A 57,671-nucleotide genomic window follows, 5' to 3' on the forward strand; every position below is an offset into this window, starting at 1 on the left:
GGAATGGGGAATGGGGAATGGGGAATGGGGAGCAGGGGGCAGAGGGAGACAAGGGGGATAAGGAAAATAATCATACTAAATTCCTAATGCCCTATGCCCGAATGGCACGCTTGTTAAGCTGAAACCTCCTTGCTTGCAGAGTGTGGGAGGTGTGGGAGGTGTGGGAGGACGGGGAAGAAGTCTTACCCCCCACACTCCCCACACTCCCCACACTCAAAAAGCAAGTTATATCAGGGCTTTGCGATTAACAAGTGTGCCATTCCCCTATGCCCTATGCCCCATTCCCAATTTTCAAATCCCTAAGCATTTGCCGAAGTCTTTGTCGCCAATGAGGCGCATAAGTCCCTAGAATGGCAGAAATTTTCCCACAAGCAAGCACAGAATAGGCTGGGCGACTGGCTGGTGTTGGATATTCAGCAGTTGTAATGGGGATAATACGTTCAACTTTCAAAGGAAAGCCTAGCTGTTGAGCTTCTTCAAAAATGGCAACTGCAAAGTCATACCAGCTAGCAACGCCGCTATTAGTGTAGTGATAAGTGCCACTAATTTCTGGGGTTAACTGGGGAATCGTCTGGGCTATAACTGCCGCTATATCTTGCGCCCAAGTCGGGCTACCAATTTGATCGGCAACAACACGGAGTTCTTGGCGCTCCGCTCCTAGCCGCAGCATAGTTTTGACAAAATTACTTTTGCCAAAGGTTCCATAAACCCAAGCAGTACGGAGGATGAGGTGATGGGCGCAGGCTTCCCGAATTGCTTCTTCTCCAGCAAGTTTGGTTTTACCATAAACACTCAAGGGATTAGTTGCATCGGTTTCCTGGTAAGGGCGATAGCCATTACCATCAAAAACATAATCGGTCGAAATATGAATTAGAAAAGCTCCTAATTTTTGGCTTTCTTGGGCAATAATCAGGGGTGCAGTAGCATTAATAGCGTTAGCAAGTTCGGGTTCGCTTTCGGCTTTGTCTACAGCAGTGTAAGCAGCAGCATTAATAATGATTTGCGGCTGCTTTTCTCTGATAAAGTTGCGGAGGTTATCGGGTTGGGCAAGGTCTACTATTGGGCGTGCTACTGAGGTAACATCGCCATAGCTTGAGAGGATTTGTTCTAGTTCCTTACCCACTTGACCGTTGCTACCAATCAGCAAAATTGATTTAGTCATTTGTCATTTGTCATTTGTCATTTGTCCAAGAGAAGCTACGCCCACTCTTTAACGTGGTTTGAATTAGTTCGATGAAAGACAAAGTTTTTCCACACACTATAAAAGTAAGCTTAGGGTATAGCAAGAGGCTGGGTATCTGACAAAATCCAATGACCAATGACCAATGACCAATGACCAATGACCAATGACTACTTAATCAAATACTTCAGCAGTCCTCAAAGGTTTCCCGGCTTGGTCTTTAGCTGATAAAATCGGTGGCGCACTCACAGGCCAATCTATCGCTAAATCTGGATCGTTCCATAAAATTGTGCGATCGCCTTGGGGTGTGTAGTAATCTGTAGCTTTATAGAGAACTTCGGCTATTTCTGAAAGCACAAGAAACCCGTGAGCAAAGCCTGGTGGTATCCACAGTAGACGTTTGTTCTCAGCACTGAGTTCATAACCCACCCATTTACCGAAGGTAGCCGAACTTTTTCTAATATCTACGGCTACGTCAAAGATAGTGCCAACAATGGCCCGAACAAGTTTACCTTGGGGTTGTTGAATTTGGTAGTGCAATCCCCGTAGTACATTTTGTTTTGAGCAAGAGTGGTTATCCTGGACAAAGTTGGTAACAATACCAGTCTCTTGGGCAAATTTTCGATCGTTGTAGGCTTCAAAAAAGAATCCGCGATCATCTGCAAATACTTTGGGTTCGAGTTGTATAACTTCGGGAATTTTGGTATGTAAAATACTCATCAATATTATTTCGAGTAACCCACCACAGTGTTAATTGTGTGAGTAATTTAATGCTTGTATTTTACAGCTAGCAGGTAACACTGTTACCGTGGCTTTTCCTCTTTTCACCAAGTAAATCAGGTTAGTTCAATTTGACAGTCATCGCCAATTAGAAATCGCAAGGCTTTAGGGCGGCGAGGTGCAAGAGTCAATTGTGCCCGTTGCCCAATCACACTATCAATAATGCGCTGATGAATTCCGGCAATTTTAGCGCCTTCTAAAATCACGCTGTGTTCTAAATCAGTATCAATAAGTGTCGCATTGTTGGCAATGCTACTATAAGGGCCAATAAAGCAGTTTTCTAAATGACAATTGCTACCAATGACTACTGGCCCCCGAATTGTGCAGTTAATTACTTTAGATTTTGCACCGATTTGGACTCGTCCAATAATCTGACTTTGGGCATCGATTTCGCCAAGAACTGATACTGTCAGATAGGTATCGAGAATCAATCGGTTAGCTTCTAATAAGTCATCTTTTTTACCAGTGTCAAGCCACCAGCCTTGAAGATTATATGCTAAAACTTGCTTATTCTGATTAATTAGGTATTGAATAGCATCAGTAATTTCTAGCTCGCCTCTGGCAGAAGGTTGGATATTTGCGATCGCATCAAAGATGAGGTGAGAAAAGAAATAAACCCCTACTAATGCCAGATTTGAAGGAGGAACTTTGGGTTTTTCAATTAACTGTAATACCCGTCCTGTATCATCTACCTCAGCCACACCAAAGGCGCTAGGGTTGGCAACTGAACGCAAGAGAATCAGAGCATCTGGATGTTGTTGACTAAATTGTTGCAGAAAGTAGCGTAATTCACCTAGTTGAATCAGGTTATCGCCCAAATACATGACAAAGGGAGAATTTTCTAAAAAGGGATGGGCAATTTGGACGGCGTGAGCAAGTCCGAGTGGCTGCTCTTGTACAATGTAGGTGATGTTTGCTCCAAAGTATTCTCCATTTCCGGTTTTCCCTTGGACTTCTGCTCCAGTTTCCGGGCTGATGATAATACCAATATCAGTAATCCCAGCAGCGACCATTTCTTCAATGCCATACCATAAAACAGGTTTATTAGCAACTGGTACGAGTTGTTTGGCTCCGCTATAAGTAAGGGGACGTAGGCGTGTACCTTTTCCACCAGAGAGAATTAGTGCTTTCATAGGGATTGAGGATTAATTATGAGTCAATAGTCAAGATAATCTGAAATCTGGACAAAATCCTAAATCCTGCGATCTAAATTCTCGCTTTAGTTATTTTTTATATGTAACGGGATAATACTTCAACGGTTGCTTTTCCTGTTTTTTCCCAACTGAATTGTTGGGAGTGAATAATACCTTGACTAGAAAGGTGCGATCGCAGTGTCGAATTAGTTGCGATCGCCTGCATCGCCTCTGTAATTTCTCCAGTGTTGTATGGATCGATCAGAATCGCCGCATCTCCAGCAACCTCTGGTAGGGAGGAGAGATTGGAGGTAATGACGGGAGTGCCACAAGCCATTGCTTCGAGGACAGGTAAACCAAAGCCTTCCCAGAGACTGGGGAAAACCAGAGCGATCGCTTCATTGATGATTTTTGGCAATTCGCTATATGGTACATAGTCTAGAAACTTTACTTGATTAGTGATGCCGAGTTGTGCAACTTGCGCTTTTAAAGTTGGGGTATAACGCGAATCACTTGGTCCTACTAACCACAATTCATAATCCTTGCTATTAGGTAACGCAGCAAAAGCAGCGATCAGTCGCTGGATATTTTTGTAAGGCTCTTGGCGACCAATGTAGAGAAAGTAGTTACGGGTGGGTAGATTGAGAGGGCGAAAGTGAGTGCGATCGTAGGCTAGGGGAATGGGGGTAATTTTGTTTGCAGGAATTCCGTAAAAATTGGTGATATCCTGAGCCGTAGTCTGAGAGATGCAAATAATGTGTTGTGCTTGTTTAAGAACTTGGGGAGTGTAGTAGCGGTGGTAAGGTATGAGTGGTGAAAAGCGCTTGGGAAAGCGCAACGGTATCATGTCAAAAGACGTGATTACAAAACGACAGTTGGTATAAAGAGGTGCTTCTGGAAGTGGAGAGAATAAAAGACTAGATTTGAGGTTATTATAAATTTTTGGTAGTTTAAATTGCGTCCATCTCAGGCGGCGTAAATGACCTTTAATACCTTGTTCTGACGTTTGATTAGCAGGAGTTTGATAAGAATTATAGTGAGGAAAATATTGTGAAGTTAAAAGTGTTGGTTGAAGTGATTTTAAGTGAGGTAAAAGATTAAAAGCATAAGTCGTAGTCCCTGTGGGTTTAGTAAGTATAAATGAAAGGTTAATTAATAAAGACATAATTATTTATACATAAAACTTAGTTTTATAATATCCCAACTATAAGGATTGGATGTTTTTAGATATTGATATAAAAACTTAAATATTAAATATACTCTTAACGTCAAAATTTCCCACATCGGACGATGTTTATGATAGTAGTAAATCTGGCTGCGTCTATATTCTACAGACATTTTATTGGATATTTTTTTTACAGAATGTCCTCTTAGATGAATTAGGGATATGTGGGGAGTATAAATAATTTTATACCCTTCATTCCTGACTCTTTGACACAAATCAGAATCTTCAAAATACATGAAGAATTTTTCGTCAAAACCATCTAATAGATTAAATAAATTTGCCCTAATAAAAAATGCTGCCCCGACGACAATATCTACTTCTTTAATATCTTGGAAATCCTGCTCTATAATATTAAGAGCATTTTTATTCTCAGCATATTTATGTATCTTTTGTGCTTTAAACTCTCCTCTAATTCCGATTTCAGGTGAAAAAGAAATTTGAAAACTTCCATCTGGAAAAAGTAATTTAGTACCAATAACACCTACATCTTGATTTACAGACATTAATTCTATAAGATGGGGTAAGATGTTATTTGTAAGTATTGTATCAGTATTTAATAATAATAAAAACTCCCCTTTTGCTACTTTTGCACCAGCATTATTTCCTGCTCCAAAACCAACGTTTCTTGGTAGTTTGATTAATTTGATTTCAGAAAATTTATTATCAACAATATCTATACTATTATCTTGAGAATTATTGTCTACTAAAATAATTTCACAGTTATCTTTAGGAATAAATTTTTCTAGAGAATTCAAACAATTTATTAAAACATCTGCACCATTATAGTTAACTAAGATAATTGATACTGATTTAATTAATTGTGTGTTCATTCTTACAGTGTGTGAGATAAAAATCTCAACTACCAAGTTTTACTAATATTTCCAATCAAGCCCCGATAAGTCCCTAATAAACAAGCCCATATTTTTAATTGTTTATCTTCTAAATCATATAGCATAATAAAAACAATTTGAAGCAGCATATATTTTATTCGTCGAATTAAGCTAGTGAAATGATAGTAACCTTGAGAAAAACGAGTTTCCAAATAACTATGATTACGACATATATAGTAATAACGTAAAGCTGAATATTGTTGTATGTAGCGATATTTATTCATAAATTTTACTTGAATAGGACTACCAAAATTGTGGTGCATACTAGCTTTAGTAGCAATCAGGTTATGAAAGCCTTTTTGTCTTAGTCGCAATCCATAATCAAGGTCAATACCATCAATAAATAGGTCAGCACAAGGAGGAGAAATGGTTTTAGCGGCAGCTAATGAAATTAGAGATCCTGATGTAATCGGTGAATCACATTCATAAAAATCAACACTACTATTATGTTTAAGTGCTAGAAAATGATCGTTAAAAAAAACTGCACCTTCTATAACTTTACTCGTTCTAGGATCAGAAGGAGTAGGAGCAATAATGCCAATTTTATAATTATCCTGTTGAGATAATTGATAATAAGTGGTTAGCAAAATTTCTAAACAGTTTGCAGTCGGAACACTATCTTGATCAAAAGACCATAAAAAGTCATATTTTTGTTCGATAGCCCATTTGATTGCCCAAGTTAGTCCTGCCGCAATTCCTATATTTTCTGGATGAAACTTGATTAAAATATTTTCTTTATTTGTGAGATGCAATAAAGGCTTTTTTGTGGAGTTATCTAATATCAGCAACTTGTCAACCGTAAAGGAGGATTGGCAAGCAATAGCATTAAGACAATCCATAACTGCTTTTGGATCTTCATAAGCAGTTATATAAGCTGCTATCTTATACTGAGACTTCATTTGCGTAATACTTATATAGTAAACCGATGCATAGGAAAGGCGATTGTGACATATTTAATGAATTGATAATGTAACAAACTAATTTCATTACAAATTGATATTTCTCTGATTATATCTGGATTTATTCAGAAGATTTGAAAGCGATAAGGAATTCATTATAAGCACCATCATTGTATTGTTTATCAACAATTCCCAAGCCTTCAATAATATCCCCATCGATCAAGTATTTCATTTGAGTGAAAAACTCTTCATCTGTCCAAACGTGGCAATGAGGATCTGCAAGTCCAGATTCAAAATTTTCGCATCCCCATTTATAAAACTCTTTAGGTGATTCTATGCTTTTCTGCTTTAAATCTTCAGATATAACTTTGGCAAATTCCAAGATATGTTCTAATGAAGGATAATTACAGTTATTGTAATAATCGTCGAGTAAATGTTCTATTGTTGTCGAGGGTCTTGAAGCATCAAAAGTTATTCTCTTATCTGGACAGGCAATAACTAGAAATCCTCCTGGTTTAAGCAAATTATGTAAATCTTTAATATAACTAATGACATTAGGAATATGCTCAATTACATGACAGAGAATTACAAAATCAAACTTTTTGTGAATTTGAAGGTGAACTTTAATATCTCTTTGGAGAATATATTTGATCGGCATTACTGTTTCAGCAGGAAGGTTCCAAAGAGCAATCATTTCTTCCGATGAACGAAAATCGGCAAACTCACATTTGCCAACCTCTTTGGTAACAGTTGGTAGATCGCAAGCTCCTATTTCTAAACCTTCTGCATTTTCTAAATTCACTAATTTATTTAAAAATTGCAAGCGATTTAACTGATAATCTACTCTAGTAATCATGTTTTCTACTGACTCCTATTTTTCAATCTAAAATCAATAGCTTCCTTATTTATACTTAATTCAACTTTTAATTCTAAAGCTATATTCCATAAGAATTTTCTCAAATTTCATACACATATTTTGTAACGTTAGATCCTTCACTGATTCATAGCCAGACGTTGCAATATTTTGCCTCATTCCAGCATTATTTATTAGATCCATTAATGCATTAAAAACAGCTTGTGAATTAGGTTCACATAATAGACAAGTTCCTTCCTTAACCATTGCTCGTACTGGAGGTACATCCACTTCGACTGTGGCACAGCCACAAGCCATTGCTTCAAAAACAACTGTGCTTATATTTGTCATAGAAAAAGATAGATGTATGTCAGATGAGCGCATTGCTTCTGCTGTTTCAGCTTGAGTTAAAACTCCCAAATTTTCGTAAGGAAATGGAAGTTCTAAAGCTTCTTCCAGTCCATACAATTTGATTTGCACATCAGAATTGTGCTGATGCAATTTATTTAATGATTCTACTCCCAAAGCAAAATTACGCCTGGGGATATGAGGACGAGCAAAAAATAGTATTGAACAGGGTTTTGTTGTACTTAAATGACGATGCAAAATAGGATTTTCAGCTAAAAATACTTCACCTAAAGGAAAATCTACATACGGATAGTCAATTTTATTTCTTTGGCTCAATATCTCTGCCAAATACTTGCCTAAAGTAATTATATTTAAAGGTAAATTATAAGTGGCTTCTGCTTGAGTAAAGTTAGCCTCTCCAGGTTTATAAAAGTAAGGTTCATAATCTTGAACATAGTATGCTTTGAATCGGGTATTAACTAGTTGCTCAACAACATAAGCTGTAGGCCAATTTGTAGCGATCGCTATATCTGATTCTACAATTCCAGCATGACCACAATGAATGATAGCCTTACTCTTCCCAAAATTCTCCTCGCAAAAATCTCTTACTTGTTCAGTAGTAAAATTGGTTAGATGAGCAATTGGTTCAATATAGATATTGACGGTGTGTTCTTTAGCTGCCAGATAATAAGCTAAATTAAAAATATGTTTATAGCCTCCACCCGTTTGAGCAATTGGCGCTCGCAGAATAAAAGCAATGGAAAGAGGTTTATTGGGTGATAAACTTCCCCCCAATAAATATTTCCACTTCTCCATACTTTCTGTAGCTGCAACCCGCGTCAAATAGCGAGAATTTACATCTTCAAAAGCTTTATGCCCCATTTCCTGTCTCAACTTCTGGTTAGTTACCAATTGATACAGAGCATCTTTCCATTCATCCAAATTATTACACAGTAGTCCATTAACTCCATCTTGAATAGCGACACGAAAAGCACTTGTATCCGAAGCAATTGTTGGGACAGATAAAAGCGCTGCTTCAAAATATTTGAGTTCACTTTTTGATTCGGTAAAGTCATTATTTTTTTCCAAGGGTGCAAGATTAATATCAACTTTCCGGTACAGTTCTGGTAAATCCCTCCAAGGCATATATGGAACACACTCTATTTGTGAGGCAACTTCCTGTAATGCTTCTGGGATATCGAGATGTCCAACTACCATGAGGCGGACATAAGGAAATTCTGTGAGAATGCTTTTTAAGGCTAAAACACATTCTGCAAAATCTTTAACATGGGTTTTAGTACCACTAAAATAGGCAATCCGAAGCATCCCATCATTAGGAACATAACTCTTACGAGCTTCGATCGCTCCTTGTTCCATCTCATCACTTATACGATTACGTAAAATTACTGAAACTGCATCAGGAAAAGTTTGTTGTATTTCTTGCTGGAGTTTGTTTGTACTTACTGTTATGTAGTCACATAAAGACATGGATTTACGATATCGCTTTACTCCATTTTCGTATAAAGTCTTCTCTTGTTGATCCATTAGCGTACAAGCATGAATTTGAGAAATACGGGATGGATCAAACACTAAGTCGTCAGTATCAAAAATAACTTTTATGTCTAGTTTTTTTGCATTGAAAACAAACTGTTCAAATTCGTTAGTATGGGGAACTCGATGAGCAATAATTATTTTATATTTAGTGATAAGTTCATTGTATAAAAATACCATTGGTTCATATACATCAACTGTATAGCCAAGGTACTTTAGGATTTCCGCTTGATGATGACATCGATAACGATAAGAATCTCCCGGGCACCCACTAATAAAAGCAAACATTTTTAACCTGTTATCAGTGAATAAATCTTCTTGAAGAGAGTTAGAAGTTTTCAGGATGTCTTCTGTTTTATTAACTATGTTTAACTCCTTATTATGTGTAAATATTTCTGAGGCGGGAACCAAATTTAGGAAACCCTTAACTCTGAACCAAGTTTTCCTTAACTTCCAGAACTTACTGCTTTGCATTGCAGTAATAGAAGTTTGAGCATATATTAATTCAGACTGTGATTTCTCTAATTTCGCCTGAGTTTGTCGGAGTTGAGATTGCGATCGCTCCAATTCTGTCTGGGTTTGCTGTAGATTAGACTGCGATCGCTCCAATTCTGTCTGGGTTTGCTGTAGATTAGACTGCGATCGCTCCAATTCTGTCTGCGTTTGTTGTAGATTAGACTGCGATCGCTCCAATTCTGTCTGCGTTTGTTGTAGATTAGACTGCGATCGTTCCAGCTGAAGCTGATTACCCTGTACTTGAGCTTGGGCTTGATCCAGTTCTGCTTGCGTTGAATGTAGTTGAGATTTCAATTGCTCCGATTCTTCCAACAGCTTAGAGAAGCGTTCGCTTATTGCAGCATATTCTCCTTCTATAGTCCAAGGATCTGCCCGAATAATAAACTGTAAAGTGTCAGCATCTTTATCTTCTTCAATTTGTTTAATAGTATTACTGTCGAATTGTTCTCTCTTATTTTGAGGTATCAAAGAACTCTCTGAAAAAACTTCTAGTTTTGTCCGATCGGCAATATTTACGAAATATCCTGGTATTTTAAATAACTCCTCAACCGTTTCTCTGGTAAAAAACCTCAGATGAGTATTATCTAAAATCCCTAATTCTGTATATTCAAATTTACCTTGTAGTAAAGATAAGCGAATTGCACCGTGAGCAATATTTGGAATAGAAGCAATTACATATCCATCTTTTTTTAATATTTGCTTGGTTTCTTCCAAAACTTTCCAAGGGTTTCGCAGATGTTCTAAAACATCTCCAAACACTGCAACATCGAATTCCTGGCTAGGCAATATTTCTGTAACAGAAACAAAATCTAAGTCGGCAACTATTACTTCTTTACAGTACTGTTCGGCAACTTTAGCAGCATCTAGATTTATCTCTACACCTGTGACAATACAGCCTTTTCTACTAAGTAACTGAGCAAAGTAACCAGTCGCACACCCAAAGTCTACTACTCGCTGATTGTCTCCAATGAGGTTTAACATTTTCCTTAAAACGTGGTTTTCCCCCAAACCTTCTTCTGTAAGATTTTCAGCCGATGGATAATCTTTTGACCAATCTTTATTCATAATAATCTAACTTTAATATCTGTATTAATTAAGCTGGTGTCACAACTGTTGGTAAAACTTTTTTGTTTACTTTAACCACCATCGGTTGATGGACTAAAGCATGAATGAGCTTTCCAGTGTCTGGGGGTAAAATTTGAAAAACCATTATATTATCAATCCAGTCAAAGCTAAGAGATTCATAGCTTTCAGCTCCAGCAACTGTTAAGCTATAAGAACTAGGTCGAAGAGGTAAATTAAATTTGAACTTAATTTCTATTTCTTCTCCTGGTTCTAGTTTATCTATTTTGATATTTTCTTCTAAAGTATTGCTACCAATTACTTCATTGCCATTTTTATCACACAGATGAAAGCCAACAATACAACTTTTTATAACAGAATAAACTTTTAAATTCACAATTAATGTTACTTCTTCATTAAATGCAAAGATTGGACTTTCGCCAGCATAATGACCTAATTGATTCAGGATTTTTACGCTTTCGATTCTGGCTTTTCCACTTCCTCTGCGTGTTGCTTTGCTGAAATTGGAACTCGGAGATTCAATTTCAAAATTTGGAGAATCTGAAGCTTGTATTGAGTTATCTACAACAGTATTTCCTTGCTGTTGGGAGTTAACTGTAATATCTTGTGCTAAACCTAATTCAAGTTCTGTAACTAATTTTAAATATTCAATTATAACGGTATTAGGCAATCCTGTCGTATGTATTTTTCCGTCATGAATCATCACCGCTGAATTGCACAATGTTTTAATTGCGCCTGCATCGTGGGAAACAAATAATGTTGTAACTCCAGAATCCATCATTGCACGCATTCGCCGCATACAACGATGTTGAAATACAACATCTCCAACAGCAAGTGCTTCGTCAACAATTAAAATCTCTGGATCGACATTGACTGCAACAGCAAATGCCAAGCGGACATACATACCACTAGAATAAGTTTTAACAGGTTGCTCGATGAAATCGCCGATATCGGCAAAAGCGGCAATATCATCAAATCTGTCTTCGATTTGTTTTTGACTTAATCCTAGCAATTGTCCGTTAAAAAAGACATTTTGCCTGCCAGTAAACTCTGGGTTAAAACCACTTCCTAATTCTAATAAAGCAGAAACTCGACCTACGACTCGCACATCACCACTGGATGGTGTCAGGGTTCCCACTATAATTTGTAGCAATGTACTTTTTCCAGAACCGTTGCGTCCAACGATTCCAACTGTCTGTCCTTTGGGAATCTCAATGTTGATATCCCGAAGTGCCCAAAATTCATCTGTTCTACTCTTACCAGGTAGCAAAACTTCTTTTAGCCTATCTACAGGTCGGCTATACCGTTTGAAACGCTTCGAGACATTCTTAAGGGAAATAGCAATTTCTTCACCCATACTTTTGCTGTCAATCCTAAAAACTCACACACTAAAGCTAAAATGCGATGTCTACGACGGGGTACGCCTATGCACTCATCTTATTTTGCCAGATGTCACTACATAGTTAATGCTGGCATCTCTAGCTAAATGACTCCATGCTATCAAACTGTTAGTTCACAATACATCGGCGAATGCTGGACGTAGGCGGCGATAACACCACAACCCCCCAAAAAAGATTACAACTGCAATTAGTGAAGAAACTCCCCACTCGCCCCAGTGTTTGACTTCTCCAACTAAAACTATGTCACGATAAACTTCAGCGATCGCTGCTATTGGATTTAACCAGAATACCAAAGTCCGCCATTGCTCAGGAATTGCTGATGCTGGATAGACAAGCGGTGTCGCATAAAACCAAATATTTAAAATCACCCCTAAAGTCTGCGGGATATCTCGCAAAAACACTGTTAGTCCTGCCACTAAATAGCCCAATCCTGCCGTTAGCAATAACTGTGTTAGCCATACAAAGGGTAATAGCGCCAAGGTAGCATGTAAAGTATGAGAAGTTACCGCCACAAAAAAAATCAACGCCATTAAACCCAAGGAACTCTCAATGAACGTTGATAAAATTGGCACGAGCGGTAACAAAGTTAGGGGAAATACAACTTTCTTGACTAAATTCGGCTGTCCTACGACTGAACTAGCAGACTGCATCAAACCCCCCATAAAAGCAATCCAGGGAAGCAAACCCGCAAATAGCCACAAACCAAAGGTGAAGTTATTTTCTGGTAAAGTTTTCAGACTTAACTTCACCTTCAACACAACCGAAAACACATAGGTGTAAATCAGTAATTGTGATAGCTGATTTAGCAAAGGCCACAAATTGCCTAAAACAGAACCCTTATACCTCGCTTCTAAATCACGACGCACCAAAGTTCTCAGCAAGTCAAACTTTGCCCACAACCGTTCATTTATCGGTAGTATACGCCTCAGCCTCCCTGCCTTATGTACAAATCCTCGTATTGCTCGCAACAATTCCTGCTTCCTCGTTCACTACCGACACACCCAATTTGTCTCCATAAAGCTTAATAGCTATGAAAGTATCCTTGTGTTACTTGGGGAATACATTATTACTAGAAAATCTTACACAAATTGTCTTGGTGATTATACAATGAATCGGCTATTGCTAAGTATATTTTTCTTAGCAATATAAATTCTGTTGGCAACACTGCTTGTCTTGTGTAAGGACGCAAGTTTTTGCTTAACTCAAGCTATCTGGATCAATTCCTTGCGATCGCAGACACTCTGCTAATCGCTCTGCCGTTGGCTGTCTTGCTCTGCTTTTTCTCCTAGCTTTGCCACCCAACCCCCTGAAGTATACCAACGCAACCACAAACCCTTTATATTACAAAGGATGGCCGGCATGGTAGTAAAGGTTTAAGTTGCTAGCAAACAAAACTTCTTCAGATGGATAAGATTTAGAGGTTGACAAGTCTCACTCAGAAAATCCGCCTGAATGCAGTGAAATTTATCCGTAAAACCTGATTTTCATATTAATTCACTGGGTAAATCATCCATCCTAAGCATGGTTTCTTGTGGTGGACGGAGGATAGTTTGATACATAACTATTACTTTGGTTGCTTAACTCAAGCTATCTAGATGAACCTCTAACGATCGCAAATGTTCCACCAATACGACTAATCCTTGCGATCGCATCTGTGGTTAATTTTAAGTTCTGAGGTTAGAAGTTTAGAATTTTCTCCCTCATCTCCCCTGAATTTGTGAAAGCTGAGTCACGGATTCCGCTACACTGAGACTGGTTTGTTGCATTGTAATCAGGCATGGAAATCGGACAAAAGGTTAAAGTGTTTCGTTTGCGCGATCGCGTTTCTCCCCCAATTGTAAAAAAACTAGGACAAGTGGGTATCATTCAAGGCTACAAAGTCATTGATAGTGGGATCGGTGTAGTAGTGCTGTTTGAGGACAATACTTCCACTTGGTTTTTTGAAGATGAAATTAAACCTGTGTAGTAATAAAGAACTCAGATCGGAGTTTTTCTCAGTATCTGAAATTTCCAGCACAGGTTGAGAATCTTTATTGAGTGCTAAGTTGGAATTGAAAAGATCGGCGGTGAAAACAGGAATCAAGTAATGGCTCTAATATTGACATTTTTGGGCAAAGGCGGCACCGCTCGTACCAAAATTGCGATCGCCGCAGCCAAATTATTGGCAAGTCAAGGCAAGCGCGTACTCCTAGCAGGACAAGCAGAACCAACATTGTCAATCCTGTTGGGTACTACCATTGCTGCCGATCCTCAAGAAATCGCTCCCAAGTTACAGGCGGTACAGTTTCAAGCATCTGTACTGCTTGAGCGCAACTGGGACGAAGTGAAAAAACTGGAGGCACAATATCTCCGCACGCCCATCTTCAAAGACGTTTTTGGTCAAGAACTGGTAGTATTGCCAGGGATGGACAACGCCCTAGCTCTCAATGCTATCCGCGAATATGATGCCAGTGGCAAATATGATGCGATCGTCTACGATGGCACGGGTGACTCTTTAACGTTGCGAATGTTGGGTTTGCCAGAATCACTCAGTTGGTATGTCCGGCGATTTCGGCAATTATTTGTCAACTCCGATTTGGGGAAGACTATTACTGAATCGCCTTTAATCCAACCCCTGATTAGCAGCTTTTTCAATATCAACTGGACAGCAGATAATTTTGCAGGGCCTACCAACCAAGTCAATAATTTCTTGGAAAAAGGGAGAGCCGCTCTTGCCGATCCGAAGCGTCTTGCTGCTTTCTTAGTGACCACAGGAGATCCAATTGACGTAACAAATGCTCGTTATTTATGGGGTAGCGCTCAACAAATTGGTTTAACTGTCGGTGGTGTTCTGCTTGTGTCTCCTGAGACAAACGTCAATCTGCCAGAGGAATTTATACCCCTACCTGTGAGCGTTGTTCCCGACTCGCCAACAGGTGACTGGCAAGCACTGATAGACGCACTACCCAACTTTGAAGCACAAGCTTTACAGGCTCCTAAACCAATTGAAATAGACATCCACAATCGTCAAGTACGCTTATTCTTGCCAGGATTTGACAAAAAGCAGGTCAAGCTTACCCAATATGGGCCAGAAGTCACGGTAGAAGCAGGAGACCAGCGACGGAATATTCCCCTACCCCCGGCTCTCAGTGGCAGACCTGTGGCTGGAGCAAAGTTTCAGAATAATTATTTGATAATTTCGTTTTAAGTTATGGGAATGGGGCATGGGGAATGGGGCATGGGGAATAGGGAATAGGGAATAGGGAATAGGGAAGAAACTTAATCCCAATGCCCAATGCCTAGTGCCCAATGCCCAATGACGGCAGTTGCTCCACTTGGGAAGACCCCAAGACCGCACTGCCTCCCCAATGCCCAATGCCTAATTAATCAGTAAAAATTATGTCAGAATCAACTCCCATTACTCCAGACCCTAACCCATCTGAGGCATTAGACTCAGTGGTAAATAATCCCAATGAGCAAGCAATAGCATCCGCCGATCGCAATGCGAAAACTAGGCAGTTGCTAGGGATGAAAGGTGCAGCTGCTGGAGAAACTTCAATTTGGAAAATTCGTTTGCAGCTAATGAAGCCGATTACCTGGATTCCCTTAATTTGGGGCGTAGTCTGTGGTGCGGCTTCTTCGGGTAACTATACTTGGACGCTGGAAAATGTGTTGAAGGTATTAACCTGTATGCTGCTGGCTGGGCCATTGATGACAGGTTACACCCAAATCCTCAATGATTACTACGATCGCGAAATCGATGCCATCAATGAACCCTATCGCCCGATTCCCTCTGGGGCAATTCCCCTACCACAGGTAATTATTCAGATTTGGGTGTTACTGATTGCTGGCTATGGTTTGGCGTTTGCGTTGGATGTGTGGTCTGGTCATGAATTCCCGACAATTACAGCGATCGCAATTATCGGTTCTTTCATCGCCTATATTTATTCTGCACCTCCCCTGAAACTCAAGCAAAACGGCTGGCTAGGCAGCTATGCCTTGGGTGCAAGTTACATTACCCTACCTTGGTCTACAGGACACGCTTTGTTTGGCGATCTCAATTCCACAATTGTGGTTTTGACAATGTTTTACAGCTTGGCTGGATTGGGTATTGCCATTGTCAATGACTTTAAGAGTGTAGAAGGCGATCGCCAGCTAGGATTAAATTCATTACCCGTAATGTTTGGTATCACCACTGCGGCATGGATTTGTGTAGTGACAATTGATGTATTTCAAGGATTTATCGCAGCTTATCTCGTCAGCATCCATGAGAATTTGTATGCAGCAATCCTAGTATTGTTAATCATCCCGCAAATCACCTTGCAAGATATGTATTTCTTGCGCGATCCTGTGAAGAATGATGTTAAGTACCAAGCCAGCGCCCAACCGTTCCTTGTGCTAGGAATGCTAGTAACAGGTTTAGCGCTAGGTCATGCTGGTATTTAAATACTTCTATAGTCGGAAGTTAGGAATTAGGAGTTAGGAGTTAATATACTTCTAATTCCTAATTTGTATCAGGACATACTATGTTAGAAGTGATATTTTTCCTCCTTCATGGGATTCAACCTTTGTTAATCCCAATATGCTTTATCACTGCTTGGACTATAACTATTCTCGTTGTTATGAGTCTCTGGACGGCGGCGCGAGATAGCGTGGCTACAGCCAAGCAAATGCATCAAATCCCCTGTACTGGCTGCCAATTTTTTACCGACAATTACCGTCTGAAATGTACTGTACGCCCATCTATTGCCAATACAGAAGAAGCGATCAATTGTCTTGACTATCAACCGAAGACTAATCCTTATTTGTATTAGGGACTGGGGATTGGGGACTGGAGGAAATGAGGGAGACAAGGGGAAAAGGGTAATAACCCATACCCAATGACAAATGACTAATGACTAATGACTAATGACTAATTTCCAGCAAAATTTTTAAAACACCGTGACTTTGAGCGTGTTCAAAAGCTACAAGCCCTTCAATGAGTGGGTAAGTGGCATGAATCAGGGGTTGTACGTCAATTTGTCCTGTGGCTAGTAGCTGGAGGGCTGGAGTAAAGGGGCCACAACGGGAGCCGATGAGAGTGATTTCATCCACTACTAAAGAAGAAACATCTAAGCTGAGGTTGCCAGCATAAGTACTTTTAAGAACAAGCGTACCACGGGGACGGAGGGCGCGGCGGGCGATCGCAAATCCTTCTGGGTTGCCTGTACATTCTACTGAGATATCGAAATATCCATCTTTTACAGCATCAGCTAAACCAGTTTTAATCCCCCGTGCCTCTAAGTTGGCAAGTTTGTCTTGATGTCGCCCCACAGCCAAGAGTTCACAGCCAGTTAAGGCTAGTGTCTGGGCTACCAACTGCCCTAATTTGCCATCTCCAACCACTAACACGCGGTCATTTGGACGTAATGACACTTGCTGCTGAATTTCCAAAGCTGCTGCTATGGGTTCGGTAAATGTAGCTACTTCTGTCGGCACATTATCGGGTACTAAATGCAGGTTCTTTACCGGCAAACAGAGATATTCACCAAAGGCTCCATTCCGATTGACAATACCTAAAACTGTGCGATTTTCGCAGTGAGTTGGTTGTCCACTCCGACAAAACCGACAATGGCCACACACAGCGTTGATTTCTCCAACTACGCGTTGGTTAACTAAGTGTTCTGGCCCTTTTTCAACCACACCGACAAATTCATGCCCTAAAATACCAGTGTAGGGATAGTAGCCTCTGAGTAGTTCCAAATCAGTGTTACAGATACCCGCACGCAAGACGCGTATCAAAGCTTCACCTGGTGGTGGTTCAGGAATGGGAATATCTGTACGTAGTTGCAACTGGTTATTTTCGAGCCAAAGTCCTTTCATTTTTTTTCACGTCCTTTGCCTAATATGTTGTCATACCAGTTTCAAAAATCTTTGCAAAATAATTAATCGGCTGTAGGAGCGTACATCTATACGCCTCTACCCACGCTTATGTCTCTGTACTAGGTATTTCTTTAGTTTTAGTTACATCAATTTTGCTTAACCAAGTAACCAAGTCTTCTGAATCAAGTGCGATCTCGCTTCCTAAAGTTTTGATATAAAGAAGTCCATCACTAATAATTAAATCTCGGATTGGATACCATGAATCCCGCGTCCTGATCAGAAGTTCCAAGGGAATCCCTAGTCTTGAAGTATACTTGCGATATTTCCACCAAGCTCGCCATAGAAGTACAGATTTAGTACAGTGCATCTCATAGCCTTTGGGAACTTCGCTGTATTGATACTGATAGAAACCTCGACTATCTACTTCTCCTTTGAGAAGATAACTATATTCTGCTAATACCTGATTTATCAATTCCCACTGGGATGATTTTGGAGAAATCAAGAATTCAGATAGTGTATTAGATAGTTGAAAGGTGGCAATCACACCTTCAGCTTTTGCTGTCAGTTGGTTGGTTTTATAAACTGTTTGCGCTGTCAAAGCAGGATTTGACAACAAAATTTCTTTTTTCTGGATAGAGTTTTGCACAAACTCTCGAATTAAATCTAGATTAGATAACATAAAATTATTTATACTAAATTAAGCAGTGTGATATAAGCCACAACGGTACTTAAATTAGTAACTACATTGGTTTGGCACTTAAAACAGGATTATTACTAGTTTTATTTATACTCAATTCTTTGTCTGACTAGGGCTTTATTAACTTTGATGTCGGGATGTCGCCGTTCACTACTCTGATTGACAAAATAACTGTTTTAAGTGTGAGAGCAGCTGATTAGATTTTTACGCCATCCAGAAAAGGTTGAAATACCGGAACTAATTCGGGACGACTGACAACCAAAGTGGGAAAAGAGCGATCGCTATAATCTTCTCCCGGTGACAACGGAAACGGTTCTGATTTAAGCGATGACCATACTCCACCAGCAGCCTGGACAATTACCCAAGCCCCCGCTATATCCCAAACTTTTGGTGTCGCCTCAATACCACCCAATGTTGCCCCAGTAGCAACCGTCAAAAAGTTATAGCTAGCTACACCCAACATCCTAATTTTGCAGGGAAAGCCGTTTTTGATAACTGCGGTACTACGAGAACAAAGGTTAAAAAAGTGATTATTGCTGGGACTATCAATACTAGTGTGGATGGGGTGGTGGTTGAGAAAAGCTCCTGTTGGTGTTGCTAAACCAGATGAACCCGCCCAAAAACCATGAAAAGCTTGATTCAATGTTGGTGCGTAAACATAACCGAAAATGGGCGTACCTCGATACAGTAAACCCAGAGATATTGTCCAGATGGGAATGCCGCGTGTAAAGTTGGTTGTACCATCTAGGGGGTCAATTACCCAACACCACTCAGTACCGGGAAATGACTGATCGCTCTCTTCGCTCAAAATGCCATAACCAGAAAAATTAGAAGCGATCGCATCCCGAATTTCCTGATCTGCCCATTTATCTGCTTGCGTCACCAAACTTCCATCAGCTTTTTGGGAAGCCTGTACTTGCCCAAAATCTTGCATTAGCTGCTTACCCACCCTGGTAGTGGTAGTTTGGGCAAAATCTAGAATTGTTGTCCAAAAATCATTCATTGGTTATTAGTCATTTGTCATTGGTCATTTGTCATTGGTCATTGGTCATTTGTCCCATGCCCAATGCCCAATGCCCCATGCCCTATACAGTTTAGTCTAAATCGCTTTCTAAAACCGAAGCGATCGCTTGCTTGGTACTTGTTTGAAATTCTGTGATGTTCACCCGATTTAGAAACCAAATCGATAGCACCATTCCTACTGCTTCTAGGGCAAATACCAGTCCATAAGCTAACTCTAAACTCGGTAACAGCTTGCGTCCAATATCCAAAACTGTACCTCCGATGACTACCGCCACACCTCTAGAGAGGGACTGTGCTAATCCCCATGCCCCAATAAACGTACCTGCGGCTTCCGCTGCGGTAAGATCCAACATCAAGCTAATTGCTGCTGTAGTTAAGAAACCTGTGGCTAAACCGAATAAGACCAAACCTAGTTTGAGAACTGCTGCATTAGCTGTGAATCCTGATATACCTAGCAAGATTGCACAGAATGCTACCAACATACAGCCTAGACGTGCAGTTCTGCGCTTACCCAAACGCGGGACAATATAAAAGCCTGTAACGCCGTAGGCAATCAGTAGACCTGTTCCATAAAAAATATTTAATTTGGTGCTTTCCGCTAGGGGCATTTTAAACACTTGACCCGCATAAGGCTCCAAAATCGGGTCTTGCATAAACAAACTGATAGTCATCACCAGTAAAAAGGTAAAGAATATACCTGTTTGTGGGCTAGCTGTCAAAATTTTCCAAGCATTGCCCAGAGTAATGCTATCTTCCCGGTTCACCAGTGTGGAACGGGTTGAGTATTGGGAATACTTTTTTTCTACGCCGAATGTGGCGGCGATCGCTAAACCAAATACAATTGCTGGGACGATAGTAAACAATCGGTTGATTGCTGGCTGCAAGGTTTCTAAAGTTGCTTCTGGCGTTAACTGTTTCAGCAAGCTGGCACTAATAATTGCCCCAACAATAATCCCCACCATTAGCATCGACCAAACCACACCGACTACTTTAGAACGGTTATCTTCTTCAGATATATCCACCAACAAAGCAGCAAAGGCAGTACCGCTAGCACAAATTCCTAGACCGTATACAGCAAACACTAAAGCCAAAAGTGCTGTCCAGCCGATTGTTTGGGTTGTCCATACCCAAGTACCTGCACTATTTCCAGCAACATTCATCTGCCACATTACTTGTACAGCTAAAAATGCTGCGATCGCAAATATTGCCGCGCCTACCCAAACATAAGCTGTGCGGTGGTATCCCCATAACGGCTTGGCATCAGAAATCTGGCCAAACCAGATACGGGAAGGAGCAACAAATAAAGGCAGTGCTAAAACTACTGAAACCAGTGTCGCCGGAATTGCTATTTCTTGAATCATGACTCTGTTGAGTACGCCCAGAGTCAAAATGGACATCATGCTCAACCCCATCTGAAATAAACCTAGCCGGAACATGGTCAGCAGGTTTACCCTTGGCACAGATAGGGATTTTGTTTTGGTATCAAATACTTCACCGCTTGCCATAGCTACTTTTTCGTATAGTTTATAGGATTTAATCTCTCTCTATTTAAATAAAGATAAACCCTACCCGCTCAAAATCAGCGAACGAAAAATGGAAGTTACGATGCGATCGCACTTATTTGGCAAGCAATTATACACGTTGATTAGCATAAGCTTCAGCCAAGTTAGGATTAATCTTTAGGGTTTGGTGGTAATCCGCGATCGCATAACAAGAGAATTTTAGGATGAAGTAGTGAAACGAGACTCCATTTACTATCAAATTTTTAAACGCTTTCCTGGGTTACTCTTTGAACTGGTTGATAATCCTCCTCTGCAAGGGCAAAACTATCGATTTGAATCACTTGAAGTCAAAGAAACCGCTTTTCGTCGCATTGATGGTGTGTTTTTACCTCCAGAGGATGCAACATCCAGAGCGATCTTTTTTGCTGAAGTTCAATTCCAAAAAGATGAAGCCCTTTACCATCGGTTCTTTACTGAGTCACTGATGTACTTGAACAGGAATCGTTCTCAGTACGATGATTAGTTTTGTGTAGTAATTTTTTCATCACGCTCTTTGGAACCAAGGGATCAAAAAACTCATCGAATATTTCTCAACAGCGACCAAGTGCAGCGAATCTATTTAGATGAGTTAGGCGCGACCAATCAGCAGCCAATAGGCATCAACTTGATGCAGTTGACTCTAGCATCGGAGTTGGGACTTGGTAGGATGGGACTCCAGTCTCTAAAGTTTGCATAGCACTTCTACACTCACTCCCCCGAAAAATTGTTATGCTGCGTCCTGGACAACTAAGTTTTCACTTGAGTTGGGGAATACTAAAACTATGTATTACTTTTTATATTTTATATATGCGTCCAACTTTATGTGACACTTTCAGAAGTCGTGCCTTGTGGACATGGGATATGCTTGATAAAGGACGTTCTATTAATTGTCAAATTGGAGAAGAAACTTTAACAGATTTAAATATTCTTGAGCTAAAAATCAGGCACTCGGATGAAATTTGCAGCATAACATTTAATAAAATAGACGAAGGAGCAAACGGCGCTGATTGGGAATGGTGGTTTACTAATTCCAGTGCAAACAAATGGATAGGATTTCGAGTACAGGCTAAAGTTATAGATATTAAAAAGCAATGTTTTGAGCATCTTTATTACAAAAATCCAAAAAATTCATTACATCAATGCGACATTCTCATAAATGATTCTTTAGCCAAACCATATCCCCGGATTCCTTTGTACTGCCTTTATTCAAACTGGAGTAATTCAACTGAACTACCTTTAGAATATGAAAACTACTACAGCTTAAGGGAGATTTATGGCTGTTCTATACTTCCTGCATTTGCAGTTCGTTATTTACGTTGTAAGAATAAAAAGCCAAAACATCTCAAACATTTGTTTCAATATATGCGACCTTGGCATTATTTAGTATCTTATAGCAAAGATAAATCAAGTGAATTACCGCAGAGAGTTTATGATTATTGGGTGAATTTTATCCGTCCAATAGAGAATTTTATTATTGAAGAACTTGATGATAATATTCTTCTGGAACTAAATGAATGGCGGAATAAATATTTAGAAAAATATAATAAAATCTGCTTAGTAGATGAACCACCCCAAGAAGTCATTAAGCTAATGAATAACGAACTAGTAGATCGACCTGATCCAAATTTGCGATCACTTACTGTTTTTAAAGAACGAGACAAAGGATTTGAGCAACGAGAGGAGTTAATAAGTAACTTTTAGAAATTAATTCTAAGCTTTAGTATTCAGAAAAATTAAGCAACAAATTTAAAACATTTACTGCTAACCGCATCAGTAGCAATAATGATATTTATTCAAAATATTGTGAAGAAAGAAGTGCGACACTCTAAAACATCCTATCAAGTAGCTGTGTAATCTGTCGCTGTGTTTATAGCATAAATCATTAGTAGCATTTAGTTTTGGAGAAACTCTTACTATAAGTGCAGATCATCCAGGGTTAACCCCTTAATAAATCACGCTATTCAATTCTCGTTTCTTAACTAGGTACAACAGCTTAAGAGCATTGCCACTGGCACGCTTCTGACCGATTTCACACTTTTGAACCGTTGATAGAATTTTATTCAAAATCGCAGCAAATACTGCCTGGCTGATAAAAGATTTTGAAGTAAATATAATAGTAACTTTTATTAAAGTTCTGGTATTGTGCTGTAACTTTATCGGGCACAATCAAGCCAGATAAAAATATCAATATTAAAATGTGGTTTTAACTACGCTATTCCATTGAATTAGTAAGATAAACTTGCCGTATGTATGTCATCAAACTACTTAGCTTCATCCAGTAACCAAAAAGGCATAAGTAATGAGTCAAGCACCAGTCAAAGTAATATTATGGGAAGAAAATCAAAAAGATTTTCTAAAAAAGTTCTATGATCTTCAATTTACTCCCAGAGTAGGAGAGGAAGTTTACCTAAAAAAAGAGAAATGGAAAGTAACCAGAGTTGAGCATGATGTAGAAATTAGTGAAATTAATGTCTACATGCAATTAATCAAAAAAGTCAAGCAGGAGAAACCATCTAATTCATAATTACCAGTAAATACACTCAACTATAGCAATCCTATTTGATTTGTGAGAATTGCACCCCGCAGATCCTCGACTTCGTAAAAGTTGTCGGGGATCTTGTTTAGGGACTTGCAAAAAATAAATTATCCCAAATTATTTATAGTTTTTAGGGGCGCAAGGCTTTGCGTCCCTAAAACAAGATATTTTTTTAACTGAAAGTCCCTTATGCGCGTTTGATTCAGGGTTTAAATCGCGATCGCACCGTGAAGATCCTTAAAAACACTAGATCAACTTCCCCACACCCAATCTTGTCTGTAACGATACACTATAAAAGTAAAGAAATGTAAATAAACTAAATTTTGCAACCGTGGAAAATATCACATTGGGGCAAAATGGCCCATCTGTTACACCCTTGTGCATAGGCACTTGGGCTTGGGGTGATAAACTATTTTGGAATTATGGCGATCGCTACGGCCCAGAACAGTTACAAGAAGCATTTACCGCAGCCTTAGAAGCTGGTATTACGTTCTTTGATACTGCCGAAATCTACGGAATGGGAAAGAGCGAGGAATTTTTAGGGCAATTTCTGCAACAGACACAACAACCTGTACAAATCGCCACAAAATTTGGCCCCGTACCGTGGCGATTTACAGCCCAATCTGTCTCGGATGCTTTAACAGCCAGCCTCAAACGGCTACAACTTGAGCGGATCGCACTGTACCAAGTGCATTGGCCTTTTGCCTTCTTTTTAAGTCAACAAACTTTGATGAATGCTCTAGCGGATGAAGTGAAGCGGGGCAGAATTGCGGCAGTCGGTGTGAGTAATTACTCAGCAGAGCAAATGCGAGACGCGCATCAAATATTGGGAGCCCGTGGAGTGCCTTTGGCTGTGAACCAAGTCCGTTATTCTTTACTCAGTCGCCAAATTGAAAGCAAAGGTATTTTAGCAACTGCGCGTGAGTTGGGTGTGACGATCTTGGCATATAGTCCTTTAGCACAGGGATTACTCACAGGTAAGTACAGTATTAATAATGCTGAAATCCCCACTGGTGCGAGAAAAATAGACCCGCAATTTAAGAAAGAAGGTCTGCAAAAAATTGCCCCAGTCATATCTTTGCTACGCAACTTCGGGGAAAAATATGATCGCACACCTGCTCAAGTTGCTCTCAACTGGTTAATTGCTCAGGGTAATGTTATTCCCATTGCTGGGGTGAAGACAGCCGAACAAGTACGGCAGAATGCTGGTGCTTTGGGCTGGAAATTGAATGACGATGAAATTGCAGAATTAGAACTAGTTAGTCGTCCTTGGCTGTAGCAGTTTTAAACTACTCAAATACAGGAGGCCAAATTTCTGACACTACTAGCTCCCAACCCGATAGTAAGTCTGATAGTGTCAGTTTCTCATTGCATCTTTAAATTGATCTTCCTGCAAACTGGTAGAAAAAGTTACCAAAAAAGCCAAAAAGTCAAGAGCCAAAGCCAAAATATTGACTCCTAACTCTCAACTCTCCAATTTTAGATTTGGATTTTGGATTGAAGAAAAAACCTCAAATCTAAAATCCAAAATTGATTAACTTCTAACTCTTGACTAAGAAGCTGATTCTCTAGCTGTAGGTGAACCTATCTTTTTACTGGGGGATGCAGAAGACTCTTGCCCACTTGTCCGCAGTTTTGGCTTGGGAGAAGAATGTCTTTCTTCACCATTGTTACTATCTGATTTCCATGCAGAACGGGGGCGATCGCTAGAAGATTCACGACGCTTGCCCAATCTTGGCTTGGGAGCAGAAGATTCCTCTTGGGGAATTTCCACATCTGAACTCAACCAAGCGGGGCGAGTTTGATCGTAAGCAATTTGCAATGCGGCTGCGGCGATCGCTTGAGCATCGTATTCTTCAATTAGTTCGCTAACAATTGGTAAGAATGAAGCTAAACGCTCACCTGTCAAAGCTTCACGCACTTGTTCCTGCAGTTTCAGGATGTGCCGTGCTTCAATCTGGGCGCGTGTAGGAATGGTCAGCAATTGCCAGCTTTGACGGTTATGACGTTCAAATGTTTGCTGTTTGCGCCGCTCAAATGGTTGTACTAAAGAAATTGCTGTTCCTTCTTTACCAGCACGACCAGTACGACCAATACGATGGACGTAGGTTTCTACGCTATCGGGTAAGTCGAAGTTGATTACGTGGGAGAGTTGATCGACATCTAACCCTCGTGCTGCAATATCAGTTGCTACTACCCAACGGACTTGACGGTTACGGAATCTGATCAATAACCGTTCCCGTGCTTGTTGAGACAAGTCACCGTGGTATTCATCAACACTGTGACCAGCGCCTTGTAACTGACTGGTGAGTTCGGCGGCTGTGCGTCTGGTGCGAACAAAGATTAAAGCTGTTTCTGGATCTTCCATTTCCAGAATCGGCTGTAAAGCTTTGGCTTTTGTCCAGTGGCGAGGAATCAAGTAAGCTACTTGATTAATCTTGTTGGGAGCGGCTTTTGGTTGCTCAACAGTAACAGTTGCAGGCGATCGCAAAAACTTGTTCACCAACATCCGAATTGATGGTGGCATTGTTGCCGAGAATAAAGCTGTTTGGCGATCTACGGGCGCTTGTGAGAGGATTTTGATCACATCATCAATAAAGCCCATGCTCAACATTTCATCGGCTTCATCTAACACAAACCACTTCACTTGATCGAGCTTTAAACAGCCGCGATCGAGCAAATCGATCACCCGTCCTGGAGTGCCCACAACCATGTGAACGCCACGTCTGAGTTGTAGCATTTGGCGGTCAATTGATTGACCGCCATAGATTGCTAACACCCGCAATCCTTCATCACCGATGAATTGTGCGATCGCATCGTGAACCTGCATTGCTAATTCACGAGTTGGTGTTAAAACTATGGCTTGTACGGCTTTTTGATTAATATCTAGCCGCTCTAAAATAGGCAGTGAAAATGCTGCAGTTTTGCCTGTTCCAGTTTGAGATTGACCTACTACATCACGACCACCCAGCAATTGGGGAATTGCTTGGACTTGAATGTTAGTTGGTTCGGTAAAACCAATTTTTTCTAGTTGTGCAACACGTTCTTGGGAAATGCCTAATTCTTGGAATGAAAGAGTCATTAATTCGTCCTAAATTTTATGTAAGGATTCTTGGATTAGCCATTTAGTCATTTAGTCATTAGTCATTAGTCATTAGTCATTAGTCATTAGTTATTAGTAAGCCAAGGGCGGTAGCGAAGCCTCAAGTCTTGGAGAGACTATGCCAAAGAGTCCGCGAACTTCAGGTAAACCCTCATGAAAACTGCCATTAACGCAGCGTTGACCTTAAAATAAGGGTAAATCTCTAAGGGTCATTTAACAAAGGACAAAAGACAAAAGACAAAGGACAATTTAGTTATTGACTACTTGACCATAGAGGTCGTATGTATCAGCGTGGTGAATCGCTATTGGCACGATGGTTCCTAACTTTGCCTGGCCTTTGACATACACCAGGCCATCAACCTCTGGGGAAAATCTACCTGAACGACCTATTAATTCACCACTTTCAGGATTTTCTTGCTCAATCAGGACATCGACGATTTTGCCTACTTCCTGTTGATTTTTCTTTTGAGAAATCGGTTGCTGGAGTTCCATCAGTTGGTATCGGCGATCGTCCATCACTTCTTGGGCCAACTGATTTGGTAGCTTGTAAGCCGGGGTTCCTTCCTCAGAGGAAAAGGTGAAGACACCAACATGATCGAATTCATGCCGTTGAACGAACTCTAGTAGATGCTCAAAATGCTCTTGTGTTTCTCCTGGGAAACCAACAATAAATGTTGTCCGCAGTACGGCTGTTGGTAGCGCCGTTTTGATGCGATCTATAATCCCATCATTTACCCGCCCTTGCCAAGGACGGTTCATGGCGCGGAGAATATCTGGATGAGAATGCTGCAAGGGCAAATCCAGATAAGGCAAGACATTTGGTGTTTCTTGAATCGCCGCGATCACATCTGGGGTCAGTCCCGTGGGATAAGCGTAATGCATTCTGATCCACGGTATATCTACTTTCCCCAAGGCACGAAGTAATTCGGCTAATTTTGGCTTACCGTAAATATCCAAACCGTAATTAGTGGTGATTTGGGAAATTAGAATAATTTCCTTTACCCCTTGACTAACTAACTGCTCGGCTTCGGCGACTATAGATTCAATAGTACGCGATCGCTGGTTCCCTCGAAGATGAGGAATTATACAAAATGCACAACGATAATCACATCCTTCCGCAACCCGTAGGTAAGCTACGCCCTCGGTTGTAGTGCGATAGCGCGGTGTAGTTTCGTCGGCAATATAGGTTGGTTCGATACTAACCTGTTTAACCCGTTCGCCAAGTTCAACACGCTCAATTACATTAACAATTTTGTGATAATCGCCTGTGCCGACAACGGCTACTGCTTCGGGCAACTCCTCCAAAAGTTGTTCTTGAAAGTGTTGCGCCATACAGCCAGTGATTACGATCTTTTTATTTGCCTCTGCCAGTTCTACCAAAGTTCTGACAGATTCTTGCCGGGCTGCTTCAATAAAACTACAAGTATTAACAATAACGTAATCTGCTAACTCTTCATTTGTATCTACACCGTAGCCTGCTTCTACGAGCATTCCCAACATGTGTTCTGTATCAATTCGATTTTTCTCGCAGCCCAGGTGAGAAATGGCAATTGTTGGCTTGTCACCCATATTTTGAAAATATCTTCATTTTTTCTTCTTGTTGTCAAACATTCCGGCGCTAACTTCGCTTTTTTGCTATCAGCATCCTCATGGAAACACTACAGTGGCAAATTCCCACTGTTTTTAACTGTCCGTGGACTCACAACCCTATTAATAAATAAAAATAGAGGTCATGTTATGATATTCCTATCAATCTGTTCCCCAGGGTAAATTGAAGTGTCTTTGGGTACTTTTGACACTTGTAATCTTTTTTAACAATTCGCCTATTGGTATTTTACATTACCACAGCGTGTGCGTTGTTAACCTACCCATCGGGAAGCCGCCCAAAGGGCTTGTTGTGAGAAGTCGCTACCCTCAGGGAAATCGACGAAAGCGACTACGCCTATAAAGCAGTAATGCTACCCTGGCGATTGGCAAGTCCTACGACTGTTCGTGGGCAAGATGCCTAAACCACGGAAAGCTGCCTTGCGTCTAGTGAGTGGCAAACTCCTCTTGTAGCCAGGTTTTATCTTAACATATCTTATGGGAGGTTTCACGCCAATTTCCATCTGAGGAAGGAGGCAATAAACCGACTATCATAAAACACATTTGACTAGTTAATGAAAAGTCAAGAGTCAAGGGTCATATAATCAATAGTCAAAAAATTCTAGACTCTGGACTCCGCGAGGCGGATTAAAGACGTGGACTTATATCAATTATTTAAAACTCGCTCACCGATTATTGGCGTGGTTCACCTGCTACCACTACCTACCTCACCCCGTTGGGGAGGTAGCCTAAAAGCGGTGATTGACCGAGCTGAACAAGAAGCCGCAGCCCTTGCCAGTGGAGGGGTTGACGGTTTGATTGTGGAGAATTTTTTCGACGCGCCCTTTACCAAAAACCAAGTCGATCCCGTGGTTGTGAGTGCCATGACCATTGTGGTGCAACGGATACAAAACTTGGTGACTTTGCCTATAGGCTTAAATGTTTTGCGAAACGACGGCAAAAGTGCAATGGCGATCGCTAGCTGTGTACAGGCGCAATTCATACGCGTCAACGTTCTCACGGGAGTAATGGCAACCGATCAGGGATTAATTGAAGGAGAAGCCCATCACCTACTCCGCTATCGACGGGAGTTAGGCTGCGATGTTAAAATTCTGGCCGATGTGTTGGTAAAACACGCCCGTCCTTTGAGTTCTCCAAATCTCACAGTCGCCGTTAAAGACACCATTGAAAGGGGTTTAGCAGACGGGGTGATTTTGTCAGGCTGGGCTACTGGTAGTCCACCTAACTTAGAAGATTTGGAACTAGCTTGTGATGCAGCATCTGGAACGCCAGTATTTATTGGTAGTGGAGCGAGTTGGGAAAATATTGATACATTAATGCAGGCAGCAGATGGTGTAATAGTTTCCAGTTCTCTGAAACGTCACGGACGTATTGAGCAACCAATTGACCCAATTCGCGTCAGTCAATTTGTCGAAGCCGCGCGTCGCAGTTGGAACTCCAAAGGTGAAAGCAAATCAGCAGAACAAGTGAAATTACATTCTTAAATGGGGAATGGGGCATAGGGAAAAAGCAAGGGAGCAGGGAGCAGGGAGAGTATGGGAAGCAGAGGAACAAGAACTATTAATTATTAATCAATACCCAATGCCCAATGACGGCAGTTGCTCCACTTGGGGAAACCCCAAGACCGCACTGCCTCCCCAATGCCCAATACCCAATGCCCAATACCCAATACCCATTAACCAATAGCAGTTTATGATTCGCCGTCGTTCTACTCCTTGGATTCATAAATGGTCACGGCCATTGATTGCCGCGATCGCTGGATGTGGTGCTTTGATCACAGGTTATCTCACCATAGAAAAGCTAACAGGAGGCAGTGCAGCTTGTGTGGCAGAGGCTGGTGCTAAGGGTTGTAATGATGTGCTTTCCAGTCCTTGGGCAACAATTTTTGGTCAGCCGTTAGCTTTGTTTGGGCTTTTAGCATACATCAGTATGGTGATATTGGCTTTAGCTCCCTTGGTATTCAACTCAGGGGAAAACAATAGCCGCAAACAATTGGAAAATTTGACGTGGTGGTTGCTGCTGGTGGGTGCGATCGCTATGTCTGTCTTTAGCGGCTACTTAATGTATGTGCTGACATCTCAAATCAAAGCTATTTGTCCTTACTGTATTGGTTCAGCTTTGTTTTCTGTGAGTCTTTTAGTACTAACAATTATGGGTCGTACTTGGGAGGATATTGGACAAATCTTCTTCACCGCCCTAATTGTGGGTATGGTAACGCTCATTGGCACTTTAGGCGTTTATGCTGGCGTGAATAAATCAGATGTTATATCTGGAACTCCAGGACAACCCGTTAAAATTACCTTTAATTCCAAAGGAGACCCCAACCCAGCCTTCGGTTGGGAAGTTACCACCACTTCTGGCGAGGCAGAAATAGCCTTAGCAAGCCATCTAGCAAAGGTAGGCGCAAAGGAATACAGCGCTTACTGGTGTCCTCACTGCCATGAACAAAAGCAGCTTTTTGGTAAAGAAGCCGAGGAAATAATTAACAAAGATGTTAAGGTAGAGTGCGCTCCCGATGGGCTCAAAGCCCAAACAGAACTGTGTAAAGCCGCAAAAATTGAAGGCTTCCCCACTTGGATCATCAATGGTCAAAGTTATAGCGGAGTCCAAAACTTAAATGAACTAGCAAAAGTTTCTGGTTACACAGGGCCTCGCAACTTTAAGTATTTCAAGTAATTGCCTTCAAGAAGGCTAGATCAAGCGAGTAGTTCGCCAAGTGAATTTGGCGGGGTAAAGGGTAAAGGGGAAGGGGGAAAGGTTTCAAATCCCTTACCCCTTACCCCTGCCCCTTATCCCCACTTCGTGGGGGCCCCACCTTCCCCTTTCCCCAGCCATCACGCAGCATTTTTGGGTTGGCAGACTACTAGTGGTAAGGTGTAGCTCATATCCCATAAGAATGAATAGTGCTGAGTTAAAAGACTGCCACACCACTTGTTTTACTTGAGGTTTATCTACGTGTAGTTTATGTAATTATGGAGTGCTTTTTATCACTAAAATAGAATAAACACCCCACTACCGCTACAGCACCGAGTATAGTCAACTGGATGAATAGAGCAAAGTCTGTTTCCAGTTGGCTGTTTTGTTTTTGGTAATAGATAATAGGTCTTGTCCAATAGCCAATTACCAGTTTTCCTGCAGCTTTTATCCGAAAATATTTTAAAGTTTAAGGAAATTAATCAAATATATTTACTTTAATTTGATGTATACTTTAATTTTTTTTACAGCACTTGGGGGCTACTTGGGATGTAAGCATGTCAGCACCAAACCTAAGGGTGTGTCTGTTAGAAGTTAAAAGTTACCAGAATTCTAAGTAAAATACTTAATTAATTACAAATGTGCAACTTGAATTGAATAAGCTTTGCCAGACAAGCATTTGGGTGTTAAATTCACTGAAACTCCCTTTCAACAGCTTTATTAATCTGTGCTGATAGCCACAAAACTCCCAGTTGCCGTTTGGTCAGAAAATCAGCCTTAATATATGTTATTACATTCACAAATGCCAGAATGTCTTGAAGAAAATTGCTGAGTTGAAAAAACTCTTAGAAACTCTATTTAGCTTCCCCTTAAAATATGTTAGTCCGATAGTTAATAGCTATAGGAAATAGAGAATATTTCTCCCTACTAGGTAATGGGAATGAATCAGCAGCTAGGCAAGCGTTTTGTAAAGTTAATCTTTGGACTAAAACAATCGCTTAGTCGAGGACACAGAGAATTGATTACTGCCGTCAGCGTTGCAGTCTGCGTCGTGCTGTTGCACTCCATTGGATTATTGCAATCTTTGGAGTTTGCAGCTTTGGATCAATTGTTTCGCTTACGTCCAAATGAACCACCGGAAGAGCGTATTACAATCGTAGTGATTGATGAAGCCTATTTGAACGAAATACGTTCGTGGCCGATTCCAGATGCGAAGATTGCACTGTTGTTGCAAAAATTAAATGTCCACAAACCCCGTGCTATTGGCTTAGACCTCTACAGAAATTTGCCAGTAGAGCCTGGTAATCAAGAACTGCGTAATACTTATAAGTCAATGCCCAACTTAATTGGTATTGAATTACTAGCAAATGACAAAAACAAAAACGTTAGTGTTTTGCCTCCACTGGGACTAAATCAGGATCAAGTGGGCTTTAATAACGTGCTGTACGATCTTGATGGTAAAGTACGTCGCAGTTTGTTGTATTGGCACGTTGATGAGCAGTTACACGAAAGTTTTGCCCTCAAGTTGGCTTTATTGTATTTAAAGCCAAAGGGAATTACCCCCACCAAAGCAAAAAACAACCCTAAGTATTTGCAATTGGGTAAGGCAGCATTTACTCGTTTTGAGGCTAATGATGGTGCTTATGTGGGAGCTGATGATAGAGGATACCAAATTTTGGCTAATTTTCCCAAACCTAAATGTCAAAGTTCATCTAGAGAAATTTGTAATTTTCGTCAGGTATCGATAAAAGATGTACTGGCAGATAAAGTCCAAGAAAACTTAATCAAAGATCGGATTATACTGATTGGTTCTACTGCACCTAGTCTTCAGGATTTTGTATTTATTCCCTACTCCAGCAGTCTAATGGGTACGGCAAAGCCCGTACCTGGGATTCAACTGCAAGCTTATTTTATTAGTGAGTTAATATCTGCTGCTCTTGATGGACGACCATTATTAAAATTCTGGTCTGACTTAATGGAATACTTGTGGATTTTTATCTGGTCTTATCTGGGAGCCGTGACGACATGGCGGATACGACACGCTACTAGAAGTCTGCTTTGTATCCTAGTTTCTTGCTTTGTATTGACCCTGACTACATACCTTGCTTTTTTATACGGTTTGTGGATACCGCTCGTTCCCTCATTGTTTAGCTTTGGCAGTTCAGCTATTTGGATGATCAGTCATATTGCCCATATCCAGGAAGAGTGGAAACGTTCTAAAGAATTTTTGCATCACGTAATCAACACGATTCCCGATCCAATTTTTGTGAAAAATGAACAACACCAGTGGATTGTTTTAAATGAAGCCTATTGTCGATTTATCGGTTATCCAAATAAATTGTTAATTGAGAAGTCAGATTATGACTTTTTCCCTAAACATGAAGCTGATGTGTTTCGACAACAGGATGATCTTGTGTTCCGAACTGAAAAGCCCCAGGAACATGAAGAAGAGTTTACCAATGCAGATGGACAGACTCATCAAATTGCCACTAAGCGATCGCTCCACAAAGACGCAGCTGGCAATTTCTTTTTAGTTGGGGTCATCCGAGATATTACTCAACGCAAGCTCATGGAGGAGCATCTGAAGCGGACTGCTGCTGAACTATTCCAGTCTAACAATGAATTAAAACTCAAAGAAGATCACTTGCGTTATTTGGCGTATCACGATCCCCTCACCGGTTTATCCAATCGCAAATTTTTTGCCGAACAACTTTACGAGTCATTACATTGGGCGCAACACAATAACCTGTTACTGGGACTGTTATTTATTGATTTAGATGGCTTTAAGCAAGTCAATGATACTCTGGGGCACGAGACGGGCGATCGCTTGCTAATGACTATCGCTGGAAGACTCAGCAACTCTTTACGCGCTAGTGATACAGTTTCTCGTTTGGGTGGCGATGAATTTACTATAATTTTGCGGGCAATTCCTAATGTCCAGATAGCTGCTAAAGTCGCCGAAAAAATCTTAAGCAGTATTACCAAGCCAATTGTTTTGGATGGCTATGCAATCCGAATCTCTGCCAGTATTGGCATAAGTGTCTACCCATACAACAGCCAAGATAGTGAAAATTTGATCAAACAAGCTGATGCAGCAATGTATCGTGCCAAGCACCTGGGTAAAAATCGCTACGAGTTTGCTTAATTAGTTAAGAGTTAAGTCTCCATATTTTTCTCCCTATAGTAAAAAATTTTACCGTTAAATTAGGACTATTAACTTTAAATATGTGCAAGGCACTATTTTGAAAAAGCATTTCGTATATGACTAGAGGTAGTTTTTTAGTCAAGATAGAGACCTAGCAAGGGTTTTGGGACTGATAACTAAAACTAAGAAGATAAGTGAAAAAAGAATTCATCATCAGAATTAATTAGAAAAATAATTTTTCTAGAATTTTTATGTGATTATTTTTACACATAAAAATATACTTATACTATACGAAATTATAACGGCATTTTATAGTTCCATAGTTTTTGAAATCCTTATAATATAACAATTACGTTATTTTAACTTTACATATCTTAACTTTAGCCAAAATATAAATATACAAGAAAACAAGTATTTTTTTATATCTTTTGAAATCGTTATTCATTGAACATAGTGTTTATACTTAAAAGTATTAAGATATTATTAATAAATAGTGAATTAGACAAAATGCTTATAGCAATCCATCAACATATCTAACTTTAGGCTGATGTAAAAATGGCTGATTAAGAATATTACTTAAGTATAGGAACTATTTAATACCAGCAAAATAAAGTTGTTGTACAAGTAAACACCACAATTACTTGTAAAGTATTGGGAATAATTTAATAAAGTTCAAATATTTTTTTCAAAAATATCAGTAAATATACGCGAGTCAATAAAAATACGTTTTAAATGAAAAATTAGTAAATTTACTGCAACCTATGAAAACTAACTTCCGATTCACAAAGATTATGATACTCTGTATAAGTGCTTACATATTATTGCCGAAATTTGCAGCTTGCACGAGCCTATTCGGTACTGCAAGTGCTAATACTGTTGTTACTACTAGCAGCAATACTTTTATCGCCCGCAAAGTCAATTCTTCAAATTTAAAAGACACATATATCCCACCAAATTATGGTGGCCCTGACAGTCAGCATGGTAGCGGCACTCGCTGATGGCCATTTTTGATTTTAGATTGTGGTAAGGCAGCGCTATAAAGCGGCTCATGTCTTAGACACCACATCTGTTCCTTGGAAATATTCCAAAAAGAACGGGCTGAAGTTTCCGCCGACAGGATTAGCGAGTCTTGTTCCTTTGGGAGATAGCAAGGGTAGTTTATTAAAAATATTACTAGAACAGGGCTGTCCCTAACTCCGCCCATAATTACATAGATGAGGAATGGGGTACAGAAGAATGTTCAAGATAATATTGAAGATTTCCACCAATGATTTGTTTGGACAAGTGTATGAACTTGCCAATTGGGGTCTGGTTGAGGATAGTCTAAACGATAGTGTCCGCCTCGGCTCTCGGTTCTAAAAGCAGCACTTTTGAGAATTAAATCAGCCACATCTAATAAATTGCGGGTTTCTGCCCAAAGTCGTAATTGTCGTTCAACATCTGGGAACTCAAAACTAGCTGATTCTGTTGGGTGTAAAGCAAGCAAGAATTGACTTAAAGGCAAAGCAGCGAAATCTTGCTGCCAAGATTCAACAGTAGCGATCGCAGTTTCCAACTTTGATTGCTCCCGACAAATACCAGCACTTTCCCATACTAGACGTGGTAACTTCTCTCTGAGTGCTTCTAGCTGTACTTGCTGGCTGTGCCACTCACTAGCATCAACACTAAATTTCCGTGATGTCAGCACTGGTGTTTCTGACGGCAACCCAATATTTTCCAACTCTATTTGGCTCATCTGGGCCCCAAAGACAATACATTCCAGCAGGGAATTACTGGCAAGGCGATTTGCCCCATGCACCCCGGTACTAGCAGTTTCACCCACCGCGTACAAACTTTTAATATTCGTGCGATTCATCAGATCCGCGACAATTCCACCCATCCAGTAATGGGCAGCAGGCGCTACAGGAATTGGTTCATGGAAAACATCAACTCCCCAATGCTGGCAAACTTTAATGATATTGGGAAAGCGATGACGAATCTTGTCGGCAGGGATGGGGCGCATATCCAACCACACATGGGCAGTGGCCAAATCAACGGCAGTACGTTGTAAATGGCTGAAAATTGCTCTGCTAACTACATCTCTCGGTGCGAGTTCACCTGCCGGGTGGTAGTCAAAGGCAAAACGCCGCCCTTCGTCATCAACAAGGTGTGCCCCCTCGCCGCGTACAGCTTCGCTAATCAGAAAGCGATCGGCACCAGGTTTAGTCAGGGCAGTGGGGTGAAATTGCACAAATTCCAAATCGCGGAGGATAGCCCCAGCCCGATACGCGATCGCTACCCCATCACCAGTACTCACAGCTGGGTTAGTGGTTTGGGCAAATACCTGACCACCGCCACCAGTTGCCAAAATCACAGCACCCGCTTTAATCCATGTGATTTTACCTTGATAAAACAAGCTTATTCCCTGACAGCGATTGCTTTCAGGTTCAATCCATAAACTCAAAGCCAAAGCTTGCTGAATGACTTGAATATTCGGGCGACGTAATACCTGAGCGGTGAGAGTGGTTGTAACTTCCCTGCCTGTAGTGTCCGCAGCGTGGAGAACACGGTTGCGAGAATGGGCAGCTTCTAAAGTTAAAGCCAAGGCTTGACCATGACGGTCAAAAGCAACCCCCAAGTCAACTAGGGATTGAATGCATTTAGGGGCAAGTTGGGCGAGAAATTCTACAGCAGTGCGATCGCACAAACCTGCACCTGCCCGGATGGTATCTTCAATGTGCAGCGTAGGAGAATCTTCCGGGGAAACGGCTGCGGCTATACCACCTTGTGCCCAATCACTAGCGGACAAAGCAACAGTTTCTTTGGTAATCAAGCCGACTCGCAAGGACTCTGGTAGACACAGCGCTGTGTATAGTCCAGCAGCACCAGCGCCGACTACTAAGACATCAAATTGGCTAGGAATATCTATCTGAGGCAAGGTAATGGGGGAGGGAGAGGGGGAGGGGGCAGGGGGCAGGGGGAGCAGGGGAGCAGGGGAGCAGAGGAGCAGGGGGAGACAAGGAAAAAATTTTACTTTGTCAGCTTTCCCCCTTGTCTCCCTTGTTTCCCTTGTCTCCCTTGTCCCACTTCATCTCTACATAGAATAATCCCACTCCCTTGAATCAGGAGTGGGGTGCTATTGGCTACAACTGCAACTTATCTGTAGATACCGTTGTTAAAGCGATCGTCTCCTTCGTTGAAGGCAGGCTCTAGTTCTGTCACGGTAAACTTATCTAAGTTGGCTTGCAGAGTTTGTTTTTGGCGATCGCTCAATCCTGGAAGATCCAATATATCCTCTACATTTTTGTAGGGAGCATTTGTGATGATTTTCTTAGCCAAGGTGGGATAAAGCCCTGGATACTGTTGAAAAGCTCGGACGTTGGTATTATTCAAATCAATTTTTTTACCAAATTCCGTTCCTAGCTTCTTATCTGCTCGATTCTGTCGCTCAATTGCCAGAATTGGCACTTGAGGAAGAGCAAAACTGTTGAAACTAGCAGCTTGGGCTATCTGAGTTGTTCCCAACCATCCCCAGCAACTAAGTAACAAACTAAACACTGTTAATAAACGCGCCAATCCTTTCACGATTTTCTACCTCTTTCCATCAAACAGAAATAAAAGTTTTAAGCTAACAGTGGTCATTGGTCGTTAGTCATTAGTCATACCCTGCGGGAAGCCGCTATTGCGTCTACGTGAGAGCGCCAAGGACAAAAGACAAAAGACAAAACTTGATAGCTTAATTAACACAGCAGTCATCAGAAACTAATATACAGCGTATTAATATCCACAATATTTACCGTTACTGGGTTTGACTGGGGTTTTAGCAAAAATTTTTCTCGCGATCGGAGTGTCTCTATAGCTGTAATAGCCTTCTATCAATGATCTCGGTAGCATTCGCAACGACACGAAATCTTTTTGGGGTGGCTGATTTTAGCTTCCGAGTAGACATGAAGCCGTCTGATGTCTAATACCGAATAACCTAGCAAGAAGACTTGAGGCTGATGGATTATTATGTAATATTTCTTAACTAATTAATTATCTACAGCATCATTCTTGATGTGCCATAGACTGACTGGAAAAAGTTTTGCTAAGAGAAGCCTAGAAGATCATTGCAATCTTTTGAATCCTGCTTTCTTCACGCTGCGATCGCAGCTAACAAAAATAGGCTGTCTACTAAAATTGTGCTTAAAACTGCGCCACCAAAGGCATACCAGTGTCTTTGCTTTCTACCTAAAGCTAAAATCCCCACTGTTAACAGCACTAAGGCGAGAGTTATGGCCCAAGTTTGTCCCCAAGGTGTTTGTACTTGCATCAGGGCATTTTGTAAGATTTGTGGTGCTAAATCTGCATCCACTCTCATAATTTGCCTCCAATAAGGCATCAAGTCGGCTAGATAAAAATATACGTCTGTTAAAACTGTACCGAGTAAAGATCCTAAATAAAACCAGCTACCAACCTTGCCCCAACTCTTCGCTAGACACCAACAAGCAAACGGTAAGCCTATAGATTCTACTGGTAGATGCCATACAGGTTCCCAACGTAACCAGCCCCAATAAATCGCTCCTGCTAACCAACTCCAGCTAAATCCTAAGAGCAAATCGCCCCAGACATAAGTTGCAGGACGTGACATTAAGGTAAAACTTAGCCACACCCAAAATGCTGTCAGCGCTAAACTGAGAGTTGGCAGCGATCGCACTATTGGCGCTTCAACAAATACTGGCACTGATACCAAAAACACCGCCGCCGCAAACACTAACCAATTTTGTCGGGCAGAAATAGATAAGGGCAAAGAGGGAGAAAAGGAGAGTGCAGATTCCAATTGCCTGATGCCATTCTGCCCAGTATCAGCCAAATCCAACTCAGTATCAATAGAAGGTGTAGAAGCAGTGTAGGAGGACAGTGTATTATTAATCAAAGTTTTTAATATTTGTTACTAAACTTTATCTTATTTAAGATATCACATTTTAAAATCCCCCCCTGGGGCATTGTAATTATACAGACATTTCCCGGAGTGTGGGGCAAGGGGGTAGGGAGAGACAAGAAAAAAAATTTTACTTTGTCAACTTTGTCCTGCTTGTGGGCAAAAGCCTTCTTGTTCCAAATATACCGAGGATTGAAGTACCCCTTATGCGTGGTTTTTCTGCCCTTCCCACTGCCCCCCTGCCTCTTGTGAACGGCATCAGTCCATTAAATATTAAAGTTTGATGAACTGGCAAAATTTCGTTGACTTATTCAGGTGGGTGTAAGAACATGGTCAGCGTCTTAGATGATGTTATTGATCGGTAAAATCGAATTTTCTATAAGATATTAGGTGCAGTAGAGAGTATATAAAGCAACATCATCATCTAGACAATGTTCATAATCATGTCTAGAACAGGAAAAAGGTATTAATTGCTATGGAGTTTATTCAAGCTTTTATTTTGGGTATTGTTCAAGGTATTACAGAATTTTTACCTATCAGCAGTACTGCACATCTCCTGATTTTTACCAAAGTATTTGGTTGGAAAGAACTAGGTTCTAAAGATTTTGTTGATGCCATTCAATTTGGCAGTGTTATCGCAATTGTGGGGTATTTCTGGTCTCTGATTTCTAGTATTATCAAAGGTGGAATCGAAGCATTCAAAGAGAAAGATTGGCAACGTGATGAGTGGAAAATCCTGGTTGGTATTGTAGTCGGAACATTGCCTGCCTTAATTTTAGGCTTTCTTTTGAAAGACATTCTACCAGAGAGTGCATTAATTATTGCGATCATGTCAATCATTATGGCGCTTTTACTAGCTTTGGCAGAAAAAATTGGTACTCGCAAGCGAGGTTTTGATTCACTGCAAATTCGGGATGGTATTTTAGTTGGATTGGGACAAACACTTGCTTTAATTCCCGGCGTTTCTCGTTCTGGCTCGACGTTGACAACTGCCTTATTTTTAGGATTAGAACGCGATACAGCAGCGAAATTCTCATTTTTATTAGGATTTCCAACTCTTACCATTGCTACACTGTATAAAAGTTTGAAAATCTTCAAATTATTTCAAGCCCACGAGTTGCCAGATAACATTGTGGGATTGTTAATTGTAGGGATTATTTCAACCTTTATTTTTTCCTACCTATCAATTGCATTTTTGATCAAGTACTTGCAAACCAAGAATACTTTGGTTTTTGTTTGGTATAGATTAGCATTCGGTAGCGCCATTTTAGCTGCGATCGCAGCAGGTTGGAAAGGATAATTAAATAAGAGTCATTTGTCATTAGTCATTGGTCATTAGTTATTAGTCCAAAGTAAATGACTAATGCCCAATTCCCAATTCCCAATGCCCCATGCCCAATGCCCCATGAATATTAATCCTGCCCGAATTACCAAGGTTCTACCAGACTCAATAGCCGCAGAGATTGGCTTTGAGGCTGGGGATGCGATCATTGCAATCAATGGTGCGCGTCCCCGCGATTTAATTGATTATCAGTTTTTGTGTGCGGATGAAGTTTTAGAACTAGAAGTTTTAGATGCTACTGGTAAAACTCATACCCTGGAAATCGAAAAAGATTACGATCAAGACTTGGGGCTAGAATTTGAAACTGCCCTATTTGATAGCTTAATTCAGTGCAATAATCGCTGTCCATTTTGCTTTATAGATCAACAGCCACCAGGTAAACGCACCAGTTTGTACTTAAAAGACGACGATTATCGTCTGAGCTTTTTGTACGGTTCTTATCTTACCCTGACCAATTTGCCAGAAAGAGAATGGCAGCGAATTGAGCAAATGCGCTTGTCTCCGTTGTATGTTTCTGTTCATGCGACAGAAGCTGATGTGAGAATTAGGCTGCTAAAAAATCAGCGTGCGGGACAAATCTTGCAACAACTGAAGTGGTTTCAAAAAAGGCGACTACAAATTCATGCTCAAGTTGTTGTTTGTCCTGGTATAAATGATGGCAAACATCTGGAACAAACTCTCAAAGATTTAACTTCTTTTCATACTGGTGAAGTCCCGGCGGTGGCATCAGTGGCAGTTGTGCCAGTTGGGTTGACACGGTTTCGCCCTCCAGAAGATGAACTTATCCCTGTAACTAGAGAAAAAGCTCAAGAAGTGATTTCTCAAGTGCAAATGCTCTCACGACAATTTCGCCAACAATTTGGTTCTAGCGTTGTTTGGTTAGCCGATGAGTGGTTTTTGATTGCAGGTGAAGAATTACCCAGTGAGTCTGAATATGAAGAATACCCCCAAATTGATAACGGAGTTGGTTCGATTCAACTATTTATCAAGCAATTTGCCACCGTTGCAGCAGAATTACTCCCGCCAAAAGTATATCCTCAAAGAAAATTGACCTGGGTAGTGGGCAACGCCGTAGAAAAAGCATTTCAACCAATTTTGAAACGCTTAAATTGTGTTGAAGGTTTAGAGGTCAATATGCGGGCTTTATGTAGTGATTATTGGGGACAAACTATCAGTGTAACCGGATTACTAACTGGTCATGATTTACTTTTAAATTTAGAAGAGCAAGATTTAGGTGATGGGATTTTGCTACCCAATGTCATGTTAAAAAATGGGGAATTAGTGTTTTTAGATGATATGAGTATCGAGGAATTAGCTGGCAGACTAAATACAAAAATTTTCCCACTAGCAGGAGTTGAAGATTTAATCAAAACATGCATTTCCAATTTTGTTCAGGTTTAGTTATCAAAGATCAGTTGTTTTTCGGAGGTAATTTATTGTTATGCTGGATGATAAATAAGAAGTAATGCCTAACAAATAATCCACTGAGGAGCCAGTAGTGAAGAATCGGAAAGAGTTTCATGAAAAGGCAAATTCTCACATAAAGAAAGCCGGATTCTTCATTTTAAGTTTTAACTTTTTAATTTTAAATAGTTTTAATATTTTGCCAGTCACGGCAGCGACTGAAGAACCTGTATTGAGCGTAGTGCATAGCCAAGAAAATGCGAATCAGTGGACAGGGATAACTGACCGCTTGCAGACAATCGGGGTGAAATATTGTGTAATTCCCCTAACAGATGTCAAAAGTGGTGCAGATTGGGGCGATCGCCGAGTATTATTTTTGCCAAACGTCGAGACATTAACGCCAACCCAAGCGATCGCTCTTGAAGAATGGATGAGTAAGGGAGGGCGTTTGATTGCTAGCGGCCCCATAGGTAGTTTGTCATCGCCAGGAGTACGGCAGTTATTGCGATCGCTCTTGGGAGGTTATTGGGGATTCAGCCTTAGTGAAATAGAACAGATCAAGCCCACAAAAACCAAGATCCCAGAATGGGCAAATCAAACCGAACTCTTTGGAAAAATCCGCGGCGGTGTTGTGATTCCTAATGATATGGGCACTGAATCTCCTGCTGTTTGGAATTCCAAAGATAATCCAGCGGCAGTAGTGACAACTGAGCGTACCACCTTTTTGGGCTGGCGCTGGGGAACAGATACAGCCTCAGCCGCCGAGTTAGATAATGCCTGGTTAAAAGCTTCTATCAATCATTATTTGACAGCCCTAGCGCCATCGAATCGGATGAAAAAAATAGCAGGAGGTTCCCCAAACTGCTCTACAACAGTAGCAGCTGCACCAAGGGGGCAGGGGGCAGGGGAGCAGGGGAGCAGAGGGGCAGAGGGACAGAGGAGTAGTTCATCTCCCTCATCTCTTCCTCCTAAAACTGCTACTGCTCCTATACCGAGAGCGCTTCCTATAGTTAAACCACCAAGTTCGCAAGAGGCCATTGACCAGCTGGAACAGGCGGTGCGTCTAGATGTTGCACCCAACTCCAATGAGCCGATTGACAACAATCAAGCGATCGCTCTCCAGCAAGAGCTAGAAAATCTCATTGGCCGGGTGGAAAGCGCTCATTTAGCGGTGTCAGCCGATGCGGTTAAAGAAGGCGTTGGCATATCTGAGGGAAAACAGACCTCCAGGCATTTGGAAACCTACAACTCCCAATCTGTCAAGGAGCAGCCAATACAATTAGCCTCAACTAAATTGGGGGGGCTAGCCACAGCCACAAGCAAAGGCCAAGCCTTGGCACAAGCAAGGGTAATTTCCAAAAATTTACCCCAATTGATTGCCCAAAAAAACTATGCTCTAGCTCGTCAGCAGTGGCTGGCAGCAAAGACAATTTTGTGGCAGCAGTTCCCAGTTGATCGGAGGTTGGCTCAACCAGAAATTCGGGCAGTTTGGTTAGATAGGGGGACGATTGTTCGTGCTGGTAGCAAGGCGGGACTAGCCCAGATTTTTGATCGCTTGGCCCAAACTGGGATTAATACTGTCTTCTTTGAAACTGTTAATGCTGGCTATACCATTTATCCCAGCCAAGTTGCAAAAGAGCAAAACCCCCTAATTCGTGGGTGGGACCCACTGAAAGATGCAGTGAAATTAGCCCATGAGCGCGACATGGAATTACACGCTTGGGTTTGGACTTTTGCTGCTGGCAATCAACGGCACAATGAGATTATCAACCTTAATCCAAATTATCCAGGACCAGTGCTGGCGGCTCATCCCGATTGGGCAAACTACGATAATCTTGGCAAAATGATTCCCGTTGGTCAGACTAAGCAATTCTTTGACCCAGCCAACCCCGAAGTGCGGCAATACTTACTCAAGCTGTACGAGGAAATCGTTACTCACTATGATGTCGATGGTCTACAACTAGACTACATTCGCTACCCCTTTCAAGACCCATCAGCAGGTCGAATTTATGGTTATGGCAAAGCTGCAAGAGCGCAGTTTCAGCAACTTACTGGCATAGATCCGATAAATATTTCCCCCAGTCAACCAGAACTATGGCAAAAGTGGACAGCATTTCGCACTGAGCAAGTTGATAGCTTTGTTGCCAAAGTATCAGAGCAGTTGCGACAAAAACGACCGAATTTGATTTTGTCGGTTGCTGTATTTCCTTTGCCAGAACAAGAGCGAATTCAGAAAATTCAACAAAACTGGGAAACTTGGGCAAGACGGGGAGATGTAGATTTAATCGTTCCCATGACTTATGCTCTAGATACTTCTCGCTTTCAACGACTAGCCCAACCCTGGATCGCCTCTAAACAATTGGGAGCTACATTGTTAGTGCCAGGAATTCGCTTACTTTCTTTACCAACAATCGGGACGTTCGATCAACTCCAGTTGGTAAGGGACTTGCCAGTTAGTGGTTACGCACTCTTTGCCGCAGAGAATTTTAATAACGATCTACAAAAGCTTTTTATTAGTACCCAAGGCAGAGTTCAATCTACAAAAAGTGAACCGATTCCCCACCGCCAACCTTTTCAAACTGCCGCCATCCGTTACACTGCGCTGCAACGAGAATGGAAATTTGTTTTCCAAAATGACCCACCAGAAAGACCTGCCCAGACAATATCAGATTTTAACAACCAGGCAGAAGTTTTACGCAGTGCTTTAAATCAGCTTGCTGCTTCCCCTTCTCCTAGTAATTTACTAGTGGCAAAAGCCTCTCTAACTCGATTCCAGTCTCAATTTCGAGTATTGATGAGCCAAGAAATTAAGTCGAATTCCTATCAAGTCAAAGTTTGGGAAAATCGACTTGTAACTATAGAAAGACTATTGCGTTACGGCGAACGGCGGTTGCAGTTGCATCCCTAGTGAAGAGGCATGGCAATACTTTTCCGATAAACCCAACAATCTCTCTTGTGGTCTGGAGAAAGCTTACTGGGTTTGGGGTAAAGGTAAATTTAAACCCTTTCCCCCTTAACCGAAAAGTATTGAGAGGCAGGGGAGTAGGGGGAGATAAAAGGGACAAGGGAGAATCATTGAACAAGTTTCTTCTTTGTATCTTCCCAATTCAGAACTACCAAGATATAAGCTACTTTGTAATTCTTAACATAATTTTTGCTGTGTTTATATCCCAAATATTCCTATTTATTTAGGGCCAAAATATTGGAGAATACTTAATATAAGCAGCTTTAGATAACTATTTTTTGATATATAAAACTAGAGGTAACACCAGTATCAATACTGCTCAGTTAAGCATTTTTAACTCGGAACTGAGTTTGGGTAAAAGGTTAAAAGTTTTTTAATTCCCCTTTCCCCTTACCGTTTTCCCCAAAATCCGACAAGTATTGACACCAGTTTTAGTTCGTTTGAGGTAGGATATTAAATTCTCGTTAAGAGACAATTACCCAAGTACAAATGGTCACTAGCACGCGCTATAGTACTGAGAGATACGACAAATCGAATCACCTCATTGGAGTTTCTGTGAATAGTACCTCCCGTGTAGCAGAAGTAGCATTGCGTGAGGGTGAAAGACGATTTTGCACTATATTCAACGCCACTTTCCAGTTTATCGGATTGCTAATAACAGAAGGCATCGTGCTAAAAGCGAACCAAACAGAACTCAACTTTAGCAGACTACAACCACAAGATTTAGTTAGGCGTTCATATTGGGAAATATGGTGGACGCTAGTTGAAAATTTTAAACATCTGCAATATTTATTCTTCTCCAGCCCAGCAGTAATTTACATCTGCAAGAATTGGGAAGATTTTGCTAGTAAAATTATGAACAAAAATGTTTTCCCTATCATGGGTTATCAAGTTGGGTTATCAAGTGTGGAAAAAAGTTAAACATTCTGGCTTTTGGACTTGCCATTTCTATTCGATTAGAAATGTTATTTGTAAAAAAATTATAGATATCTACAAATATAAAATCTTTGTCACAAGTACATCGTGATTTGGTATAAAGTTTACTGTCATTATATCATTAAATAATAAAAAATAAATTGAGGTAACTTATGCCCAAAATTTTAATAATAGAAGATGAGGAAGCAGTCCGTGAAAATATTTTAGATTTGCTAGAAGCTGAGGATTTTGAAACCATTGCTGCCGCTAATGGTAGGATCGGCGTGCATTTGGCTATCTGTGAAGTTCCTGACTTAATTCTCTGTGATATGATGATGCCAGAAATTGATGGTTACGGCGTTCTAAGCGCGTTACGCCAAGATCCATCAACGGCAACAATTCCCTTCATTTTTCTCACTGCCAAATCTGCCAAATCTGACTTTCGTCAAGGTATGGATATGGGGGCCGATGACTATATAACTAAGCCCTTTAGTCGGGCTGAGTTATTAAGTGCCATCATGAATCGGTTGGAAAAGCACGCTACTTTAAAAAGATATTTATCTACTCAGACTAGAATTAACAACTTGTCTCCCAAAATGCAGTTGTTAGAAATTTGCTTGCACCGAGCTATCAAACAACATAAATTCCAGGAATTTGAAATTTATTATCAACCAATAGTCGATATTGCTTCTGGGAAAATAGTAGCTGCTGAAAGTCTATTGCGCTGGCAAAGCCCAGAATTGGGGATAGTTTACCCAACAGAATTTATCCCGTTAGCAGAGTCTACAGGTTTAATTGTTCCAATCGGTAAATGGGTATTAAAAAGTGTATGTAAACAGATAAAAATCTGGCGTGATGCCGGAATTAATTCCTTGATTGTTGCTGTCAATCTGTCAGTAATTGAATTTAATCAGCCAGATTTTATTAATAAAATAGTCAATTTTATAACTATCAATGATTTGCAACCAGATGACTTAGAGCTAGAACTTACTGAAAGTATGATTATGCAAGATGTAAATAGTGCGATCGCTACTATGAGCAAATTGCAATCCTTGGGTATCAAAATTGCGATCGATGATTTTGGTACAGGCTATTCTTCTCTAATTTATCTGAAAAACTTACCAATTAACACATTAAAAATAGACCGTTATTTTATCCATAATGTTGCTAACGATCCACAGAAATCAGCAATTACTGAAGCATTAATTCAAATGGGTCACAATCTCAATCTAAATGTAATCGCTGAAGGTGTAGAGACGGAAGCAGAACTTGCTTTTTTGCGCCAACAAAACTGTAATTCTATGCAAGGTTTTCTATTTAGTCGTCCATTACCAGCAGCAGAGTTTGAAAATTTTTTATTGACTAACAAATGCTTATACGTATGAATATTGGGCATTGGGCATGGGGCATGGGGCATTGGGAATGAGAGAGTAAATTATTTTCTCAGTAACTTAATGGGGTGACTAAGTAAGCAAAATCGGACTTTAGACTGGCGACAATTATTAAGTCTCAAGTCTAAAGTAAGAAAATTGTGTCATAGTGTCCACCGTCATGAAAGTTTTTGCGCGTTTATTGCTACCAGTTTTTTTAATGATTTTGGCAGCAGCCTGTAACCAGACACGCGCTTCCTCAGATAATCCCATACCCCAAATATCTGTATCTTCTGCCCAACGGACACAGAATCCTACACAGCCAAAAAATATTGTTCGTACTGAAGCACTTTCACCTACACCCATTCGGATAAATCTGAAGAATTTACCAGCACCCTTTGCAACAGAAAGTGCTTCCAAGCGGCCTGAAGTTGTGCCTATTCCGCAAAATCCGGTGCTGCGCGTACCAAGAGGCTTTACAGTTAACGTCTTTGCTGAAGGTTTAGATGCCCCACGCTGGCTAGCTTTAACTCCCAGTGGTGATGTTCTGGTGACTGAAACCGGGCAAAACAGAATTCGTTTGTTACGTGACAGCAACGGTGACGGCGTAGCCGATGTTCGAGAAACCTTTGCTAGTGGGGACAACGGACTCAATAGACCCTTTGGTATGGCTTTTGCAGATAATTCCTTTTTTCTGGGGAATACAGATGCTGTGGTGCGTTTTCCCTATACTCAAGGTCAAAACAAGATTACAGGTAAAGGAGAAAAAATCGCCGACTTGCCCGCTCAAGGTTATAACAACCATTGGACGCGCAATGTCGTTGTCTCACCCGATCGCAATAAATTATATGTCTCAGTTGGATCGGGAACTAATGTAGATGAGGAACCCCTACCACGGGCTTCAATACAGATAATGAATTTAGATGGTTCCCAGCAACAAACTTTCGCTTCCGGCTTGCGTAACCCTGTTGGTTTAGATTTTCATCCTGTAACTAAGGAACTTTACGCCAGTATTAACGAACGCGATGGAATCGGTGATGATTTGGTTCCAGACTATTTGACACGGGTTAAACAGGGGGCATTTTATGGCTGGCCTTATGCTTATCTGACACCAAACAACCTCGATCCGCGTCAAAAAACAGATGGTAAAAGTAAACGTCCCGAATTAGCAGCCCGTACTCAAACGCCAGATGTCCTATTCCAAGCGCATTCAGCAGCATTGGGTTTGCAGTTTTATGATGGGAAAACATTTCCAGAAAAATACCAAAACGGTGCTTTTGTTGCTTTTCGTGGTTCTTGGAACCGCGATCGCGGTACTGGTTATAAAATTGTATTTGTTCCCTTCGATGGTAAAGGGCGATCGCTTGGCTACTACGAAGACTTTCTCACAGGCTTTTTACTAAATCCTTCTGTACCAACCACTTGGGGACGACCTGTAGGTTTACTGGTGCTGCCAGATGGCAGTTTACTGCTAACAGAAGAAGCCAATAATCGGATTTATCGGATTCAGTATACGGGGGGATGAATAATTCCCTAGAGTAAAGTTACAGCAGTTGTGACTGTATATCCCTATCCAGGTTTATCCCGTTTACGGTAAATTACAGAAAAATACTAATACTTATCTGGTTGAGAAATTCATTATGACTCCCAACGAAAATAATACTCAGTCAAATATGAACGAATTGCCTCCACATTCAGGCACACGATACTGGGGTGAGGTGGAGGTGATCGAAGAGGGAGATACCTATAGAATTAGCCGTGTTGAAATCAAGCCCAGACACGGCATTAAACCACAAATTCATTATCACCGCAATGAGCATTGGGTTGTAGTTTCCGGTGTAGCCAAGGTTACTTGTGGCGATGCGGAAATATTACTGAATCGAAACGAATCAACTTATGTTCCCGCAGCAACCCTACATAAGGTAGAAAATCCTGGACACATACCGCTAGTCATTCTGGAAATTCAAAATGGTGAGTATTTGGGCGAAGATGATACTGAGCGCCCTTATGACTTAAATTTGGTCAAATCTGGAGCTGAAGGTTAGGCCATGCTGAGTTAGGATTTCAGATTTAAGTGATTAATGCCCAAATCAAAACCATCCTTCTTGTTCGAGGGTTTCAATCAGCTGCAAGCCACGGGGATCGCCCACTCCTAACAGTGAAGCTTTCGCGTCTTCCCGGACTCCTAGGTCTTGGTCTTCGGCAAAGGCTTGAATTAGAGCATCGATCGCTGTGGCATAAACTACATTAGAAGGCAATTCGCGGCACAGTTGACCAATTGCCCAAGCACTGTTGCTTCGCACTGCTGCCACGGGATCTTTGACTAAGGCTTCAATTAATGGTGGTATTGCCCCTATAACTGCTTCATAACCAACCTCTGCCATCTGTGCTAAGGCGCTAGCAGCCCACAAACGCACTGCGGAAATGTCAGTTCTTAAGGCATCTGCTAGGGGCGGTAAAGAACGGCGATCGCGACAGTTTCCTAAAGCCCAAACAACGCCTTTACGCACGTAGCCATTCCAATCACTGTTTAGTTGAGCAATTAATGGAGCCACTGCTTCTGAACTGGGATTGCGTCCGAGAGCATAAGATGCGCTCACCCGGACTAAGGGACAAATATCAGTTAACAGGCGAATCAGATGAGGGGTAGCACGCGCATCTTCTATATCACAAAAAGCACGCGCTGCTAACATTCTTTGCTGGGGCTGGGGATTTTCCAGGAGGGCTAGCATCACTTCAGGATCGGGCTTCGCCACAACTGAATCGTCAGTTAATGGCTCTATTTTATCTAGGGGGCTTTCTAGTTCTTCCTCAATATCGAGTAGGCTTAGATCGTCTTCGTCATACATAATTTCATTTCAATCCCGAAAAGGGATTAACACATAATCCCCCGTGCCAATAAGTTAAAACTTTATAAGTTGCGTAATTATACACTTTCTTTTCCCCTCGTCGAATTTTATCCAAACGAGAACCACTACATACTCAAACACTAAAGTATATTACGGCTATCCTCTATTTTATTTTTCTGCACTCAGGAATTTTACCATCCACAGGGATTGGGTTTGATAACCTAACTGATTGTAAAGATTTAATGCGGGTTTGTTTGATTGAAACACTTGTAATCCAATCTGGCGATCGCCTCTTTGAATAGCCCAATTTTCCACATATTGCATTAAGGCTTTACCAATACCTTGCCGCCGATGTTCTGGTACAACGTAGAGGATAAAGATGTGAGCATGGCGATTACCCTGTACTTGATCTATAGCATTGCCCACCCAAAGGCAGGCAATGGGGCATGGGGAATTGGGAATTGGGAATTGAGTATAATTATTCTCCTTGTCCCCTTGTCCCCTTGTCCCCTTGTCCCCCTGATCCCTCTCTTCTTCTACCCACCACAAGGGCGTATCGCTAGAAAAGTATTGCTTAACTGTTTGCTCTAGGTGAGAAAAATCCTCATTGGGAAAGAGATCCTGATAAGTTCGGTGCATGAACTTAAGCAGTAGCGATCGCTCCAATAAGGAACCACGGCGAATAATATACCCCGGTAGTAGTTGCTCAGACACTTCTGGCGTTTATTGAGTTAACTAGCTGAGTTTTGGACTGTTGGTGGCAAATTAGCAGGAGTGGGTTGAGAACTTACCCCAACCTCTTCAATTGGTGCCGGTGCTGCCATATCAGAGGGTAAAAATATGCGGGCGCTAACTGCGACTAGGGCAAAGACAAATACCAAAACTACAAGCAGTGGAGCGATGTATTGACGAAAAATAGCCATATTTTAATTGCAAAGTAGGCTAGGAACTCTTATGAGAACTTAGCTCAAGATTTATGAAGTATTCTTTATTTTAGCAATTTTCTGTATATCGAAATAGGGAATAGGGAATAGGGAATTGGGCATTGGGCATGGCTCAAGAATCAATAAATAGTTCTTCTTCCCCTGCTCCCCCTGCCCCCTGCTTCCCCTGCCCCCTGCTCCCGCAGCACTATTAGCTGCGCTCCAAATCATCAAGCACTCTTTCGCAATACCAATTTTCCGGCATCCCAGGATAAGTTTCCTTTGCCTGTTCAATTAACCGTTCGGCTGCGGCAGTGTCACCAGATAATTTAGCGATCAGTCTGTTTTTTAGATAGCTATCAGATACATCATCGTCTATCTGGTTTGATATCCCTTGATTTGTTGATGGTCGGGACTGATCTCTTCGTAACTGCCAAAATAAAACGTAATAAAGTGTCCCAAAAATTAAAATTAGGCTGAGTGTTCCGAAAAAAGTTAAGAGGTTAAATGCCAGAAATCCTAGAACTAACTGCGAGAGAACATAGCCAAGTAATAAACCAGTAAGTAAGAGGATGAATGTACCGACAGCAATAACTACTTGATTCCCCATATATCCTCTTCTTCGTCCTCAAGTCCTGGTCTGGATACTGCCACTGGCTGAGGGTTCCAGGGAGCAAATACTGGTAATAGGAGTAGTCCTGGTACGGCGGCGGCGATGGTAATTAAGAAAAATACAGGCCAACCCGTGCTTTGAGCGATCGCGCCTCCAGGGGCCGACAGAATATCGCGGCTGACAGCCATTAAGCTGGATAACAAAGCATATTGGGTTGCGGAAAACCTCTGGTTACAAAGACTCATCAAAAAGGCAACAAAGGCTGCTGTCCCCAATCCACCACAAAATTGTTCTACGTTGATGGCAAATACCATAGCTTGGTAGTTTTGACCGATGTATGCTAGAAAAAAGTAAGCTAAATTACTTACTGCTTGTAGGATACCAAAAACCCAAAGCGATCTATTGATACCAATAGCACTCAAAATTGAACCACCTGCTAAAGCACCGACAATTGTCGCAATTAACCCCATCCCCACTTGAATTGCCCCAATGTCGGTTTTGGTAAAACCTGTTTGCAGCAAAAAAGGCGTGGTCATATTGCTCAACAAAGCATCACCTAGCTTGTATAGGGTAATGAATGCAAGCATTAGAATAGCTTTGATAACCCCTTGACGCTGAAAAAATTCCCCAAAGGGCAAGATGACAGCATCAACAAGAGAAGCTGGAGGGCTAATTTCCTTGGGTTCCGGTGCGAACAAGGTCGCAAAAATACCAATTACCATCGTCCCTGCCATAAACAAGTAAACCGATGACCAAGGTAGTTTGTCAGCAAGTATCAAGGCTAAAGCACCTGCGACTAACAGGGCAATTCGATAACCTAAGATAAAAACTGCTGCACCAGCCCCCATTTCTAGTTTTTCTAGAACATCGGTACGGTAGGCGTCAACGGCGATATCTTGAGTTGCACTGATAAAAGCGATGACTATGGCGTTGATGGCTAGTAGTTGTAATGCTTGTTTGGGTTGTTGAAAAGCCATGAATGCGATCGCTACAATCAAAGCAATCTGCGTCAAAATTAACCAACCCCGTCGTCGTCCCAAAATTGGTAAGGTGAACCTGTCTACCAACGGCGACCACAAAAATTTTAAGGAATAAGGCAAACTAGCGAGGCTAAACCAACCAATAGCGGCTAAATCTACCTTCTCTACGGTCATCCAAGCCTTTAAGGTATTACCGATTAACAATAACGGTAAACCCGATGAAAAACCTAAAAATAATAAAGCCGCCATCTTGCGACTACCGAAAACTCCCAGTAGCGATTTAATTTTCCTCATAGTTTCAACTTTTAGCCTCTTTTGAGGAAATATCAATAAAATCCAACGAGGAAATGTAAAAGCATATCATGTAACTAGTACCTATAAAGGTTTGAATTATCAGAGTGGCGGCAGTTCCTTATTAATCCCGATGGGGGATTGAAACTGTCATCGCTGCTGTGTGAATTTCCGCAAACATGACAAACTACCAAGATTTACTTGGGTTAAATACAAATTCAGGATAACCTTATAGTGTCAGCGTTTTATTAACTTTCTTGAATTGGATAAACCTGATGCCCCCTGATTTCTACTCTGTGTGTGGCAAGGCATTTTTCCCAACCTTCACGCGTACCAATGTCGCTTTTTTGGTTAAGCAGCCCTAATTCCTGTTCTTGTTGGGTGAGTTTAGCAAATTCTTCGTAGCGTGGGTAGTTGCTGGTAACAAATGTTTCCTTACGGTGCAAAATCGGCGGATTTGCCCTAGTTTCGTAGTCTCGATGAGTGACGAATAGGGTTTTTAAATCAATACCGATGCTGGCTTTTAACGCGGGGTGAGGAGCAGTGTCGAATTCGGGGTAAGACAGATAGGATATTTGCGGCTTATCAGTGTGATATTTGATTAACGTAGCTTCATCGACACGGCCAATGGTACGGCTAGCGCAACCTTCACAAATTCGTAGTATGGGGTCAAGTGCTGCTAATGCGGAAACATGTACATAAAGCGCACCGCGCGTATGTTTACCAATTTTGCTTTTTTCGCAAGCAGTTTGAATTACCCCAGGTTTACCCAAGCTGAAAAGCTTTTGGTCAGCTACTTGACAAGCTTCTTCATAACTACTAAAAAAGGCTTTGATATCGTGGCGCATTTCTGGGGCTAGTTTCTGCCATGCAGGGCGTTTATCAAAGTGGGTGAGGGCGAGATACACTTGGATATCTAGAGAACGACGATAAGCGATCGCATCCCATTCTGCTTCATCAGTAGCTTGCAATACTACACCAAAGGCGCGGCGGAAGTTACCAAATTCGCTCAGTAATTCCTGTTCATTCTCCAATTCGCCTTTTACGGGTAGTCTACCGCGTTTGGTAAAGAAAGCCATGAGTGGTTGCAGCTGTTCTTGATAATCTTCAAATCGCTTAGTAGGGATGCGGACTCGCGGTGTAGAAGTCGCAGAAAAGAAGCGGATAGCTTTGTAACTTTCTTTTTCAGCTTCGTCTCGAAAAACAAAGTAAACGCCTAGTGCGATCGGTACTGCATCTACATTTAGGACTTCATCAATATAGGTTTTGAGTTCTTGTTGTTCGTAATATTTCTGGAAAGTATTGCGGCGCGTCACAATGCCATCATTGTAAGCAAGTTGGGTTTTGCTGGGAGCGTTAATCAGAATTTGAGCCGCGACAATTAAAACTTTCCCGGTGAGTTCCCAAGCTTGGATTAGGCTTTGACGGCGTTCCTCTGAGTCTTCAATGACGTTGAGGACATAGCCCAAGTTGACCACATCGGCGGGGGTGTGTGGGACATCGGGATAGTAGTAAGGGTCCCAGCCTGCGCTGGTGTAGCCTAAGTTTTTTACTCGCTGGACATCGCCACCGTAGCCGCAGCCGTAGTCAAAAAAAGTGGTGTCTTGATTGAGGATTGACCCTTCTATAGCCAGTCGTACAGGGCGAGATATATCAATGCGAGCGATCGCAGCTCTATGACGCTCGATTTCTAGCGCTTCAGGCATAATATTATTTGTCAGTTAACAGTGAACAGTTAACAGTCAACTAATATCCTTTCAATTTTTAACCGCCAGTTCAATTAAATCTTCAATTTTCTTGATATTTGGATCGCCTGCTAAGTAACCAATACCGCGATGTAAATGTAAGCGGAATTGGATGGCGAGGGTTTCTTTGTCGGTGGGATAACCATCGTTGTGACAGCGTTGCTTGAGGGCGAGAAGGAGTATATCAGACATTTCGCCACCAAAAACGCGCCAACTCATTTCGACGTTGCTATCCTGGGGAATTGGGACGGGGGAGGGTGTGGTTGATTCTGCGAGGGAACGACAAAACGCCCAACGGCATAGGATATTCCATTGGTCGATTTTTGTGCTGCGCTTAAGTTTGGTAAGTTGGTCTTTGGCTGTTTGGGAAAGCTTTATTCTTTCAATCGGTGATTCCATTATCTTCCTAAAAATTGAGGTAGTTTTCGTTCATAAACCCAAACAGTAGCGAACCGCAGTTTCAACTTCAAGCATCTTGGAGTCAGAAATCTTGCCAGATGGATCAGCAGGAAAGCGATTTGGATCTAAAGAACGAATTTGAAAACATAAGAACACTGTTTCTATAAGCAATCCACTGTCACCTGGCGAGACTCGGATATTAGTTGGATAATCACGTTTAATATTTGTTCCTTTCGTACCGACAATTACAGTCACAACCAAAGGTGATTGATTTATAGCATCTATAGATAATACTAAAACTGGTCTTGTTCCTGCCTGTTCTCGGCCCAGCACTGGATTAAGATTGACAAAATAAATTTGTCCTCTTTCAATGCTCACAGTTTTTCCAAACCATCCATTTCTGTAACTTGAAATTCATGATTGATAGAGTGAATTTCTGTTTTGATATCTAAATCACTAGCCATTGCAACTAGTTGTTCATTCATATATTTAACATCAGTAAATTTATTTACTATTTGCTTTCTTTCTTGCACTTGTTTTGCAATCCGTTCTAATAACCATTCTAATTCTTCTAATGACAGAACACGTAGGTCATTCTCTATTTTTAATACATGGGGCGAGTTCATAATTGCTTATCTACTTTCCAAAGGTCGTGATATATATTGTAAATATCTTTTTTAGACTATATCTACTACCAAAAATATTGATTTTCTACCACTGTTGTTTGGCGAGTGGAGGAGTCGTATTTGAGCAGGTATTCGCGTGCGATCGCTTCATTTTCTCGCAGTGTTTCCACTTCTTTCTTTCCAATCTCAGTATCCGTAGATAACAAAATCACTTGATGACTAGCGGATGGAAAGTAACGTTCAACTAAGTTACTGCGGTGAGATGAGTCTAGTCTACCTAGTGGCGTATCGATGGCTACTGGTAGGCGGTGTCCAGAGACTTTGGCTAAACCCCAGAGGAATGCGATCGCAAGTAATTGTTTTTCACCTGCTGATAAACGATGTTTAGGAACAGGTTTACCATTTAAATCATAAAGCAAAAGGCTGAAAGTCTTGGTATCAATAGTGATACGATGCACTAAATCTGATTTATGGAGGAGATAAAGGAAGCAGTTTTTAACTTCCTCCTCTAATTTATTGAGCTTTCTCAAGGTTAATTTTTCACGAAAAATCTTGAGTGTATTTTGGACTTTAGCCGCAGAAGTAATAATATGTTCGCTATTTTTATGTTTAATATTTTCTACAGTATAATCACTTAATTCTCTCTTTGACTTGGCAATAATAGTTTCTAACTCAGCTAAACGACGGCGGATTGTTTCGTAATTTGCTTTAGCTTCAACGACTTGATTTTGTGCCGATTCTAATGCTTGACGCAGCTTTGTATAATCTTCTGGTGCTGCTGCTGTTTGCACTTGCCTTTCTAAAGTATGAATTTCTTCTTCTTTATTTTTGAGAATAGTTAATTTCTCTTTTGCAGAAAGTTTAGAATTTTGTAAGTGATATATGAGATTATCTAGTTGACTTAAAGTTTCATCATCGGCTAATAGCCAAGGTGCTTCTGTCTGGATAGTCTTTGCATATAAATTATCTACATCTTGGATTAAAAATGATTGGATTTTTTCAACTTCTATTGGAGAAATTTCTACTTGATTTAGCCAAGCGAGTAAACGCTGATCTCGTTCAAGTAACAAATCCTTGGAGATTTGTACCTGTTGATGGCGAAATTCCTTTTCTCCCTGTGTCTGCGCTTGGTTAAGCAAATTGGGAATTAATGCTAGAGGTAAAACATCAGCCGCCAATTCACACATTGACTGACGTACTTCTTCAATTTCCGCAGTTTTTGTATTTTGCTGTAGTTCTAGTTGATTGCGTTCTGCTGCAATCTTCCCACCTTCAGAAATGAATTTATCAAAGGCTTCTTGCTGCTTTTGTTCTAACTCTTCTACCTGATTTTTGAGAATTTCTACTTTCTCTTCTGTGGTTTGATAATCTTCTTGTTGTTGGGTTAACCTAGTTTCAATTTCCTCTAAGTTTGCTAAATCCTTACTATTCCCAACTTCTTTAAGTTTACGATTAACTAAGATATCTAAATCAACTGCTAAACGATCTGCTAATTCTAAACCTAAAAGTCCACGAATTGCATCTACTACAACTGGTGGTGGTGTTTCCTGTTCTGCAAGTTCTTTAACCTGTTCACCATCAAAGAGAAATAAATTAGAAATCCCTAATGGCAGGAGATTTTCAATATATTCATCCCAAATATTAACTAAAGCATCCGGCCATGTATCACTGTCGCCTAAAATACCTAGTGTATCTCTACCATCTTTAGGATTTTTTGTCCAACTACGGACAACACGGTATTTTATTGGCTTATCGTTTTCAATATGTTCAAAAAGTAATTCAATCCGAGTGTCTGCAACTGGATCTATTTTGTTGTTAACACATTGATTGAGAAAATCACTATAACTTAAATTACCACGGGTAGAACATTGGGCACGAGCGCCATAAAGAGCAAGACGAATGGCATCCATCAGCGTAGTTTTTCCGCCGCCATTCATCCCACCTAATAGGATAATTGGGTGTGAGCTTTTTTCATCAATTTTTGGGTTAAGATTGATTACCTGTTTCCCACTGTAGGGGCCAAAGTTTTGTAGAACGAGTTCAAGAAATATCATTGATTTTTAAGATTAACATGAGTTCGACAGCGATCGCAGAAGCAGAAAGTTTGTGATGAAAGGAATCGGATAAAATTAATTAGATGATTTTGTCTGACGCATTGATAAAAAATATTGTCTATGAAATATAGATAATACCATCACTAACTGTTAAGAAATGCGATTGGATCTGTCTCGGTGTTGGTAAGTGTGGCTAGATTTGCACACCTCCAGCTTGAAAAATCTGTTCGGCGGTTAAATTCAATTCTGGGA

General features: G+C 41.0%; 51 protein-coding genes and 1 pseudogene (1 of these 52 running past the window's edge). 21 read left to right on the top strand and 31 right to left on the bottom strand.

What is annotated here, in order from left to right:
• Positions 1-271 precede the first annotated feature (271 nt).
• The 11 genes from rfbD to IQ274_RS37430 form a co-directional block, all read right to left on the bottom strand.
• On the bottom strand, positions 272-1,162 hold the full coding sequence (rfbD, locus tag IQ274_RS19390) for a dTDP-4-dehydrorhamnose reductase (protein ID WP_194143157.1): 891 nt from the start codon (positions 1,160-1,162) through the stop codon (positions 272-274).
• A gap of 192 nt (positions 1,163-1,354) precedes the next feature.
• Complete coding sequence (gene rfbC / locus IQ274_RS19395) at positions 1,355-1,900, bottom strand: dTDP-4-dehydrorhamnose 3,5-epimerase (protein ID WP_194143158.1); 546 nt, start codon at positions 1,898-1,900, stop codon at positions 1,355-1,357.
• Between the two features lie 116 nt (positions 1,901-2,016).
• Positions 2,017-3,093 carry a glucose-1-phosphate thymidylyltransferase gene (locus IQ274_RS19400; protein ID WP_194143159.1) on the bottom strand — a complete coding sequence of 359 codons (1,077 nt, stop codon included), beginning with the start codon at positions 3,091-3,093 and terminating at the stop codon, positions 2,017-2,019.
• A 97-nt stretch (positions 3,094-3,190) separates the two neighbouring features.
• The gene (locus tag IQ274_RS19405; RefSeq protein WP_194143160.1) at positions 3,191-4,258 is read right to left on the bottom strand and encodes a glycosyltransferase family 4 protein; all 1,068 of its coding nucleotides are present in this window, start codon (positions 4,256-4,258) and stop codon (positions 3,191-3,193) included.
• A gap of 2 nt (positions 4,259-4,260) precedes the next feature.
• Complete coding sequence (locus IQ274_RS19410) at positions 4,261-5,148, bottom strand: glycosyltransferase family 2 protein (RefSeq protein ID WP_194143161.1); 888 nt, start codon at positions 5,146-5,148, stop codon at positions 4,261-4,263.
• A gap of 29 nt (positions 5,149-5,177) precedes the next feature.
• Positions 5,178-6,107: a glycosyltransferase family 2 protein gene (locus tag IQ274_RS19415; RefSeq protein WP_163937614.1), complete on the bottom strand. Its 930-nt coding sequence runs from the start codon at positions 6,105-6,107 to the stop codon at positions 5,178-5,180.
• 121 nt (positions 6,108-6,228) lie between these two features.
• The gene (locus IQ274_RS19420) at positions 6,229-6,963 is read right to left on the bottom strand and encodes a class I SAM-dependent methyltransferase (protein WP_163937612.1); all 735 of its coding nucleotides are present in this window, start codon (positions 6,961-6,963) and stop codon (positions 6,229-6,231) included.
• A 60-nt stretch (positions 6,964-7,023) separates the two neighbouring features.
• A complete protein-coding gene (locus IQ274_RS19425; RefSeq protein ID WP_194143162.1) occupies positions 7,024-10,440 on the bottom strand; it encodes a glycosyltransferase in 3,417 nt (1,138 codons plus the stop codon).
• A gap of 28 nt (positions 10,441-10,468) precedes the next feature.
• Positions 10,469-11,815, bottom strand: coding sequence for an ABC transporter ATP-binding protein (locus IQ274_RS19430; RefSeq protein ID WP_194143163.1), 1,347 nt, complete (start codon positions 11,813-11,815; stop codon positions 10,469-10,471).
• 156 nt (positions 11,816-11,971) lie between these two features.
• Positions 11,972-12,817 (bottom strand): ABC transporter permease, encoded by an 846-nt coding sequence (locus IQ274_RS19435; RefSeq protein WP_163937617.1) that lies wholly within the window; start codon positions 12,815-12,817, stop codon positions 11,972-11,974.
• 238 nt (positions 12,818-13,055) lie between these two features.
• Entirely contained in the window at positions 13,056-13,187 is a 132-nt protein-coding gene (locus tag IQ274_RS37430) for a hypothetical protein (RefSeq protein WP_265578557.1), read from the bottom strand.
• A gap of 448 nt (positions 13,188-13,635) precedes the next feature.
• Between IQ274_RS37430 and IQ274_RS19440 the strand changes: the two genes are divergently transcribed.
• The 4 genes from IQ274_RS19440 to IQ274_RS19455 all read left to right on the top strand — a co-directional run bounded on the left by IQ274_RS19440 (position 13,636) and on the right by IQ274_RS19455 (position 16,651).
• Complete coding sequence (locus tag IQ274_RS19440; protein ID WP_114082757.1) at positions 13,636-13,824, top strand: DUF2862 domain-containing protein; 189 nt, start codon at positions 13,636-13,638, stop codon at positions 13,822-13,824.
• A 120-nt stretch (positions 13,825-13,944) separates the two neighbouring features.
• Complete coding sequence (locus IQ274_RS19445) at positions 13,945-15,045, top strand: ArsA family ATPase (RefSeq protein ID WP_163937603.1); 1,101 nt, start codon at positions 13,945-13,947, stop codon at positions 15,043-15,045.
• A gap of 191 nt (positions 15,046-15,236) precedes the next feature.
• The gene (chlG, locus tag IQ274_RS19450; protein ID WP_163934051.1) at positions 15,237-16,283 is read left to right on the top strand and encodes a chlorophyll synthase ChlG; all 1,047 of its coding nucleotides are present in this window, start codon (positions 15,237-15,239) and stop codon (positions 16,281-16,283) included.
• An 80-nt stretch (positions 16,284-16,363) separates the two neighbouring features.
• Positions 16,364-16,651, top strand: coding sequence for a hypothetical protein (locus tag IQ274_RS19455; protein WP_163934048.1), 288 nt, complete (start codon positions 16,364-16,366; stop codon positions 16,649-16,651).
• Between the two features lie 91 nt (positions 16,652-16,742).
• Here IQ274_RS19455 and IQ274_RS19460 read toward each other — a convergent pair whose 3' ends face one another.
• The 4 genes from IQ274_RS19460 to IQ274_RS19475 form a co-directional block, all read right to left on the bottom strand.
• Positions 16,743-17,699 carry an MDR/zinc-dependent alcohol dehydrogenase-like family protein gene (locus IQ274_RS19460; protein ID WP_163934045.1) on the bottom strand — a complete coding sequence of 319 codons (957 nt, stop codon included), beginning with the start codon at positions 17,697-17,699 and terminating at the stop codon, positions 16,743-16,745.
• A 106-nt stretch (positions 17,700-17,805) separates the two neighbouring features.
• Positions 17,806-18,378: a hypothetical protein gene (locus IQ274_RS19465; RefSeq protein WP_163934042.1), complete on the bottom strand. Its 573-nt coding sequence runs from the start codon at positions 18,376-18,378 to the stop codon at positions 17,806-17,808.
• A 214-nt stretch (positions 18,379-18,592) separates the two neighbouring features.
• Positions 18,593-19,399 carry an inositol monophosphatase family protein gene (locus IQ274_RS19470; protein WP_163934039.1) on the bottom strand — a complete coding sequence of 269 codons (807 nt, stop codon included), beginning with the start codon at positions 19,397-19,399 and terminating at the stop codon, positions 18,593-18,595.
• A gap of 91 nt (positions 19,400-19,490) precedes the next feature.
• Entirely contained in the window at positions 19,491-20,924 is a 1,434-nt protein-coding gene (locus IQ274_RS19475; protein ID WP_194143164.1) for a BCD family MFS transporter, read from the bottom strand.
• Positions 20,925-21,153: 229 nt separating this feature from the next.
• On the opposite strand from IQ274_RS19475, the pseudogene IQ274_RS19480 reads away from it, so the two are divergent.
• The 4 genes and pseudogenes from IQ274_RS19480 to IQ274_RS19495 form a co-directional block, all read left to right on the top strand.
• A pseudogene (locus tag IQ274_RS19480) lies at positions 21,154-21,612 on the top strand (Rpn family recombination-promoting nuclease/putative transposase); the annotation flags it as partial.
• Positions 21,613-21,689: 77 nt separating this feature from the next.
• Entirely contained in the window at positions 21,690-22,661 is a 972-nt protein-coding gene (locus IQ274_RS19485; RefSeq protein WP_194143165.1) for a DUF6615 family protein, read from the top strand.
• Positions 22,662-23,259: 598 nt separating this feature from the next.
• The gene (locus IQ274_RS19490) at positions 23,260-23,484 is read left to right on the top strand and encodes a hypothetical protein (RefSeq protein WP_163934026.1); all 225 of its coding nucleotides are present in this window, start codon (positions 23,260-23,262) and stop codon (positions 23,482-23,484) included.
• 343 nt (positions 23,485-23,827) lie between these two features.
• Positions 23,828-24,775 carry an aldo/keto reductase gene (locus IQ274_RS19495; RefSeq protein WP_163934023.1) on the top strand — a complete coding sequence of 316 codons (948 nt, stop codon included), beginning with the start codon at positions 23,828-23,830 and terminating at the stop codon, positions 24,773-24,775.
• Positions 24,776-25,048: 273 nt separating this feature from the next.
• Here the strand turns inward: IQ274_RS19495 and IQ274_RS19500 are convergent, their stop codons facing one another.
• Together IQ274_RS19500 and rimO are read right to left on the bottom strand one after the other, a co-directional pair.
• Entirely contained in the window at positions 25,049-26,578 is a 1,530-nt protein-coding gene (locus tag IQ274_RS19500; protein ID WP_163934020.1) for a DEAD/DEAH box helicase, read from the bottom strand.
• A gap of 270 nt (positions 26,579-26,848) precedes the next feature.
• Positions 26,849-28,168: a 30S ribosomal protein S12 methylthiotransferase RimO gene (gene rimO / locus IQ274_RS19505; RefSeq protein ID WP_114082744.1), complete on the bottom strand. Its 1,320-nt coding sequence runs from the start codon at positions 28,166-28,168 to the stop codon at positions 26,849-26,851.
• A 671-nt stretch (positions 28,169-28,839) separates the two neighbouring features.
• On the opposite strand from rimO, the gene btpA reads away from it, so the two are divergent.
• The 6 genes from btpA to IQ274_RS19530 all read left to right on the top strand — a co-directional run bounded on the left by btpA (position 28,840) and on the right by IQ274_RS19530 (position 35,237).
• Positions 28,840-29,688: a photosystem I biogenesis protein BtpA gene (btpA, locus tag IQ274_RS19510; protein WP_194143166.1), complete on the top strand. Its 849-nt coding sequence runs from the start codon at positions 28,840-28,842 to the stop codon at positions 29,686-29,688.
• A gap of 7 nt (positions 29,689-29,695) precedes the next feature.
• Entirely contained in the window at positions 29,696-29,890 is a 195-nt protein-coding gene (locus IQ274_RS36620) for a hypothetical protein (RefSeq protein WP_163933982.1), read from the top strand.
• A 6-nt stretch (positions 29,891-29,896) separates the two neighbouring features.
• Positions 29,897-30,880: a vitamin K epoxide reductase family protein gene (locus IQ274_RS19515; RefSeq protein WP_163933978.1), complete on the top strand. Its 984-nt coding sequence runs from the start codon at positions 29,897-29,899 to the stop codon at positions 30,878-30,880.
• 958 nt (positions 30,881-31,838) lie between these two features.
• The gene (locus IQ274_RS19520) at positions 31,839-34,043 is read left to right on the top strand and encodes a CHASE2 domain-containing protein (protein WP_194143167.1); all 2,205 of its coding nucleotides are present in this window, start codon (positions 31,839-31,841) and stop codon (positions 34,041-34,043) included.
• Between the two features lie 791 nt (positions 34,044-34,834).
• Complete coding sequence (locus IQ274_RS19525; protein ID WP_163939543.1) at positions 34,835-35,041, top strand: hypothetical protein; 207 nt, start codon at positions 34,835-34,837, stop codon at positions 35,039-35,041.
• A gap of 22 nt (positions 35,042-35,063) precedes the next feature.
• The gene (locus IQ274_RS19530) at positions 35,064-35,237 is read left to right on the top strand and encodes a hypothetical protein (protein ID WP_194143168.1); all 174 of its coding nucleotides are present in this window, start codon (positions 35,064-35,066) and stop codon (positions 35,235-35,237) included.
• Positions 35,238-35,283: 46 nt separating this feature from the next.
• On the opposite strand, the gene nadB is transcribed toward IQ274_RS19530, so the two are convergent.
• From nadB to IQ274_RS19545, 3 genes are all read right to left on the bottom strand, one after another.
• Positions 35,284-36,960, bottom strand: coding sequence for an L-aspartate oxidase (gene nadB / locus IQ274_RS19535; RefSeq protein WP_194143169.1), 1,677 nt, complete (start codon positions 36,958-36,960; stop codon positions 35,284-35,286).
• 218 nt (positions 36,961-37,178) lie between these two features.
• Positions 37,179-37,607, bottom strand: a complete 429-nt coding sequence (gene psbU / locus IQ274_RS19540) for a photosystem II complex extrinsic protein PsbU (RefSeq protein ID WP_194143170.1) — start codon at positions 37,605-37,607, stop codon at positions 37,179-37,181.
• Positions 37,608-38,157: 550 nt separating this feature from the next.
• Positions 38,158-38,937 (bottom strand): DUF3120 domain-containing protein, encoded by a 780-nt coding sequence (locus IQ274_RS19545; protein WP_194143171.1) that lies wholly within the window; start codon positions 38,935-38,937, stop codon positions 38,158-38,160.
• A 481-nt stretch (positions 38,938-39,418) separates the two neighbouring features.
• Between IQ274_RS19545 and IQ274_RS19550 the strand changes: the two genes are divergently transcribed.
• The 7 genes from IQ274_RS19550 to IQ274_RS19580 all read left to right on the top strand — a co-directional run bounded on the left by IQ274_RS19550 (position 39,419) and on the right by IQ274_RS19580 (position 48,984).
• On the top strand, positions 39,419-40,243 hold the full coding sequence (locus IQ274_RS19550) for an undecaprenyl-diphosphate phosphatase (RefSeq protein WP_194143172.1): 825 nt from the start codon (positions 39,419-39,421) through the stop codon (positions 40,241-40,243).
• A 63-nt stretch (positions 40,244-40,306) separates the two neighbouring features.
• Positions 40,307-41,686, top strand: a complete 1,380-nt coding sequence (locus IQ274_RS19555) for a TIGR03279 family radical SAM protein (RefSeq protein ID WP_416209842.1) — start codon at positions 40,307-40,309, stop codon at positions 41,684-41,686.
• 97 nt (positions 41,687-41,783) lie between these two features.
• Positions 41,784-44,597 (top strand): family 10 glycosylhydrolase, encoded by a 2,814-nt coding sequence (locus tag IQ274_RS19560; protein ID WP_194143173.1) that lies wholly within the window; start codon positions 41,784-41,786, stop codon positions 44,595-44,597.
• A gap of 546 nt (positions 44,598-45,143) precedes the next feature.
• Positions 45,144-45,575 (top strand): hypothetical protein, encoded by a 432-nt coding sequence (locus tag IQ274_RS19565; RefSeq protein ID WP_194143174.1) that lies wholly within the window; start codon positions 45,144-45,146, stop codon positions 45,573-45,575.
• A 167-nt stretch (positions 45,576-45,742) separates the two neighbouring features.
• On the top strand, positions 45,743-46,954 hold the full coding sequence (locus IQ274_RS19570; protein ID WP_163929511.1) for an EAL domain-containing response regulator: 1,212 nt from the start codon (positions 45,743-45,745) through the stop codon (positions 46,952-46,954).
• A 166-nt stretch (positions 46,955-47,120) separates the two neighbouring features.
• Complete coding sequence (locus tag IQ274_RS19575) at positions 47,121-48,464, top strand: PQQ-dependent sugar dehydrogenase (protein WP_194143175.1); 1,344 nt, start codon at positions 47,121-47,123, stop codon at positions 48,462-48,464.
• Between the two features lie 115 nt (positions 48,465-48,579).
• Positions 48,580-48,984 carry a phosphomannose isomerase type II C-terminal cupin domain gene (locus IQ274_RS19580; RefSeq protein ID WP_163929513.1) on the top strand — a complete coding sequence of 135 codons (405 nt, stop codon included), beginning with the start codon at positions 48,580-48,582 and terminating at the stop codon, positions 48,982-48,984.
• A gap of 45 nt (positions 48,985-49,029) precedes the next feature.
• Here IQ274_RS19580 and IQ274_RS19585 read toward each other — a convergent pair whose 3' ends face one another.
• The 11 genes from IQ274_RS19585 to IQ274_RS19635 all read right to left on the bottom strand — a co-directional run.
• On the bottom strand, positions 49,030-49,788 hold the full coding sequence (locus IQ274_RS19585; RefSeq protein WP_163929514.1) for a HEAT repeat domain-containing protein: 759 nt from the start codon (positions 49,786-49,788) through the stop codon (positions 49,030-49,032).
• Between the two features lie 168 nt (positions 49,789-49,956).
• Entirely contained in the window at positions 49,957-50,502 is a 546-nt protein-coding gene (locus IQ274_RS19590; RefSeq protein ID WP_163929515.1) for a GNAT family N-acetyltransferase, read from the bottom strand.
• 17 nt (positions 50,503-50,519) lie between these two features.
• On the bottom strand, positions 50,520-50,711 hold the full coding sequence (locus tag IQ274_RS19595; protein WP_163929516.1) for a hypothetical protein: 192 nt from the start codon (positions 50,709-50,711) through the stop codon (positions 50,520-50,522).
• Positions 50,712-50,922: 211 nt separating this feature from the next.
• Complete coding sequence (locus IQ274_RS19600) at positions 50,923-51,321, bottom strand: ABC transporter permease (protein ID WP_194143176.1); 399 nt, start codon at positions 51,319-51,321, stop codon at positions 50,923-50,925.
• The gene (locus IQ274_RS19605) at positions 51,306-52,598 is read right to left on the bottom strand and encodes an AmpG family muropeptide MFS transporter (protein ID WP_175586683.1); all 1,293 of its coding nucleotides are present in this window, start codon (positions 52,596-52,598) and stop codon (positions 51,306-51,308) included. Before IQ274_RS19605 ends, IQ274_RS19600 begins: the two co-directional genes overlap by 16 nt.
• 245 nt (positions 52,599-52,843) lie before the next feature.
• Complete coding sequence (locus tag IQ274_RS19610; protein WP_194143177.1) at positions 52,844-54,301, bottom strand: DNA phosphorothioation-associated putative methyltransferase; 1,458 nt, start codon at positions 54,299-54,301, stop codon at positions 52,844-52,846.
• Between the two features lie 51 nt (positions 54,302-54,352).
• Positions 54,353-54,739: a DNA sulfur modification protein DndE gene (gene dndE / locus IQ274_RS19615; RefSeq protein WP_094353029.1), complete on the bottom strand. Its 387-nt coding sequence runs from the start codon at positions 54,737-54,739 to the stop codon at positions 54,353-54,355.
• 30 nt (positions 54,740-54,769) lie between these two features.
• Entirely contained in the window at positions 54,770-55,117 is a 348-nt protein-coding gene (locus IQ274_RS19620; RefSeq protein WP_194143178.1) for a type II toxin-antitoxin system PemK/MazF family toxin, read from the bottom strand.
• Positions 55,114-55,365, bottom strand: coding sequence for a hypothetical protein (locus IQ274_RS19625; protein ID WP_194143179.1), 252 nt, complete (start codon positions 55,363-55,365; stop codon positions 55,114-55,116). The genes IQ274_RS19620 and IQ274_RS19625 overlap by 4 nt, the downstream gene beginning before the upstream one ends.
• A 65-nt stretch (positions 55,366-55,430) precedes the next feature.
• Entirely contained in the window at positions 55,431-57,419 is a 1,989-nt protein-coding gene (gene dndD / locus IQ274_RS19630; RefSeq protein WP_194143180.1) for a DNA sulfur modification protein DndD, read from the bottom strand.
• Between the two features lie 193 nt (positions 57,420-57,612).
• Positions 57,613-57,671: the 3' end of a Uma2 family endonuclease gene (locus IQ274_RS19635; RefSeq protein WP_194143181.1), read on the bottom strand. It continues 562 nt past the right edge of the window; 59 of the gene's 621 nt are visible here — the last part of the coding sequence; its start codon lies beyond the right edge, outside the window; it ends in the stop codon at positions 57,613-57,615.

The organism is Nostoc sp. LEGE 12447 (assembly GCF_015206985.1).
In the GTDB taxonomy this organism is placed as follows: domain Bacteria; phylum Cyanobacteriota; class Cyanobacteriia; order Cyanobacteriales; family Nostocaceae; genus Nostoc.

Excerpts from the sequence above, each read along its gene's own strand:
- rfbD (WP_194143157.1), bottom strand. The coding sequence starts at position 1,162 with ATGACTAAATCAATTTTGCTGATTGGTAGCAACGGTCAAGTGGGTAAG.
- IQ274_RS19490 (WP_163934026.1), top strand. The coding sequence starts at position 23,260 with ATGAGTCAAGCACCAGTCAAAGTAATATTATGGGAAGAAAATCAAAAA.
- IQ274_RS19595 (WP_163929516.1), bottom strand. The coding sequence starts at position 50,711 with ATGGCTATTTTTCGTCAATACATCGCTCCACTGCTTGTAGTTTTGGTA.
- IQ274_RS19525 (WP_163939543.1), top strand. The coding sequence starts at position 34,835 with ATGATACTCTGTATAAGTGCTTACATATTATTGCCGAAATTTGCAGCT.
- IQ274_RS19470 (WP_163934039.1), bottom strand. The coding sequence starts at position 19,399 with ATGAATGATTTTTGGACAACAATTCTAGATTTTGCCCAAACTACCACT.
- IQ274_RS19550 (WP_194143172.1), top strand. The coding sequence starts at position 39,419 with ATGGAGTTTATTCAAGCTTTTATTTTGGGTATTGTTCAAGGTATTACA.
- IQ274_RS19440 (WP_114082757.1), top strand. The coding sequence starts at position 13,636 with ATGGAAATCGGACAAAAGGTTAAAGTGTTTCGTTTGCGCGATCGCGTT.
- rimO (WP_114082744.1), bottom strand. The coding sequence starts at position 28,168 with ATGGGTGACAAGCCAACAATTGCCATTTCTCACCTGGGCTGCGAGAAA.
- IQ274_RS19605 (WP_175586683.1), bottom strand. The coding sequence starts at position 52,598 with ATGAGGAAAATTAAATCGCTACTGGGAGTTTTCGGTAGTCGCAAGATG.
- chlG (WP_163934051.1), top strand. The coding sequence starts at position 15,237 with ATGTCAGAATCAACTCCCATTACTCCAGACCCTAACCCATCTGAGGCA.
- IQ274_RS19500 (WP_163934020.1), bottom strand. The coding sequence starts at position 26,578 with ATGACTCTTTCATTCCAAGAATTAGGCATTTCCCAAGAACGTGTTGCA.
- IQ274_RS19600 (WP_194143176.1), bottom strand. The coding sequence starts at position 51,321 with ATGGGGAATCAAGTAGTTATTGCTGTCGGTACATTCATCCTCTTACTT.
- IQ274_RS19465 (WP_163934042.1), bottom strand. The coding sequence starts at position 18,378 with ATGTTATCTAATCTAGATTTAATTCGAGAGTTTGTGCAAAACTCTATC.
- IQ274_RS19430 (WP_194143163.1), bottom strand. The coding sequence starts at position 11,815 with ATGGGTGAAGAAATTGCTATTTCCCTTAAGAATGTCTCGAAGCGTTTC.
- IQ274_RS19455 (WP_163934048.1), top strand. The coding sequence starts at position 16,364 with ATGTTAGAAGTGATATTTTTCCTCCTTCATGGGATTCAACCTTTGTTA.
- IQ274_RS19555 (WP_416209842.1), top strand. The coding sequence starts at position 40,307 with ATGCCCAATTCCCAATTCCCAATGCCCCATGCCCAATGCCCCATGAAT.
- IQ274_RS19485 (WP_194143165.1), top strand. The coding sequence starts at position 21,690 with ATGCTGCGTCCTGGACAACTAAGTTTTCACTTGAGTTGGGGAATACTA.
- IQ274_RS36620 (WP_163933982.1), top strand. The coding sequence starts at position 29,696 with ATGGGGCATAGGGAAAAAGCAAGGGAGCAGGGAGCAGGGAGAGTATGG.
- IQ274_RS19415 (WP_163937614.1), bottom strand. The coding sequence starts at position 6,107 with ATGAAGTCTCAGTATAAGATAGCAGCTTATATAACTGCTTATGAAGAT.
- IQ274_RS19610 (WP_194143177.1), bottom strand. The coding sequence starts at position 54,301 with ATGCCTGAAGCGCTAGAAATCGAGCGTCATAGAGCTGCGATCGCTCGC.
- IQ274_RS19400 (WP_194143159.1), bottom strand. The coding sequence starts at position 3,093 with ATGAAAGCACTAATTCTCTCTGGTGGAAAAGGTACACGCCTACGTCCC.
- IQ274_RS19420 (WP_163937612.1), bottom strand. The coding sequence starts at position 6,963 with ATGATTACTAGAGTAGATTATCAGTTAAATCGCTTGCAATTTTTAAAT.
- IQ274_RS19460 (WP_163934045.1), bottom strand. The coding sequence starts at position 17,699 with ATGAAAGGACTTTGGCTCGAAAATAACCAGTTGCAACTACGTACAGAT.
- IQ274_RS19575 (WP_194143175.1), top strand. The coding sequence starts at position 47,121 with ATGAAAGTTTTTGCGCGTTTATTGCTACCAGTTTTTTTAATGATTTTG.
- IQ274_RS19520 (WP_194143167.1), top strand. The coding sequence starts at position 31,839 with ATGAATCAGCAGCTAGGCAAGCGTTTTGTAAAGTTAATCTTTGGACTA.
- IQ274_RS19475 (WP_194143164.1), bottom strand. The coding sequence starts at position 20,924 with ATGGCAAGCGGTGAAGTATTTGATACCAAAACAAAATCCCTATCTGTG.
- dndE (WP_094353029.1), bottom strand. The coding sequence starts at position 54,739 with ATGGAATCACCGATTGAAAGAATAAAGCTTTCCCAAACAGCCAAAGAC.
- IQ274_RS19570 (WP_163929511.1), top strand. The coding sequence starts at position 45,743 with ATGCCCAAAATTTTAATAATAGAAGATGAGGAAGCAGTCCGTGAAAAT.
- IQ274_RS19580 (WP_163929513.1), top strand. The coding sequence starts at position 48,580 with ATGACTCCCAACGAAAATAATACTCAGTCAAATATGAACGAATTGCCT.
- IQ274_RS19425 (WP_194143162.1), bottom strand. The coding sequence starts at position 10,440 with ATGAATAAAGATTGGTCAAAAGATTATCCATCGGCTGAAAATCTTACA.
- rfbC (WP_194143158.1), bottom strand. The coding sequence starts at position 1,900 with ATGAGTATTTTACATACCAAAATTCCCGAAGTTATACAACTCGAACCC.
- IQ274_RS19445 (WP_163937603.1), top strand. The coding sequence starts at position 13,945 with ATGGCTCTAATATTGACATTTTTGGGCAAAGGCGGCACCGCTCGTACC.
- IQ274_RS19585 (WP_163929514.1), bottom strand. The coding sequence starts at position 49,788 with ATGTATGACGAAGACGATCTAAGCCTACTCGATATTGAGGAAGAACTA.
- IQ274_RS19515 (WP_163933978.1), top strand. The coding sequence starts at position 29,897 with ATGATTCGCCGTCGTTCTACTCCTTGGATTCATAAATGGTCACGGCCA.
- IQ274_RS19625 (WP_194143179.1), bottom strand. The coding sequence starts at position 55,365 with ATGAACTCGCCCCATGTATTAAAAATAGAGAATGACCTACGTGTTCTG.
- IQ274_RS19405 (WP_194143160.1), bottom strand. The coding sequence starts at position 4,258 with ATGTCTTTATTAATTAACCTTTCATTTATACTTACTAAACCCACAGGG.
- IQ274_RS19410 (WP_194143161.1), bottom strand. The coding sequence starts at position 5,148 with ATGAACACACAATTAATTAAATCAGTATCAATTATCTTAGTTAACTAT.
- dndD (WP_194143180.1), bottom strand. The coding sequence starts at position 57,419 with ATGATATTTCTTGAACTCGTTCTACAAAACTTTGGCCCCTACAGTGGG.
- IQ274_RS19565 (WP_194143174.1), top strand. The coding sequence starts at position 45,144 with ATGGTCACTAGCACGCGCTATAGTACTGAGAGATACGACAAATCGAAT.